This window comes from Nocardia sp. CWNU-33 (assembly GCF_046764895.1).
GTDB lineage: Bacteria > Actinomycetota > Actinomycetes > Mycobacteriales > Mycobacteriaceae > Nocardia.
Genome location: NZ_JBKOQN010000010.1, coordinates 115039 through 171492, shown reverse-complemented (window position 1 = coordinate 171492; position 56454 = coordinate 115039). Strand labels below are relative to the sequence as shown.

The window sequence follows — 56454 nt, the reverse complement described above, 5'->3', positions numbered from 1 at the left end:
TACCAATATTCTCGATGCACCGCTGGGCGACGCGCGTCCGGTCGCGAAGCGCCTGCTCGTCGACCTCGCCGACGTCGGTCTGCCGGACATCGACAATGTGGAAGGCATGACCTGGGGTCCGCGCCTGCCTTCGGGCGCACGGACCCTGGTCCTGGTCAGCGACAACAACTTTGCCGACCAGCAGCGCACCCAACTCATCGCCTTGGCCGTCCGTTGAACGCCGGCCCGTCGAACGCAGCGCCCGCCGCGCCGGCGGCCTTTCGTTATGAGTTGCGCAGCTCCTCCGCGGCCTCGCGGTACGCGTCGGCGGCCCGGGTGAAGTAGTCGAACAGCACTTCGCGCTGCTCGGGTGAATACCCTCCGATGATCTCGCCGATCCGGCGGCGGGCCGGGGCGAGGATCTCGTCGAGATCCGCAGGCTTGTCGACCAATTCGACGATGACTTTGCGACGGTCGCCCGGCACCGGGACGCGGCGCACGTAGCCGGCTTCCTCTAGCCGGTCGATCAATCGGGTGGTCGGTCCGGTGGTCAGGCCGCTGCGGGCGCCGAGTTCGCCGGGGCTCATCGGACCGGTGAGCTCGAGGATGTTGAGCGCGTACAGGTCGGTCGCACCCAGGTCCACGGCTCGGGCGCCGGCCTGTCCATGCAGCATGACCGCGCTCAGGTAGCGGCGGTAGACCTCGCTCGCGTCCTGGCGCATCGATGGTGTTGACACGGATACCTCTCTCTTCTAATATCTTCCTCAACGAAGAAACATCTTCAGAGAAGAAAGATCTTCTAAGAAGAAATCTATCACGGAGGGCCATCATGAGCAGCGACGACACCATCTTCGATACCGCGGACCGCAGTGCACAGAGCCGGGAAATCCAAGGCGTGATCGCGGAACTGATCGACGCCTGGGGCCGCGGCGACGCCGATGCCTACGGCGCGGTCTTCACCGAAGACGCGACCTACACGAGCTTCCTCGGCACCTACTACCGCGGTCGCGGCGACATCGTCACCTCGCACCGCGCCCTGTTCGCCGGGGTGCTGAAGGGCACCCGGCTCGCCGACGACGTGCTGGACATCCGCTTCTACGGACCCGATACCGCGGTCCTCACCAGCCGAGGCGACACCTACAAGGGCAAGCCGAAGCGGGCCGACCAGTTGTCCAAGACGCAGACCTACACGCTGGTCCGCCGGGACGGCCGCTGGTCGATCGCCGCCTTCCAGAACACCAAGCGCAAGAAGCTGCTCGAGCGCATCACCTACCTGTCCACTCCGGCCGCCCGCCCTGCTGCCGAACGCTGAGTCCTGTTTCCGCCCAGAACTTTTCACTCGAAGGAGCCGTCATGAACACCGACACCACGACCACCGAGACCGCGGCAACCGCGCCCCGCCCGCGCCGCCGCATCCTGTCCCGCGTACTCGCCGCCTCCGCCATCACCCTCGGCGTCGCCGCCGGCGGCGGCTACCTCTGGCTGGACAAGACCTCCGACGTGCACAACCTCGGCAGTACCGCATGCACCACCGTCACGCCGTCCGGGGCCGCCGCTGCACCGCAGTCGGTACTGGAGATCTGCGGCCTGCTCGACGAGCTCACCGGCGCCTGGGGCCGCGGCGACGCCGACGCCTACGGTGCGGTGTTCACCGAAGATGCCACCTACACCAGCTATGTAGGCACCTACTACCAGGGCCGCGCCGATATCGCCGGGGGACACCGTGCCCTGTTCGACGGATTCGTGAAAGGCACGAAGCTGGCCGACTCGATCCTCGGCATCCGCTTCTACGGACCCGATACCGCCGTGGTGACCAGTCGTGGCGACACCTACAAGGGCGACCCGAAAAGCCCCGAAGACTTGTCCAAGACCCAGACCTACACCATGGTTCGGCAGGATGGTCGCTGGCTGATCGCCGCTTTCCATAACACTCAGCGTAAGAACGTCATGGAACGAATCTCGTTTCTGTACGACCCGGATACCAGGCCCGCCGCCGAGCGCTGAGACGACCGGTTTCCGGAGCAGGCGCGGTCGAAACCACGCTGCCAGGAAAGCCATCCACTCGGTGTCATTCCGCGCTACGTTGGAGGTGCGTAGACATATCGGACATCGCGAGAACTCTTCGCGGTGTCCGACGTCCGCGTGCCGCATGATCGCCGGTGACGCCGATTCGATGTGAATTCGAGGTGGTCACATGAATCCACAGACGCGTTCGGGCAAGGTGAGCCCCGAGTCGACTCCGGCCGAATCGGACACGCAGCGACAGCCGTCCATCGGGATTGCCGACGAGTTGGAGGCAATGGGCCTGTCCGGCGCTGTCGAGATCGGCCGGGGCGGCTTCGGGGTGGTCTACCGCTGCATTCAGCAGGCACTCGACCGGGTGGTTGCGGTGAAGGTGCTGTCGTCGGAAATCGACGAGGAGAGCCGCGAACGGTTCCTGCGTGAGGAACAGGCCATGGGCCGGTTGTCCGGCCACCCGAACATTGTCGACATCCTGCAGGTCGATGTCACCCCGACCGGACTGCCGTTCATCGTGATGCCCTACTGCACGCGTGGTTCGCTCGAGCAGCTCATCCGCAATCGTGGGCCGCTCACCTGGGCGGATTCATTGCGCGCCGGGGTGAAGCTGGCCGGTGCGATCGAGAGCGCGCACCGCGCCCACATCCTGCACCGGGACGTGAAGCCGGCGAACGTACTGCTCAGTGGTTATGGCGAACCACAGTTGACCGATTTCGGCATTGCCAGGATTCCGGGCGGTTTTCAGACCTCGAGCAGTTTGATCACCGGCTCACCCGCGTTCACCGCCCCGGAGGTGCTGAAGGGCCAGGACCCGACTGTCCGCTCGGACGTGTACGGGCTCGGCGCGACATTGTTCGCCCTGCTCACCGGGCACGCCGCCTATGAAAGGCAGGCGGGGGAGAAGGTCATCGCGCAGTTTCTGCGGATCACCACCCAGCCAGTGCCCGACCTGCGCGATCAGGACATTCCCGCCGACCTGGCCGCCGCGATCGAGCAGGCCATGTCCACCGACCCGCGCGAGCGGCCGGACACGGCCTACGACCTCGGCGAAATGCTGCGCAACGCGCAACGCGAGCACGATCAGGTGCCCGACGAGATGGCGCTGCTGGATACCGCCGTCGCGCCCGAATCGGCCGAGAACGCCGGCGCCGAATCGGCGGTCGCTCGACCCGCGGTGACCGCCCGCCGGAGTTGGCCATTGACGCTGCGGCCCGCGGTGTCGCAATACTCGACCACGAACGGTCCGAACACGTGGCCGCCGACGGCAGTGACCAAGTTTCGCCCGCCGACTCCGGCCAGGGACCCGGTCCCGCGTCCCCGGCTGCTGGACACGCTGCGGGCGGGCGGGCGGCGCAGGCTCGCGGTGATCCATGCACCGGCCGGGTTCGGCAAAAGCACGGTGGCCGCACAGTGGCGAGCCGAACTGACCGAGGGCAGGGTGGCGGTCGCCTGGATCGGGATCGATCGTGCCGACGACAACGAGATCTGGTTTCTTGCCCACCTCATCGAGGCCATCCGCCGGGTCCGCCCCGATATCGGTGAGGGCCTCGACCAGGTGTTGGAGGAGCGGCCCGCCGACGCCGTCGCGTTCGTCATCGCCACGCTGATCGATGAGATCCACGCGGCGGGCTCCACCATCGTGGTGGTCGTCGAGGACTGGCACCGGGTCACCGACGCGGGCGCGCACCGGGCAATGGAGGCATTGCTGGACAACGGATGCCATCACCTGCGCTTCGTGGTGACCAGCCGGGAACAGTCGGGTCTGCCGACCAGCAGGCTGCGGGTCTACGACGAGCTGGTCGAAATCGGGTCGTCGGCGTTGCGCCTGACCGCGGCGGAGACCAGGCAGATTCTGGTGGAGCGCAACGGTTTCGCGCTCACCGACACGCAGGTGGAGGAGATTCACACCGCCACCGACGGCTGGCCCGCCGCCATTCAATTGGTGAGTCTTTCCTTACGCGGCAACGCCGATCCGGCCCAATTGATCGCCAATCTTTCCGAGGGCAATCACGGCATCCGTGAGTATCTCGCGGAAAATGTCCTGGACACACTCGAGCCCCAGATGCTCGACTTCTTGACGTCGATCTCGGTGACCGAGCGGGTGTGCGGTTCGCTCGCCGCGGCGCTGTCGGAGGATCCCGAGGCCGAACAGCTGCTGGAGCAGGCGGAGCAGCGCGAGCTGTTCCTCCAGCGCATCGCGCACGATCCAGAGTGGTTCCGGATGCAGCCGCTGTTCGCCGAGCATCTGCGCGCCCGGCTGGAGCGTGCCAACCCCGGCCGGCTCAAGGCGTTGCACCGCAAGGCATCCCGCTGGTATGCCGAGCATCAGCTGTTGCGCAAGTCGGTCGATCACGCGCTGTCGGCCACCGATCTGAAGATGGCGCTCGATCTGCTCGAGGGCGGCGGCATGGATCTGATCGACGGGTCCCGGCTCGCGACCCTGCTCGGCACCGTGGCGAAATTGCCTATGCAGCAGGTTTCTTCGCGATCCAAGCTGTTGATGGCGGTCGCGCGCGCCAATGTCAATCTGCAGCAGTCCAGTGCGGCGCGCACCGCGCTCGGTCGGCTGTCGAATGTGCTGGCCCGCGGATCGTCCACCGACGTCGAGGTGATCAGGCAACGGTGCGAGGCTGCGGTGCTCGCCGCTGCGGATTCGATTGCGAGAGACCACACCGAGGGCGTGCTCGACCGGGTGGCCGACTGCCTGCAGCGGCCGGATGAACTGCCTGCGTGGACGGTGTCGACCGCGGCGAACCTGACTTCGTTCGCGCGGTTGTGCGACTTCGATTTCGATGGCGCCCGCGAGATCCAGGAGTGGGCTGCGGAGTATCACGCACGATCGAAGGACCCGCTCGGCGCGGTCTTCGGACTCTGCGGGCAGGGCGCCGCGGCATATGAGCAACTCGATATCGCCACTGCCACAGTATGTTTCCAGCAGGCCTTCGAGACCGCACGCATTCGCTCGGGTCCGCGCTCGCACGGGGTGCGGGTGGCCGCCGCACTGCTCGGTGAATTGAGTTACCGCCGTGGTGATCTGACGATGGCCGATCGGCTGCTCGACGAAAGTCATCAGCTTGTCACCCGGGTCGGGCCGGTCGACTTCCTGATCTCGACCTTCGTCATCGGCGCCAGGGTCAAAGCGGTGCTCGGTGATATGCACACCGCTACCGCCCGGCTCGACGAAGGCGATCGGATCGCCTCCGACAACCGGCTGAGACGGCTGGCCGCGCACATTCGTGCCGAGCGGCTGCGGCTGGGACTGCTCACCGACACCGCGGCCAGGCGCGCGATCGATTCGGCAGGCTACGAGTCCGATACCTCCGGCACCATCCACCACGCCCACCGCATGACGGGGGCGGGCGCGCTGACCGCGGAGGCGGAGGAGATCGCCGCCATCCGGGCACTGCTCGCCCAACGCCAGCTGCGTTCCGACGACCGCGCGGTGCGCAGAGCCCGCGCGCTGCACGCCAGGATGGTCGAACAGCATCGTCCCCGTGCGGAATTGGATACCGCGCTCTTGCTCGCCGAGTGCCTGGCCGACTCCGGTTGGGTCGGTGAGGCCACCGGACTGCTGCTGCCCGCGGCCCACACGTGTGCGGACCTCGGTTGGACTCGGCCACTGTTGGACGCCGGTCCGGGCGTGGTTGCCATTATTCGGGTGCTGCGCACCGAAATGCATTCGGGCACTGGGCAATCCGGAGACGCGACACTGCCCGCCCTGTTCCTGGATGAACTCCTGGACTGAGCGGGCAGGTGCGCGATCGTGGTGCTATCCCTGCCACCAGGGACGCAGCGGCAAGCCGGACTCACCGTTGGGGCCGAGCTTGACGCCGAGTACCTGGTGCAGCTGAACCACGTTGCGCTGGAAGCCGAGTCGGCACCCTGCCATGTACAGGCCCCACACCTTTGCGGTGCCCTCGCCGACTTCCTCGACGCACGCATCCCAGTTGGCGACCAGATTCTTACACCATTCGTGCAGGGTGAGGGCGTAGTGCTCGCGTAGGTTCTCCTCGTGCACCACCTCGAGCCCGATGTTCTGGATCTCGGAAATGATGCGGCCCGAACCGATCAGCTCACCGTCGGGGAACACGTAGCGGTCGATGAAGTCGCCTGCCTTGGTGCTGCGCAGGTTGTCGGGCCGGGTGATGGAGTGGTTCAGGAACAGGCCGCCGTCGCGCAGCTTGCTCTGGATGTACTCGAAGTAGTACGGGTAGTTGTGCACACCGATGTGTTCGGTCAACCCGATCGAGGACACCGCGTCGAAGCCGACCTCGGGAATGTCGCGGTAGTCGGAGTGGCGCACCTCGGCCAGCTCGGACAGCCCCTCCTCGGCGATCTTCTGCTGCGCCCATTCGGCCTGCTCGGCCGAGAGCGTCGCACCGATGACCTTGACGCCGCGCTTGGCCGCGTAGCGGACCATGCCGCCCCAGCCGCAGCCGATATCGAGCAGCCGGTCGCCTGTCTTCAGGCGCAGCTTGTCGAACACCAAGCGGTACTTGTTCTCTTGCGCCTGCTCCAGCGTCCACTGCTCGTCCTCGTAGACCGCGCAGGTGTAGGTCATCGATGGGCCGAGGACGTACTCGTAGAAGGTATTGGAGACGTCGTAGTGGTGGTGGATGGCCTCGGCGTCGCGAGTCTTGGAGTGGCGCAGCCCCTCGAGCGCGATCCGGCGCCAGCGCGGCAGGGTCTCCTGCGGCGGCGGCGCAATCGGTCGCAGCCGCTCCCAGCCGAGCGAGCGGGCGATCGTCACCAGGGCCAATGCCGAGGGGCGGCGGAACTTCAGCCCGTCCATCGCCTTGAGGATCTCGTAGGGATCGCCGGGGTGCACGCCGGCGGCGGTCATATCACCAGAGATGTAGGCGCGGGCCATACCGAGATCGCCCGGCGCGGTCGCCAGGTAATTGATACCGCGCGGGTTCTTCACCTCGAGCGCGAACTCCGAGTCCTCCGGGCCGGTCGCACTGCCGTCGTAGGCGGTGAACCGGATGGGAATTTCGCCATCGAGCAGCGTTTCGAAGACCTCAGCAATGCTGAGTTTGGTTCCCAGATCGGCGAAGACATCGGAACGGTCCTTGAATGTCGTCATTTGCGTTGCACCGCCTTCGAGTACAAGTCCAGCAGTCGCTGGTCCGGGTCGTAGCGCTTCTTCAGTTCGGTGTACGTCTCGCCCCCATAGAGGGCCGCGAAATCATCCTTGCCGTAGTACGAATCCGAGTACAGGGACTTATGACCGTCGAACTCGGTGACCGTCTGCTCGATGGCGCGGTTGGCCGCGCCCTCGGGCTGACCTGCGACCGTCGCAACAGCCGACCAGAATCCGACGTTCACGTAGGTGCGGTTGGGCTCCAGCGGGTACAGCGGCCACGGCCGACCGGTCCGCGCCTGGGCGCCGGTGTCGCGCAGCCGCAGCGGGCACAGCCACAGCGGTTCGATCGGGATCTCGCGCAGGAACCACTCGACGAAATCGGCGGTCCGCTCGACCGGGACCTCGATATCTTGCACGACGCGCTCGCGCGGTAGGTTGCCCTGGCGGGCCTCCAGCCGGTCGCCGATGTGGTAGCGATGGTCGAGCGCGATGAGCTTCCAGTAGAAGCTGCTGCGCCGGTAGCGCTTCGGCCAGAACCGGCGGTACTTCGGGTTCTGCGCGCCGAACGCCCGCGAGCACCAGAACCAGTCGGTGTCCCAGCGCCACAGGTAGTCGTGGATGGTCAACCTGTCGCGCTTGGGACGAGCGGAATCGTGCTGGATGGACCGGTAGTAGATGTCCATATCGGTGTAGTCGCTGACCGGGCCCGGCTCGTCGGTCTGTCGGCCGAGGGTCAGGTAGCTTTCCTCGGCGGTGAACACGACGCCGTCGAGATAGTCGACGCGTTCACCGTCGTAGGTCTTCGCGGTGACGATCTCGGCCAGCGTGGCTTCCAGCGCCCGCAGGTCGTGGAAGCGGATGTGCCGCAGCGCCACGTAGGGCTGCACGGTCTCCAGCTCGATCTTCAGCCGCACGGTGTAGCCGAGCGTGCCGTAGGAATTCGGGAAGCCGCGGAACAGATCGGCGTTCTCGCCGTTCGGTGTCGCGGTGATGATCTCACCCGCCCCGGTCAGCACGTCCATCTCCAGCACCGACTCGTGTGGAAGGCCGTTGCGGAAGGAGGTGGACTCGATGCCGAGGCCGGTGACCGCGCCACCGAGGGTGATCGTCTTGAGTTGTGGAACCACCAGCGGCGCCAGCCCATAGGGCAGGGTGGCAGCGACTAGATCCTCGTAGGTGGTCATGCCCGCCACATCGGCGGTTTTGGCGGCGGCGTCCACCACAATGACCTTGGCCAGACCGGAAACATCGAGTCCGGGTGCGGGATTCTCGGCCCGGGCCCGGAACAGATTCGATGTCTTCTTCGCCAACCTGACGTTGGCGTCGTCGGGTATCGCGCGGTAACTCGCCAGTAGGCGGTCGACTCCCGCTCGATGCGCGGCGAACCCTGATTCGTGTGTGGCCGGCGCGTGTCCGGCCTTCCCCAACAGACTCACTGCCACTCCTCGACGCTAGTACGCACCCAGGTGCTCAGCCACCGGAAGGGCGCTGACGAGGGATAAATGTCACGCATCTGTTGCATCGGGAATACCTCCCGGAATGAGCCTTGCGGGAGCCTAACAGTGTGGCCGCGGCGGCGCAGCCGAACCTGGACGATGGCCCGGCAGCCGGGCAGGGCAGGATGGAGGGCGGTCGTTATACCGTATTCGGACAAGGGAGCTCATTGTGGGACAGGTCAGCGCCAGTAGTTCGATCGCCGTCTCGGCGGATCCGCAGCGCGCGCTCGAGGCCATTGCGGACTACGAGACGGTGCGTCCGCGCATCCTCTCCTCGCACTACAGCGACTACAAGGTCATCGAGGGCGGCAAGGGCGCCGGCACCGTGGCCGAGTGGACACTGAAGGCCACCGAGAAGCGCACCCGCAATGTGCATGCCGTCGTCACGGTGTCGGATTCGATGGTGACCGAGCGTGATTCGAACTCGACGATGGTGAACACCTGGACGGTGACGCCCGACGGTACGGGCTCGCAGGTCACGCTGCGCACCTCGTGGAAGGGTGCGGGCGGCGTCGCCGGTATCTTCGAGGGAATCTTCGCCCCCTTGGGACTGAAGAAGATTCAGGCCGAGGTGCTCGGAAACTTGCAGCGCGAACTGGCCTGACACAACACCTGGAAGCCCTGGCGAAAGCCGGGGCTTCGGTGTCGGTCGATCATGCCGCGCCGATATCGAAGAGGTTGCCCTCCGGATCCGCCAGTGTCGCCCACTTCGCGCCGAACTCGTCGAAGTCGCCGATGTGCTCGGCGCCGAGGCCGATTGCCCGATCGATCTGCTCGCGCCAGTCGGCGGCGTGTAAGTCGAGATGGATCACATTCTTGCCGGGCGTCTTGTCCGGCACCTGGATGAACATCAGCACCGGCGCCGGGCCGGAGCCCATGCCGACCGTCGCGAACTGCGCGTTTGCCTCCGGATCCACCGGCTTGTCGAGTAATTCGGACCAGAAGGTCGCAAGCGCGGCGGCATCATGACAGTCGAACGTGATGTGTCCGAGTGTGAGTGTCATCGAGATTCTCCTCTGGCTAGAGCAGGCCGATGGGCCAGCAGACTTCGGTTCGGTAAGCCGCAGGGTCGTCGATCTGGTCGGGGCCGAGCACATACAGCTCACGGACGGGTTCGGCCAGTGCGTTGTCGTGCTCGGCGACATAGCTGCCCAGCGCGCCGTAGGTGCGGTCGACATCATCGAACGATCCATTGTGTACGGCGATCGCGAACCGGCGGGCGGGCAGCTCGATGAGTGTGAGTTCCTCGGGCAGCATCATCCGGGTGTCTGCGGGGACGGGAACGAACGCGACGACCTCGCCCACCTCTTCGGCAAAGAACTCCATCGAGTAGGTGGCGCCCGCGATACCGGCCGGCGCCACCTTCGCCGCCTCCAGCGTCTCGTAGAGCAGTGGAAAGGCCGAATCACACCAGGGGCCGACCGCCGGCCTGGTGACCGTGTCGACGAACGCGAGGACCGGCATCGCGGGAATCGAACGGTATTCGACGACAAGCGGTGCGGCGGGTGTCAGCAGCGAACGCAGTGAGGCGACCACGTCCTTGGTGCGCTGCAGTTCGGCCTCCATCCGCGCCAGGTGCACGCGCAGCGCGGCGTTTCTGGTGTCCTCGTCGGAGGCGGCGAGCACGGCCTTGATCTCGGGCAGCGGCATATCCAATTCACGCAGCCGCCTGATCAAATGAGCCTGCGCGACCTGATCGGTCGAGTACCGCCGATACCCGGAACCGGGATCGACCGCGGTGGGCTCGATCAGCTCGATGTCGTGGTAGTACCTCAGCGTTTTCACGCTGAGGTACGTCAGCCGGGCGAACTCCCCGATGGAGACGGTCGCTGTCATGGCTTCCAGCGAACACCCTCCAGTGAGGGGAGAGTCAAGCGGCCCGTGTCATCGCACCGGTTCCGGCATCGGCGCGGTGATGGTGGTGAGGTATTGGATGGCGGCCATAATCGCGATCGGAGCGGAGACGAACAATTGCCCGGCGACCGCGCCCAGTGCGCCGACCGCCAGCACACCGCCGAGACAGCCTGCGGCGGCGGCTGGGAGGAACGCGCCGAACAGCCCGACAATGGTCGCCGCAGCGACGGTGCCGGCCGCGACAGCGCCGAGCACACAGCCGACTGCTGCGCCGCCGATGCTGCCCGCCAACGTGCCGACCATTGTGCCGGTGGCGATCGTGGTGATCATGCGGTTCCAGGCCGCTTGTTCGCGCTGGTAGGGGGTCCGGAAGTCGGCGGTGTCCTCGAATGGCAGTGCGACAGGCGTGTAGACGGCGTGGTCCAGATCCAGGCGCGGGGTGAGGGTCGCGGTGTGGCCGTCGATGCGCGCGTCGATCGGGAAGACGAAATCATCTATCCGGAACGACAATTCGGCGCCCACGAGCAGAGTCTGATCGCGCGCGCGGATGGTGAACAGTCCGTCTTGCGCCGACATCGCGGCTTCGGTTTCCACGATGGCCGCGCCGTCGACGAGTCGTGCGGTGAAACCGGTTGGGCTGCTGGAGGTTTGATCGTCGGCTGTGGCTGCTACCGGGCAACCCAGCAGCACGCTGGACGCCAGCGTGATGGCAAGGACGACATTCTTGAATCGCATGGTCGAGTCCGTTCGGATGCTGCGGAACTGAGGAATGGTCGCTGGACGGTTCAGCTGAGATCGGCCAGTGCGGCTACGACAGCGGTGGCGACCTGCTGCTGGCCGAGATCGGTCAGATGGACGCCGTCCTCGAGATGCGTGTCCGGCGTCGGCGTCGTGCAGGAGAGCACATCGATCGTCGGTTCGGGCCGGTCCACAAGGATCTGTGCGGTTACCTCGAGGTCCTTTGCCGACCAGCTGATCTGCGCTCGTTTGAAGTGGAGAAAAGCAGAAACGCGTGCCTCGTCCACCGCCGTCGGGGTGAGCCAGATCCATTCGGCGGAAGTCAGCTGGGATACACATTCGTGCAGCCAGCCGAAGTTGCGCTCGGTTTCGGCGATGCTGACCAGTCGTGGTCCTTCCGGGCCACCGATTCGCTGGGCATCGTTGGCGCCGAGCTGGCACAGCACCCAGTCCGGCTGGTGAAATCCCAGTCCCGGTAGCGAACTCAGCGCCTGTGTTGTGGTGGATCCGGACACGGCCAGGTTGGTCAACCTGATCGCGTCGTTCGGCCGTCGGATCGCGAGCAACTGCCGCAGGATCTCGAACCACGACAGCCGATCCGCCGTGCTGCTTTCGCCGATGGCGACCACGTGCTGTCCAGCGGCGAAGGGCAGTTGGTCGACCTGGGTCGCGATCACGGGGTCTTCGAGCAGCGTCGCAGCAGTTCGGTGGGTGCGCGCGGTGAAATCGGCACCGCGAGCCTGGTATGCGCCGACATCGAGTGTGAACAATCCGGCGATCTGCTCATCGGTGAGGCCGTTCAAATACGGCAGCGACTTCGCGGGCTGTTGGAAGCGCAGCAGTTTTTCGAGCATGTCGGAATTCATCGGTGATTCTCCTATCGAATTCAGTTGCTGGACAAAGGATTCGGGCGACGGCCGATCAGGAAGCCGACTGCGATCAGCCAGGCCAGTCCGGTGAAACGAGAGATGGGCAGCAGGAAAGCGGCGCCGGGGAAGGTCAGAACGAGCGTGCTCAGCAGCGAAGCCACCGCGATGGCCAGCCCGATCCGGATCACCCATGACGCGAAAAGCCGTGCGGGCAGCGCTGTTATCGCGATGCCCGCGATGAGCAGGCCGGTCGAAACCACGGTGCCGGGTCCGCCGACCAGGAAGGCGAGGTTGTGCAGCGCGCGGACCAATGCGGGTTCCGCGGTGACCCCTTGCACGGTCAGGACCCAGGTGACCAGGCCGGACGATGCGAGGAAGGCCACCGCAAGCACTCCGCCCGCCAGCGCGAGGGTGATGCCGGGGGCCTGTCTGCCCAGCGCGCGCAGTCGGGTCGTCACCGTCGCGACATAGATCGTCAGCGGGATCGTGCAGGCGAATTGCAATACCGCTCCGGTGCGCACTGCGTCCGGATAGGTGCGGAAGTACGTCAGCGCGTCGTCGGGCGAGCTGAACGGCGACGGGAACGGGTTTCCCGCCGCGCGGAACGTGCTGATGAGGAGGCCGGCGATGAACAACGCGGCGGTCATGGAGCCGAGTAGGCCGAGGGGCGGGTCGATCTCTTGCGGTGGTCGCAACGGTGGGTTGGTGGTGTGCGGCGCGGACACAGCTATCAATTCTCCTTAATGAATCATTCAGTCGAGTGAACGATATCGGCATGGGTACGATAGCCCCGTGACCGAGGGTGAGCAAGTGCGGCGAGGCGACGGCGTGCGACGGCCGATGCGAGCGGTGTCGTTTCAGCTCGCTCAGCTCGGAGCCCATGCCACGCAGCGATTCGCCGAACGGGTCGCCGACCTCGGGCTCACACCGCCGGACGTCGGACTACTGCGAATGATCGCGAGCCAACCGGGGCGCAGCCAGCGATCGCTGGCCGCGGATCTCGGCGTCGTGCCGAGCCGGGTGGTTACGCTGATCGACCAATTGGACGAGAAAGGGCTGGTCGAGCGGCGGCGCAGCGCGAAGGATCGCCGCAATCACGAGCTGTACCTCACCGGGGACGCCGAGCGGCTGCTCGGTCGCATGGCGCAACTGGCCATCGTGCACGAGGACGATCTGTGCGGCGTTCTCGACGACGACGAATACGAACAACTTGCCACCCTGCTCGGGCGCGTCGCCGGTCGGCAGGGATTGGCTCCCGGCGTGCATCCCGGTTACAAGACCATGTCCGGCGGCGCATCGGACGGATGAGCGCCGAGGTGGGCCGAGCCGGATCTGCTCAGGGTGTCGCGAGGACGAAGGTCAGCAGCAGTGTGGGCTGTGTGGAGCCGCGCCACCAGGAGTAGCCGAACCAGACGCCTGGGGTTACCTCACGGATCTCGTCGTAGACGGGCGGGGTCGGGGAGGGGGTGTAGTTCAACGCCCAGGTCGGCAGCCCATCTGCGAGGGCGGGCGCGGCGTACACGTTCGCGCGCCAGCCCTCGCCGCCCCCACCGGTGATCCTGTTCATCAGGTAGTCGCCGTCGGGGCCGGTGTAAAAGGTCTTGCCGATCCAGATTGCGGGGACGATCGACTGCGCGTAGACAGGCTGAAGTACCCAGCCGTTCTTGATGCCCGTCGGGGCTTCCCCCGGTGCTGCGTCACGGAAGATGGCGCTCTGCTGGGCGAGCCCGCAGCGCAAGCGCAGCGAAGCGATGGTTGCGGCGCGGTTGTCCGGATAGAGGACGCAGCCGCCGCCGTAGTCTCGCGCCGCCACGACCGTGGAATCGTCGGTACTCCTGGAGTCTGCCGAGGCAGTGGGCGCGTAGACCCCTGGGAAGAGGCTCGGAAGTCCTAGCGACAACGTCAGTGCGCTCAGCAGAACTCGGCTCGTACTCATCGCTGTCTCCAGAACTCACTTCATCAGGACTCCCCCCACGCACGAGGGTAAAGGTCGGTAGCTGGGAACACCGGCGGTCGTGTCCAAGTCGAGATCTGCTCGCCAATGGCTGTTCACGGAGTCGCGAGGGCGAAGGACAGCACCATTGTCGGCGGGTCCGTATCGCGCCGCCATGAGTAGCCGAACCAGACGCCCGGCGTGATCTCGCGGATCTCGTCGTAGATCTCTGGTGTCGGTGACGGGGCGTAGTCCAGCGCCCAAGTCGGCCCGCCGTCGAGGATCGCGGGTGCGGTGTAGACATCGGCGGGCCAGGCCTCGATGTCGGCGGCGGTGAGCCTGTTCATCAGGTAGCCGCCGTCCGGATTGGTGTAGAAGGTCTTGCCGTTCCAGAGTGCGGGCGCCCACGACCGTATAGACATCGGGCGGATCACCCAGCCGTTCTTCACCCCCATCGGGACCGCGCCGCGTGGTGCATCGTCGAAGATCGCATCCTGCTGTTCGGCGGAACAGCGAAATCGCAGCGAATCTACTGTCGCCGCCCGGTTTCCCGGATCGAGGAAACATCCCGCGCCATAGTCGGACACCGCTGCGCCCCCGGCGTCCGCTGCTGCCGAGGAAGTGCCGAACAAGCTGGGGAAACCTAGGGAAAATGCGAGCACTACGAAGAGGAGTGCCCGGTTTGTACACATGCTGTCTCCGGACCTGTCACACCAGTCCCCGACATGCTCGATGGTAGGCCGGCAAACATCGTCTACCGGGGATGGCAATCAATCCGTTATCGACCCGCGGTCGGCCGGGTCCAGGGCGGCCGATCATTCGCCGATGCCGATCGGGGCGATGATCGAATCGGGGCTAGGCTGGACGGCGATACTTTCCGCAGAGAGGAACCAGCCGTGCAGCCCGGTGGTCAGTTCGACATGCAGCAATTACTCGCCCAGGCGCAGCAGATGCAGCAGGCGGTGATGGAGGCTCAGGCCGAGATCGCCGCGACCGAAGTCGAGGGTCAGGCCGGCGGTGGTTTGGTCAAGGTGACGATCAAGGCCACCGGTGAGGTGCTTTCGCTGACCATCGACCCGAAGGTCGTCGACCCCGACGATGTCGAGGGGCTGCAGGACCTGGTGATCGGCGCGGTCAACGACGCGATGTCCAACGCGCAGCAGATGGCGTCGCAGCGTCTCGGTCCCCTGGCGAGTGGCGGATCGCTGCCCGGTCTGCCGGACTTCTGATTCGGGGACGGAGCAGTTGTACGAGGGGCCGGTTCAGGATCTGATCGATGAACTCGGCAAGCTGCCGGGCATCGGTCCTAAAAGCGCGCAGCGCATAGCCTTTCACTTTCTGCAGGTGGAGCCGCCGGAGATCGACCGGTTGCAGGCCGCCCTGCAGAAGGTGCGTGACGGCGTGCAGTTCTGCGTGGTCTGCGGCACGGTTTCCGACAACGAGATGTGCCGTATCTGCGCCGATCCGCGCCGCGATCGCACCATGATCTGCGTGGTGGAGGAGCCGAAGGACGTGCAGGCCATCGAGCGCACCCGCGAGTTCCGCGGCCGCTATCACGTGCTCGGTGGCGCACTCGATCCGCTCAGCGGCATCGGCCCCGATCAGCTGCGGATTCGGGAGCTGTTGGCGCGCATCGGGAACCAAGAGGACGGCATCGATGTCACCGAGGTGATCATCGCAACCGACCCGAACACCGAGGGCGAGGCGACGGCCACCTACCTGGTGCGGATGCTGCGCGATTTCCCCGGCCTCAGCGTGACCCGCCTCGCCTCCGGGCTGCCGATGGGCGGCGATCTGGAATTCGCGGACGAGCTGACGCTCGGCCGCGCGCTGTCGGGTCGTCGCGCGCTGTAGCCCACCGATTCAAGCGGTGGTTTTCAGGGGTTGCGCTGCGCTGGACGCGGGTTACTGTGTCGGGGATGAGCATCGAATTTCTGCTGACCACGCTCGTCATCGTCGCCACTCCCGGCACCGGGGTGCTCTTCACGCTGGCCGCCGGGCTATCGCGGGGCGCGCGGGCTAGTGCGATCGCAGCCTTCGGATGCACGCTCGGGATCATCCCGCACATGATCGCCGCGGTCACCGGTCTTGCCGCGCTGCTCAACGCCAGCGCTGTCGCGTTCCAGACGTTGAAATATCTCGGTGTCGCCTACCTGCTGTACATGGCGTGGAACACCTTCCGTGACAAGGGCGCACTCGCCGTGCCGGAGGACGCGCCGGGTGAGCACACCGCGCCGTCGGCACGGCAGGTGATCACCTCGGCGGTATTGCTGAACATCCTCAACCCGAAGCTGACGATCTTCTTCTTCGCCTTTCTGCCCCAGTTCGTGCCGACCGGAGCGCCGAATGCGTTGGTGCGCATGCTCGAACTGAGCGGCATCTTCATGCTCGCGACGTTCGTCGTATTCGCCGTATACGGCGCGTGCGCCGCAGCCGTGCGCAACCACGTCATCTCCCGTCCGATGGTGGTCACCTGGATGCGGCGCATCTTCGGCGCTTCGTTCATCGCTCTCGCGGGCCGGCTTGCCGTCCAAAATCAGTGAACCGCAGGCCTGTCACCGCAGCGAGGGTTCGGATCAGAGGTCGACTCGGGTCCAGGCGAGGGTGTGCAGGCGAGTGCGGTCGTCGGTGGCCCACTCCCAGATCAGGTCGGCGACGGTCGAGGCGTCGGTGAGCGTGGTGCCGAAGTGCTTGTTGGGCGCGCCGTCTCGGTACTCGACGGTGAACGTGCCCGATTCGTCGCGATAGGTCTGCATGTAGACCTGGTCGGCGCGTTCCACGATCAGATACGGGTTCGGTGGGGCGAGCTCGGAAACCCACAGCTGCGCGGTTGCTTTCGTGAGATACGGGAATTCGCCCGCCCCACCGTGCGTGACGGCGGCGGGAACGCTGCCCGCCGGATCGATCAGCCAGGCGAGCTGGGGGTCGTAGACCGCGTATTTCAGCGGTGTCGCGAGCGCGAACAGCAACTGGCGGACGTAGCCGATCGCGTCATAGGGGCAGGGCACGTGCAGCACCGCACCGGTCGCCGCGCCACCGACCGCATCCGTGCCGAGGAAATGGTCGTCCTCGGGTAACTCGGCGTTGCGTCTATTCAGCTCCGCCGCCAGCAGCGCCACCACGTCTGTCTCGGCAAGACCCTGCTGGGTGGACAGGTAGGTGTCCACTTCTGCGAGCGTCGAAGCAGCACCGGACGGCAACAAGACGTGGTCGTAGTTCACCCCGGACAGGGTACGGGGCGGCTATCACGGCCCGACCGCGTGTTCAAGCGGTGCGGGTGCCGGGGGTGGTCGGTTCGGTGCATGCACAGCCGCCCGCGATATCGGCGCAGTCGATGACGAAGGCGTGCCGGGCGTGGTCGAGATCGATGCAGTCTTCGTCGGTGCATTCGGCGATCCGGCCGAGGTGGACGATGATGGTGCCGTGACAGTGGTCGACTGCGGATTCGCAGGACCGACACGTGGGTGCGCGCATATGACCTCCAGACGAGATCGATTCGTAATTCGGTCATATCACCCGGGCGGGCGCGTCGGTGGGAAGTCTGCTGCGTGTCGCGCCACGGCATCGAGAACGCGGCTGTCCGGACACTGGCGATCCATGTCCCTCCGCATGCGCGCCACGGTGTGGTGAACTTGCTGTATGGGCATCAAGGTGTCGCTCGAACACCGGACCACCTACACTTTCGACCGGCTCGTGGAGATCCATCCCCACGTGGTGCGCCTGCGGCCCGCACCGCACTCCAGGACCAGAATCGACGCCTACTCGATGCGGGTGACGCCCGCTGACCACTTCTGCAACTGGCAGCAGGATGTCTTCGGGAATTTCCTTGCCAGGCTAGTTTTTCCGAACCCGGCCGGCGAGCTGTCGATCACCGTCGGGCTGATCGCCGATCTCGAGGTGATCAACCCGTTCGATTTCTTCATCGAGGACTACGCCGAGCACTTTCCGTTCGGCTACAGCAGGGAACTCCTCGCGGATCTGGAGCCGTACCTGCGACCGGTGGACGAGGCGGGACGAGGTTCGGGACCCGGCGAGTTGGTACGCGACTGGGTGCGCACCCATGTGCCGAGCGACCAGCCGCGCACCATCGACTTTCTTGTCGCGATCAATCAGGCGCTGCGTCAGGACGTCGGCTACACGATCCGGATGGAACCCGGGGTGCAGTCACCCGACCACACGCTGCGCACCGCGATCGGGTCGTGCCGCGATTCGGCCTGGCTGCTGGTGTCCATCCTGCGCGAGCTCGGCCTGGCCGCGCGATTCGTCTCCGGATATCTGGTGCAGCTGGCCCAGGATGTCCCCGCACTCGACGGGCCGTCGGGTCCGCCCGCCGACTTCACCGACCTGCATGCGTGGACCGAGGCCTATCTGCCCGGCGCCGGATGGGTCGGGCTCGACCCGACCTCGGGTCTTTTCGCAGGCGAGGGGCACATTCCCTTGGCCGCGACACCGCATCCGACTTCCTCGGCTGCGATCACCGGTGCCACGGGCCGGACCAAGGCGACCATGGATTTCGCCAACACCGTCCGGCGCGTCCACGAGGATCCACGAGTCACGTTGCCCTACACCGGATCTCAATGGGAGCGCATCAGCGCATCCGGTGCCGCGGTCGACGCGCGGATGACCGCCGACAAGGTCGGGTTGACCATCGGCGGCGAGCCGACCTTCGTCTCGATCGATGATCAGACCAGCCCCGAATGGACCACCGCCGCCGACGGCACGCACAAGCGTGAACGCGCGATCGATCTGGCTGATCGGCTGCGTCGGATCTACGCTCCGACCGGTCTCGTCCAGTACCGGCAGGGCAAGTGGTACCCCGGAGAACCGTTGCCCCGCTGGGAGATTGCTGTCGCATGGCGCACCGACGGCGAGCCGGTGTGTACCCGCCCCGACCTGCTCATCGACCCGTGGTCGCCACCGCGGGTCCTCGACTGGTCATCCGAAGGTGCCGCGTCGAGTGTCGAGCTGATGGCCGAACACACTGCACTGCAAGACAATTCCGTCGGCATGGTCGACACTTCGGCGATGCTGGGTACTGGGCAGCCGGATCGGTCCACTGACCGTGCGACAGTTCGGCGCATGCAGCGGCCCGTGCCCGCCGCTCGCGATTCGGCGCGCGCGCTGATGGCACATGTCGCCGCGCGCATCGGGCTGCCGGACACGCAGGTCCGGCCGGCTTTCGAGGATCCGCTGGCACGGCTGGCCGGTGTGGTCGGCGCGCCGGTCGGCGACCCGGTGGTGCCGGGGGAGGACATCGAACCGGATGTGGATTCGGCACCGGCGCGCCGCGCCCTGCTCGAGAAGCTCGATGCGTCGGTGACCGAACCCGCCGCGTACGTGCTGCCGCTGTATCGGCGCGAGGACGGTTCCGGGTGGGCCAGCGCCGACTGGCGCTTGCGGCGTGGCGCGACGCCGCAGCACCCCGAGGGCCGAATTGTGTTGACCGACGGCGATTCTCCGGCCGGGCTGCGGCTACCGCTGGATTCCATCTCCTGGCGCACACCGCGGACGCCGCCGGACCGCGACCCACTGTTCGTCGGACCGCTGCTCGCGCCGCGAAGCGAACCGCCCGCAGTGGTCGAAGATCCGGACTGGGAGCCGACCACGGCACTGGTCGGCGAGGTGCGCAACGGCAGGCTGCACGTATTCCTGCCGCCGCTGGCGGAACTCGACGACTTCCTCGATCTGGTGCGCCACGTAGAGGCGGCCGCGGCGGCGCTGGGCCCGTCCGGTCAGCCGGTGGTGCTGGAGGGTTACCCACCGCCGGTCGATGCCAGGCTGCGCACCCTGTCGGTGACTCCCGACCCCGGGGTGATCGAGGTGAACGTGCAGCCCACGGCGTCGTTCGCCGAGCAGTGCGAGCTGTTGTCGACGCTGTACGAGCAGGCGCGACTGGCGCGACTGAGCACCGAATCGTTCGACGTCGACGGCAGCCACGGCGGCACCGGCGGCGGGAACCACATCACCCTCGGCGGTGTGACGCCCGCGCAGTCACCACTGCTGCGCCGCCCCGACCTGCTGGTGTCCATGCTCACCTACTGGCAGCGGCACCCGGCGCTGTCCTATCTGTTCGCGGGCCGATTCGTCGGTCCCACCTCGCAGGCTCCGCGGGTGGACGAGGGCCGCGAGGACGCGCTGTACGAGCTAGAGATCGCCTTTGCCGAAATAGCCAGGCTGAGTGGAGAGTCGGCGCCGAAAGACGCCTCGCCGTGGTACGTCGATCGCGCGCTGCGCCATCTGCTCACCGACTTGACCGGCAACACCCACCGCGCCGAATTCTGCATCGACAAGCTCTACAGTCCCGAAACCGCCAGGGGCAGGCTGGGATTGGTGGAGCTGCGCGGCTTCGAGATGCCGCCGCATTTCCAGATGGCGATGGTGCAATCGCTGCTGGTGCGCGGTCTGGTCGCCCGATTCTGGTCGCAGCCCTTGCAGGCGAAGCTGATTCGGCACGGCGCGAATCTGCACGGCCGCTTCCTGCTTCCGCATTTCTTGATGGCCGATATCGCCGAGGTCGCCGCGGATCTGCGCGCGCACGGCATCGATTTCGACACCAGCTGGCTGGACCCGTTCACCGAATTCCGTTTCCCGCGCATCGGCACCGTGGTGCTCGGTGCTGTCGAGATCGAACTGCGCGGCGCGATCGAACCGTGGAACACCCTCGGCGAGCAGACCGCCGAGACCGGCACCGCCCGCTACGTCGACTCTTCGGTGGAGCGGCTGCAGGTGCGCGTGGTCGGCGCCGATCGCGACCGTTTCGTGCTGACCTGCAACGGCATGCCGGTGCCCTTGCTCGCCACCGACAAGGCCGATGTACAGGTGGCGGGAGTGCGCTATCGCGCATGGCAGCCGCCGAACTCGCTGCACCCATCGATCACCGTTGACGCGCCGCTGGTTTTCGACCTGATCGATGCCGAGACCGGACTTTCGCGCGGTGGCTGCACCTACCACGTGGCACACCCCGGGGGCATGGCCTACGACGACCCGCCGGTGAATGCCGTGGCCGCGCAATCGCGCCGCAATCGGCGCTTCGAGGCGGCCGGGCACACTACCGCTCGGGTCGATCCAGGGGAACTACGTGCGAAGATGACAGCACAGTCCACCGATATCGGTGCGCCGGGCATTCTCGACCTACGCCGGGCCAGGACGGTATGGGGACTGGTCAGCAATCGGTAGGTCGACTGCGCGTCCATCCGGCGCGCAACGGCAACCTCTGGCAGCGGAAGTGAGGTCGGCGCGGTGACCATGCGCGACGAAGCGCAGCGTGCGGAGGACCACGAGGGTACCGGCCTCGACGTGCGCGAACAGATCGCCGAACAGTTCGCCCGCTATCGCGCCGAGGGTGTGGACAGTGCGGCCTACGACGAATGCGGCCGCCCGATGGACGGCTACTACGACGAACTGGTCGACGGTGACGGCCGGGTGCGGCGCATGTGGTCGGAGCTCTCCGCCGACTTCGTCGAGCTGGGCACCACCGGGCTCGGCAGGCTCGACAGCCGGGTGCGCAGGCTGATCGACGATGACGGCATCTATTACACCGAGGTGATCTCACCGGAAGATCCGGCGCTTCCGACGCCCTGGCGGCTCGACCCCATTCCACTGCTGGTTTCCGCCGACGACTGGACTCGGCTCGAAGCCGGCCTGGTGCAGCGGTCGCGGGTGCTCGACGAGGTACTGACCGACATTTACGGCGCGCGTCGCACCATCACTTCGGGCCTACTGCCGCCGGAGGTGGTGTTCGGCAGCAACGGCTACGTTCGGGCCGCGCACGGCATCACGGTGCCCGGTCGGCATCAGCTGTTCCTGCACGCCTGCGATATCAGCAGATGGAGTGACGGGCAGTTCCGCGCCATCGCCGACTGGGCGCAGGCCCCGTCCGGCGCGGGCTATGCGCTCGCGGATCGCCGCGTGGTGTCGACAGCGATCCCGGAGGCGTTCGAGCATTCCAATCCACGGCCGCTCACCCCGTTCGCGCGGGCGATGCGGCTGATGCTGATCGAATCCGCGCCGAACGCCGACGACGACCCCGTCGTGGTGGTGCTGAGTCCTGGCGTGCACTCCGAAACCGCTTTCGATCAGGCCTATCTCGCGTCGACATTGGGCTTTCCGCTGGTCGAGAGCGCGGATCTGGTGGTGCGTGACGGTGCGCTGTGGATGCGCTCGCTCGGCACGCTGAAGCGCGTCGATGTGGTGTTGCGCCGCGTGGACGCCGAATTCTCCGATCCGCTGGATCTGCGCCCGGATTCCCGACTCGGTGTGGTGGGTTTGGTGGAGGTGCTGCGGCGCGGCGCGGTGACTGTGGTGAACACCCTCGGCAGTGGGCTGCTGGAGAATCCCGCGCTGCCCGGATTCCTGCCGCAGATCTCGCGAGCACTGCTCGGTGAGGAGTTGGTGCTCGACAGTGCACCCTCGTACTGGGGTGGCGACGACGCCGAACGGTCGCACTTGGTCGCGAATCTCGACCGCCTCATCATTCGGTCGACCGTCGACGGCTCGACGAACTTCGGGCCCGAGTTGTCCGCCGAGCAGCGTTCGGAACTCGCGGCGCGGATCGAGGCTCGTGGCTGGCAATGGGTGGGCCAGGACCCGGCCCAGTTTTCGGTGGCTCCTGCCGTCCAGGGCTACGGGGGTCTCGCCGCGTCGCCGGTCGGGATGCGGTTGTTCTCGCTGGCCCGCCGCGGTGGTTATACGGCGATGGCGGGTGGTCTCGGTCAACTGCGACAGCGCTTGCAGCCGGAACGGGTGGTCATCAAGGTTGCCGCCAAAGATATTTGGGTGCGCGCCGCGCCCACCGCTGTCGCCGCCATCGCCGCCGAGCCGGTGCACGAGGAACGCGAGCGCCGCGGCCCCGCCCTCGAAGCCGTCAGCTCGCCGCGCGTCCTCAACGACCTGTTCTGGATGGGCCGCTACAGCGAACGAGCCGAATCGGTGGTGCGCCTGCTCATCGCAACCCACGACCAGTACCAGGACTTCCGCTACCGCCCGTGGCTCGAAGGCGCGGACGCGGTCACGGCACTGATGTCGGCCCTGGCGCGAACGACCGGAACGCTCGCGCCGGTCGATGACGGCCCGCCGGCCGATTCGACCGATGACCGACAAGATGCGGACGATGTCGACGGGGCGTCGAGCACTGCGGCCAGTAGTTCAGCGCAGCAACAGCAGTCGATGTCAGCGAGCCCGCCGGAACAGGCTGCCAGCGGCGGTCGGCCACCGGTCGCGGGGGCCTCGCGAGAAGGATATGAATATCTGGTGCGGCTGACCACCGATCAGGGTACGCCGGGTTCGCTGGCCTTCGCGATCGATCGGTACGAGGCGGCGGCGCGTGCGGTGCGTGATCAATTGTCGGCTGACACCTGGATGATTCTCAGTGCGGTAGATCATGCGTTGATCGAGTTTCGCGGCACCGAGGGCGACCAGGAGGCCGCGTTGTCGGCCGTGCATTCGCTATCGCTTGCCGCGCTGCTGTCGCTGTCGGGGATCGGCGCCGAATCGCTGGTGCGCGACACCGGTTGGTACGTCATGGATATCGGCAAGCGCATCGAACGCGGGATCGCGCTGACCGCGCTGTTGTCGGCGGCGCTGACCGAGACCTATCCGGCGGAGGCCGAGCGGGTGGTGACCGAGGCGGTGCTGCGCGCCACCGAGTCCTCGGTGAGTTACCGTCGGCGGCACCGGGATTCGGTGCGGGTCTCGGCGGTCGCCGGCCTGTTGTTGTTCGACGCGGCCAATCCGCGCTCGCTGGCCTATCAACTCGAGCAACTCGAGGTGGACTTCCAGGCGCTGCCCGCGGCGTCCGGATCGTCACGGCCACAACGATTGCTGGCCGACGCGCAACGGATGCTGCGCCGCGTCGACCCGAATGATCTGGACGTCACCGACGCCGACGGCAGGCGTACCGAATTGGCGGAGCTCCTGGAGGGTGTGCACTTGCGGCTGCGGAAAATTTCCGAATCGTTCGAGACCACGAGATTGGCGCTGCCAGTGGGTATTCAGCCGCTGTGGGGCAGCACACGGGTTGTCGGATGATCAGCCGCAAGGATTCCGCTCGTCGCTATCGGGTCGCGCATCGAACCACCTACTCGTACTCCGATGAGGTGAGCAGCTCCTATGGGCGCGCTTATCTCACTCCTCGGCAATTCCCCGGGCAGCGGCTGCTCTCACACGAGATCGACATCGATCCGGTGCCGTCGGATCGGTCGATCGGCACCGACGTCTACGGCAACACCACCTCCTACTTCCATGTCACGGCCGAACATCGAAAACTCGTCGTCACCGGCGCATCCGTGGTCGAGGTGGACATCCCGGACCGCACCGACATCGGTCCGGCCGCCGAACCATGGGAGCACGCCCGACCGTCCGCGATCACCGGGCCGCTGGCGGTCGAGTTCACCCTGGACCTGCAACCGCCCGAAATCACTCCCGAAGTCACCGCCTATGCGGCCGAATCCCTGACTCAGCGGCGACCGCTGCTGGACGCGGTGCGCGAGTTGAACACTCGAATCCATGCCGACTTCACCTACAGGTCGGGCTCCACCACCGTCTCAACCAAGGTCGCCGATGTGTTCGCCGCGCGCGCGGGCGTCTGTCAGGACTTCGCCAGGATCGGTGTCGCCTGCCTGCGGTCACACGGCCTCGCCGCCCGATATGTATCGGGTTATCTCGCCACCGATCCGCCGCCGGGCAAGGAACGGATGGTCGGTGCCGATGCCACCCACGCCTGGTCGGCGGTGTGGCTGCCGGGCGAGGCCGCACACGATCGGACCGGTCGTTGGATCGCCTTCGATCCCACCAACGATCAGTTGGCCGACGAGCGCTACGTCACCGTCGCGTGGGGTCGTGACTATGCCGACGTGCCACCGTTGCGCGGCATCATCTACACCGACGCCAAGGAGAGCTCTATTACCGTTTCGGTCGATGTCGCACCGGTCGCGGGGTAGCGGCGTGCGCGATTTCACCTGTCCGAACTGCGGCCAGCAATTGGCCTTCGAGAACTCCGTGTGCCTGTCGTGTTCCAGCCCACTGGGTTTCAGCCTCGCCGATCGCGCATTGCTGGTGATCTCCGATGTCACCACTGCGGAGCCGACCGGACATCCGGGCGGCGCGGTGGACGGGCGCAGGTTCCGCCTGTGCGACAACTTGCATGTCGCGCAGTGCAATTGGTTGGTGCAAGTCTCCGATGGTGCAACCGTGTCCGGTAGTCCGGTGCTCTGCGAGTCCTGCCATCTGACCCGCACCCGCCCGCACGACTTCGACGCCGCGGGCCTGCAGGCCTTCGCCGAGGCCGAAGCGGCCAAGCGCCGGCTGATCATGGAGTTGGCGGAACTCGGACTGCCGATCGTCGGCCGCGACCAGAACCCGGATACCGGTCTCGCGTTCGATCTGCTCTCCAGTGCGACAAACAGGGTCACCACCGGACACAAGAACGGCGTGATCACGCTGGATCTCGCCGAGGCGCACGACCCGCATCGCGAGCAGCTGCGCATAGAAATGGACGAGCCATACCGCACCCTGCTCGGCCACTTCCGCCACGAAATCGGGCACTACTACTTCGCGGTGCTCGTCGCCGATGACGAGGCACTGCAACGCTTCCGGGGTCTATTCGGCGACCCGTTCGCCGACTATCAGGCCGCGCTGGATCGTCACTACTCCGAGGGCCCCCCGCCCGGCTGGGACGGCAGCTACGTCTCCTCCTATGCCGCCATGCACGCCGCCGAGGATTGGGCCGAGACCTTCGCCCACTATCTGCACATCCGCGACACCCTCGATACCGCGGCGGCTTTCGGCTTCGCACCGGCGGGCGCCACCCTCGACCGCCCGCAAGTAGGCCGTGCGGGCTTCGACAAGATCATCGACCTCTGGCTGCCCCTGGCCTGGGCCCTCAACATGGTCAACCGCTCCATGGGTCACCCCGACCTCTACCCCTTCATCCTGCCCGACCCGGTGCTGGAGAAGATGCGCCTGGTCCACGAATTGTGTGGCGCCGCGGCCGGCTGAATGCTCCGGTCAGGCCCGCAGGCGTTCTCTGCGGAGTTGTTCGACCTCGGGGAGGTCCAGCGGTGCCAGCTCGGATACGCCGAGGGCACGGGCGAGTAGCAGGTCGGCGAGTTCGGGGTTGCGGGCCAAGGCCGGGCCGTGCATGTAGGTGCCGAGGGTGGAGCCCTGGACGACGCCTTCGAGCCCGTCGCCGACTCCGTTGCCGACACCGCGGGTGACGTGGGCGAGGCCGGTCGCGTCGGGGCCGAGTGTGGTTGCGCCGCGGTGGTTTTCGAAACCGGTGAGCGGTGCGGTGAGACCGGCGAGCATGGGCGTGGTCGTTACCTCGCCGATGGCGCGCTTCTGCTGGGGTGCGGTGGTGACATCGATGAGGCCGACACCGTCGACGCGTTCGCCCGACGAGGTCTCATACCAGTTGCCGAGCACCTGGATGGCCGCGCAGATGGCAAGCACCGGTGCGCCTTTCGCCGCGGCCTGCTGTAGGCCGGGGTAGCGCTGCAGATGCCGGGTGGCCAGGCGCTGCGCCGAGTCCTCGGCGCCGCCGAGGGTGTAGATGTCCAGCGAGTCGGGAACCGGGTCGGCCAGGGTGATTTCGATGATCTCCGCGTCGTGGCCGCGCATCCGCAGCCGCTGTCGCAGCACGAGTGCATTGCCGCCGTCGCCGTAGGTGCCCATGACATCGGGCAGCACGAGCCCGATCCGCACTGTCGATTCTGTCATGCCGTCCGCCCCTCCAGGTCGCGGTTGAGATCACGGAACGCGGTGTAGTTCGCCAGCACCTCGACCCGGCCCGCGGGGCAGGAAGCGATGGCGCGCAAGGGATCCGCCACCGTGGTGTGTTCGACTCCGGCGTAGGTGAGGCGCACCGCCAGATCGGTGGCGCGCTCGCCCGCGGCAACCACCTGCACGCCCTCGAAGTGTTCGAAGCGCACGTCCCACAGCCAGGACAGATCCTCGCCGTCGGGCACCTGTCCGTTCACCGCGATCACCAGTCCGGCCGCGGTCGGCTCGATCATCGATAGCGCTTCTTGCCAGCCGGCCGGATTCTTCGCGAGCAGCAGGCGTGCGGTGTGCTCGCCGACCTGCACGGTCCGGTAGCGGCCCGCGATCTCCTGCACCGTTCCGGTCGCGGTCGCCGCCGCTGCCGGGTCGGCACCGAGCGCGACCGCGGCGGCCACCGCCTGGGCGGCATTGCCGCGATTGGCGCGGCCGGGCAGGGCAAGCCGCAGCGGCAGTCGCAGACCTTCTGGGCCACAGAGCTTTTCGCCGTCGAGCCACCAATCCGGTTCCGGGCGTTGGAAATCTGTGCCGGTGCTGCGCCAGTGCGTGCCCTCCCAGACGATCGGCTCGCCGCTGCGCGGACAGCTTGTCGCGTCCATCGCCCAGCCGCTGCCCGCAGCCACCCACACCACTTTCGGATGGTCGTAGGCAATGGAGGTCACCAGCACGTCGTCGCAATTGGCGATCACCACGGCGTCGGGGTGCTCGGCCAGCCCGGCCCGCAGTTTGCGCTCGATCATGTTGATCTCGCCGACCCGATCCAACTGGTCGCGGCTGAGGTTCAGCAGCACGACGGCGGCCGGATTCAGCGCGTCGGTCACGTGCGGCAGGTGCAGTTCATCCACCTCGATCGCGGCCAGCGGCGCGCCGAGATGGGTGCTCAGCGCGGCGACGATCCCGGCGTCCATGTTGGCGCCGTCGGCCTGCGTGGCCACCGCACCGAGGCTGCCCAGCGCGGCCGTGGTCATCCGCGTTGTGGTCGACTTGCCGTTGGTGCCGGTCACCAGCACCGTGCGTTTGCCACGGCCGAGCTGCTCCATCACCGTCGGATCGATCTTCAGTGCGATCAATCCACCGATCATCGAGCCTTTGCCGCGTCCGGCCTTCTGTGAAGCCCAGGACGCCGCGGCTGCCGCTCGCAGTGCAAGCCGCCCACGCACCGAAATATCTGCCACGCCGCGAGTCTATGTGGTGGGCTCGGGACCCGCGCTGGTCAGTCGCGGTAGAGCTTGGCGTTGTAGTTCTCCGGCGAGTAGTAGTGCTCGAGTTCCTCGATCGACTCGGTGATATCGCTGTGGACCTCTTTGACCAGGCAGGCGGGGCTCGGCAGGGTATCGACGGGCCACTGCTGCGGCTCCCACAGGTGGCTGCGAATGAACGCCTTGGCGCAGTGCAGGAAGATCTGCTCGACCTCGACCTCGACCGCGAGGATAGGGCGATGGCCCTTGACCACCATGTCGTCGAAGTAGGGCGCATCACGCACCAGGCGGGCGCGACCGTTGATGCGCAGGGTCTCGCGGCGGCCCGGGATCAGGAACAGCAGGCCGATGTGGGGGTTGGCGAGGATATTGAGGTAGCCGTCGGCACGGCGGTTGCCGGGACGTTCGGGTATCGCGAGGGTCCGATCGTCGAGCACCTGCACGAAGCCGGCCGGATCACCCTTGGGGGAGGCATCGCAATTGCCGTCGGCGTCGCTGGTGCTCATGATCAGGAACGGCGAGTTCGCGATCCATTCGCGGTCCCTCGGATGCAGCGTGGTGCGTTCCTTGTTCGCGGCGCGCGGCATGACTTCGCCGAGCAGCTGCCTGAGTTCGGTGGTGCCGGTGATCTCGTCGGTGCCGATGCTCTCGCGCATACTTCGATTGAACACCCGGTAGCGGCAGCGCCGCGATCGAATTCTGTTCCGGTGCGGGGAGATCGATCACACTTGTGCGCGCCTCAGATCTGGACGTCGAACAGGTTCGGTTGTCCCGCGGCATAGCGATCCGCGTCGATGCGACGGAACGGCTCCAATTCGGCGGCGCGATACAGCGTGTACATCCGGCACCGCTCGGCATTCGAGCCTGCCACATCGAGTAGCGCGTTCACCGCGGCCCGCGCGGATTCGTTGGCGCCCTCCATGGTCGCGAGGTCGACGTTGGTGCGCACGTAATCGCCTGCCAGGAAAAGGTTTTCCAGCCCACCGTGCGGGTGCGGCCGATACTCCCATGATCCCGCGGTGTTGATGAGCAGCGGATCGGCGTTGGCGTTGCGCTGTTGGTCGGCCTGCCAGGTGATGCCGGGATCGAGGAACCATGAATGCAGATCCGCGTCGTGCAGCACCGCACCGCGGTCGTTGAGGTGCGCGGTCATCTGCGCCCACACCTCGCGCGCGATCTCCTCGCGAGTGCACTCCTTGGCCGGCTTGCCGTACAGCATGCCCGGGGTATTCCAGTCCGAGATGTCGACCGAGAGGCAGTCCTGCACGGTGCCGTCACCGAATTCGGTGAGCTTCCTGGTCCACAGCTGATTCTGGGTGATCGAGGTGAGCGACCACGGCGCATCGATGAAGGCGGTGTGCCCGCGTGAGATATCGGCGGGTGTGCGCAGGTAGAACTGGATGCCGTTCATCCAGTCGACGAACAATCCGTCCATTGCGGACAGGTCGGGCCGGACCGCGAGCACGTCCGGCGACCACAGCGCACGGGCCCGCTCGGCGGACAATGCCACCACAAAGTAGTCGGCGTCGACAGTGCGCTGCACGCCGTTCTCGTCGACGACGCGGGCCCCGGTGATCCGGCGATCGCGCACATCCAGCCCGCGCACCTCGGCGCCGAGCGCGAATTGCACGCCGAGCTCACGCAGCAGGCGTACCCAGGGGTCGATCCACGTCGCATTCGTCGGTCCGTTCAGCACGCGGTCCAGCGCGCCGTCGTTGCCGATCTCGAAGGGATTGCCGAGGAACTGTTCGCCCATATTGCCGATGGTGCGGACGCTGGCGATATCCTCCTTGGCCGCGACCATGATGCTGGTCAGGGTGCGGGAGAGCAGCGCGCGGAACTCGTGGGAGCGCTGATGGCCGCCGACGTAGTCGCGCCAGGACATGTGCTCCCACTGCCCGAACCGGCGCGCGTCGCAGCTGGAGTTGAAGACGAGCAGGCGATCGGCGAAGTACAGACCTTCGGCCGCAGGCATTTTCAGCGCTGTGCTGATGGTCGCACCGACCGTCTCCCGGAACATCTCCGGGCGGAACGCGGTGCGGGCCCGTGGTCCGAGCGGAAGCCGGAAATCGTCGCCGTCGCGCCGGGCGAACCGCGCCTCCGGCACACCGATCAGGTTGTTCCAGACACCGTTCGGATTGCCGGGGAAGGGGATCCGCCGCATCGTGTCCGGAATATGTTGATAGAAGCCGGGAAAGAAACGGAACCCGTGTTCGCCGGGGAGATCCGGCCGACCCGCCGACCCGGTGCCCGGCACCGGAATGCTGCGTGCCTTGCCGCCGAGCGCTCGACGCTCATAGACGGTGACCTGAAAACCACGCTCGGCCAGTTCGTGCGCCGCGGTCAACCCGGCGACCCCGCCACCGAGCACCGCGACCCGCCTGCCGCCCGGACTTCCGGAAGCGGGCGCGGGCCGTAGCCCACCTGCGGTCAATGCCCCCGCTGTCGCCACCCCCGCCGCGACGGTGCCACGAAGCATCGCTCTTCGCGACACGGTCCATCGCTGTTCTGCCATGCGCAACTCTGCTGCCCAGCCTTTTCGGACTTCTAACACGCACTGCACACTGTAAAGCGGCCTATTCGGGGTCCAGCTACCCCACCCTGGTTAACCGCCGCCTGATGGTAAACCTCGGGGCTCTCGGCCGGGGGTGAACGAACGAACCAGCGCTGCCTCCGCGAGCGCTGATCGCCCGGCCCCTCGTGGCAGGACCGGGCGATCTGCACGGGCGTGTGTCGATATCGGCCGGCTACCGGGTGGGGATCGGTCCGACGTGAGTCGATCGGTTCGGCATCACCCGGCCCCGCGGTACGACCGTGCGTCAGGCCTCCGCGAGTCGAGGTCGGCCGGCAGGTGTCGGCACCGGTGCTTCCTCGGAGGGGTGTGCAGTAGTCGGCTCCGGCGCTGGTTTGTTCGCGCCGACCCGGCTGCCCGCGGTCGTTGCCGCGAAGGCGCCGACGATCACGATCAGCCCGCCGAGCACTGACAACACCGAGGGGGTCTCGCCGAGTGCGGCCCAGGCGGCGACGATGCCGACGACCGGGACGAGCAGCGACATGGGCGCGACCGTGCTCGCCGGGTAACGGCTCATCAGGTATGTCCACAGTCCCGAGCCCGCGACGGTACCGAGCACGACGATGTAGGCGAGACCGAGCAGCGCGGGCCAACCGGTGGGGGAGCCGATATCGGTCATGGCATCCAGACCCCTGGTCGGTCCCTCGATCAGTGCGGACAGCGCGAACATCGGGATCGGGGACACCACGGTCATCCACAGGGTGAGATGCAGCGGGTTGACCGCACCGGAGGTCATCGCCAGCCGGGAGCCGATATTGCCGAAGGCCCAGCCGAGCCCGCCCGCCAGCGTGAGCAGCATCGGCAGCAGCGGGGCGTGCTGCGCGCGGTCCAGGCCGATCACCGCGATGCCCGCTACCGCGACGGCGATGCCGAGCAGTTGGATCGGCCGCAGCCGCTCCCGCAGGAACAGCGCACCGAGGACGACGGTGAACGGCGCCGAGGATTGCAGCACCAGTGAGGCAAGCCCCGTCGGCATTCCGGCTCGCATCGCGGTGAACAGGAACGCGAACTGCAAGATGCCGAATCCGGTGCCGTACAACAGCAACCAGCGCAGCGGCACCTTCGGGCGCGGAATGCAGAACACGACCGGCACCGCGATCACCGCGAAGCGCAGTGCGGCGAAAAAGAAGGGCGGAAAGTGGTCGAGCCCGACCCGGATGGCGATGAAGTTCAGCCCCCAGAGCAGGACGACGGTAAGGCCGAGCAGGCGGTCACGGTTGGTCACGCTTTCTATCGTGAACAGCTCGACTCATAAGAACAATCGAATTAATATGCACTATTTATGTAGCATTACTGAATGGTTACTCCGGACGGCGCATCGGCAGGGCCGCCCATGACTGTCGAACGCCTGCGGGTGTTGCGCGAATTCGCGGACCGCGGCACCATCGCGGCCGTCGCGACCGCGCTGTCGATGACACCCTCCGCGGTGTCGCAGCAGCTGAAGGTGCTGGCCAAGGAGGCCGGTGTCGCACTGCTCGAGCCCGACGGCCGCCGGGTTCGGCTCACCGACGCGGGGCAGGCCCTCGTGCTGCGCGCCGACGAGGTGCTGGCAGCCATGGACCGGGCCGTTGCCGAGATGGCGCATTATCGGGGCTCGCCGCGCGGGCGGGTCCGGGTGGCGCTGTTCCCGTCGGGTGCCGCACTGCTGCTGCCGTACGTGCTGCCCGCGATGGCCGACAGCGGCGTCGAGGTCGTGGCCGGTGACGTAGACCTGCCGCCATCCGAGGTGCCGCGCCTGCTCGCGGACTACGACATCGTCCTCACTCATCGGGACGAGCGCGCCTCCTCGATCGCCGGTCCACGGGTCACCACCAGGGTGCTCATGCGGGAACCCACCGATGTCGTTGTCGCGCCGACACATCCGCTCGCCGGCCGCACCGAGGTGACCCCCGCCGAGCTCGCCGATGAGACCTGGCTGAGTGTGCGCGGCGGCTTCCCCGTCGACGACGTGCTTCGCTCGATCGCGACCATGACCGGTGTCGAGCCACGTATTGCGCAGCGCCTCAACGATTTCCGGGTAATCGAGACCCTCGTTGCCGCGGACTACGCGGTGGCGCTCATGCCTCGCTTCGCGGTAGCCCATCCCGATCTCGCGGTGCTGCGCCTGTCCGGCGTACGCGCCGCCCGCCTCTACGAACTGGCCACCCGCCCGCACGCCGAGCAGCGTCCCGCCATCGCCGCCGTGCTGGCGGCCTTCGAATCCGCGGCCCGTCGGGTGACTGCCGAATAGTGCCGCGACAAACAGCGCGGCCCGGCGCAAAAGCGCCGGGCCGCTGAGGTTTCGAACTATTAGTACCGTCCGGGCGGGCCGCCTCGGTACTGCTGTGAACCGATGTAACCGAAATCGTCGGCCACCATGGCGGCAAGCTCCAGCAGTGCGCGCCGGGTCGGCTTGCTCACCAATTCCAGGTCGATTTCCGCGCCCTCCGCGAGATGGTCGTCGAAGGGCACCACCTGCACCGCGCGGGTGCGGTCGAGGAACAGCTTGCGCAGCTGGTCGAGGTCGACCGTCGAGGCGCCGCGGCGCGATGCGTTGACCACCACGACGGTGCGCTCGACGAGCTTGCCGTACCCGTGGTGGTCCAGCCAGTCCAGCGTGGCCGATGCGCTACGCGCGCCGTCGATGGCGGGCGAGGTGACAAGCACCAGCGAACTGGCCATGTCCAGCACGCCTGCCATCGCCGAGTGCATCAGGCCGGTGCCGCAGTCGGTGAGGATGATGTTGTAGAACGACTGCAGAATGCCGATGGCCTGGCGGTAGTCGGCCTCGCTGAAGGCCTCCGAGACCGCCGGGTCCTGTTCGCTGGCAAGCACTTCCAGCCGGCTCGGCGCCTGCGAGGTGTGCGCGCGGACATCCGAGTACCTGGTGATGTGCTCGTCTTCGAGCAGGTTGCGCACGGTGGATCGGGTCTGGCGTGGCACTCGGTGGCCGAGCGTGCCGAGGTCGGGGTTGGCGTCGATCGCGATCACGCGATCACCGCGCAGCGTCGAGAACGTCGATCCGAGCCCGACCGTGGTCGTGGTCTTGCCGACGCCGCCTTTGAGCGAGAGGATCGCAATCCGGTAGTCACCGCGCACCGGTTGATTCACCCGGTCCACAAGATCGCGGTAGACCACGTCGGCCGCGGATTCGCCGGGATTGACCACACCGCCGGTGGCCTTGTGCACAGCCCGGCGCCAGCCGCTGCGCGGCGCCTTACGTGCGCGCTTGAGCAGGTTCAGGTCGTTGACCGAATGCCCGGGCTGTCCCGGCTGCGGCATGTGCTGCGGCTGAAAGGGCTGCTGCGGCTGATGGGGATTGTGTTCGCCCTGCCAGCCGGGAGGCGGCACTTGGCCGCCCATCGGTCCGGGTCCGGGCTGCCCGAGAGGCGGCTGACCCATGGGCGGGCCGGGCTGCTGGTACATCTGCTGCTGCGGCGGCGCGGGCGGCTGCATCGGCGGGGGTGGCGGCGCCCAGCTGTAGATCGGCCCGCTGCTCTGATCGGCCTGCGGCTGATCCTGCGGCACGCGCCGGACGAGCCCGTCGGGACCGATCTCCTGCCGGTACTCGCTGTAGTTCTGCTGCTCGGGCGCGGGTTGCACCGGATGGCTGCCGCTCTCGGTCGGACCGGCCGGCCCACCGGGCTGATAGGGGCCCGGCTGATACGGCCCGGGCTGGTAGGACTCTGCGTGCGGAATCGGCTGCGGGAACTGCCCGGTGTTGTACAGCGCGGGCGGTGCGAATCCGTCTGGCGGACCGTAGGACTGCTGCGGCGCGAACGGTTCCTGCGCACCGGGCGGACCGTAGGACTGCTGCGGCGCAAACGGTTCCTGTGCACCGGGCGGTGCGAATCCGTCGGGCGGACCATAGGACTGCTGCGGCGCGGCCTGTGCATACGAGGTGGTCTGATCCATTGGACCCGCACCAGGGGGGAAAGCAGCGAACTGCGGCTCCGGTTCCGGCGGCGCGGGCGCGTCCGGTAGCTCGGCAGCGGGCAGGTCCGCCGAATCCGTTGTGGATTCTTGCGCTTCGGCGTCGCCGGACAGCTCGGGCGTGACCTCGGCGGCCGACGGTTCGCCCCCCTCGTCAGGCGCTGCGTGGTGTCCGTCGGCTTCGGTGGTGACCTCGGCCGTATCTACCGAATGACTCTGCAGCCAGGGCGGAGAAGTCGGGTTGTGGTCGTTTGTAGTCACAGTTCCCCCATCTGCTCGGGAATTCGAGCAGAGAGCTCGGCGCTTGAGTGCGAACCAACGCTAGCACGGGGTTCGGTGACCCGCCCCGCAGTGCTGACAGCGGACGCGCCAGGCAGACACGCCACTGATTGTGGCCCGATTGTCGGTCTCTGCCAACAGGATCGAGAGACGGACGCCCCGGTCGGCGACTATGTCGCGCACCAGGACGTCCGGCTCCTACCGTACTCGTCGACCGAGATCAGTGGGCCCGGTTCACCGCGGAGACCACCGCGCGCAGCGACGCGGTGGTGATCGACGTGGCGATACCGACACCCCAGACCACCTTGTCGCCGATCGCGCACTCCACGTAAGCGGCGGCTTGCGCGTCATCGCCGGCGGACATCGCGTGCTCCGAATAATCCAGCACGCGCACGTCGTAACCGATGGTTGCCAGCGCGTCCACGAACGCGGCGAGCGGCCCGTTGCCGTTGCCGTTGATCTCCTGCTCGACGCCGTCGAGCTTGACGATCGCGGAAATGGCATCGACGCCGCCATCGGTTTCCGACGCGGTCACCTTCTGCCGCATCCGCTCCAGCGGCAGGATCGGGCTCAGGTACTCCTCGGAGAAGACGTCCCACATCTCCTTCGGGGTGACCTCGCCGCCCTCGCCGTCGGTGATCTTCTGCACCGCCTGGGAGAACTCGATCTGCAGCCGTCGCGGCAGCACCAGTCCGTGATCGGTCTTCATGATGTAGGCGACGCCGCCCTTGCCCGACTGCGAGTTGACTCGGATGACGGCCTCGTAGGTGCGGCCGACGTCCTTCGGGTCGATCGGCAGATACGGGACCTCCCAGACGATGTCGTCCACGTCGGAGTCGGCCGCGTCGGCCGTGGCCTTCATCGCGTCCAGGCCCTTGTTGATGGCGTCCTGGTGACTGCCGGAGAACGCGGTGTACACCAGGTCGCCACCGTACGGGTGGCGCTCATGCACCGGCAGCTGGTTGCAGTACTCGACGGTGCGACGGATCTCGTCGATGTTGGAGAAGTTGATCTGCGGGTCCACGCCGCGCGAGAACAGGTTCATCCCCAAGGTGACCAGGCAGACGTTGCCGGTGCGCTCGCCGTTGCCGAACAGGCAGCCCTCGATGCGGTCCGCGCCGGCCTGGTAGCCCAGCTCGGCGGCGGCGACCGCGGTGCCGCGGTCATTGTGCGGGTGCAGCGACAGCACGATCGAGTCGCGGCGGGCCAGGTTGCGGCTCATCCACTCGATCGAGTCGGCGTAGACGTTCGGGGTCGTCATCTCGACGGTCGCGGGCAAGTTGATGATCATCGGCTTGGCCGGGGTCGGCGCGATGATCTCGGTGACCGCGTCGCAGACTTCCTTGGCGTAGGACAGCTCGGTGCCGGTGTAGGACTCGGGGCTGTACTCGTAGCGCCAGTTGGTGTCCGGGTACTGCTGCTCGATCTCCAGGCACAGCTTCGCGGCATCGGTGGCGATCTTCTGCACCGCGGCCTGGTCTGCACGGAACACCACACGCCGCTGCAGGACCGAGGTCGAGTTGTAGAAGTGCACGATCACGTTCGCCGCGCCCGCGCACGCCTCGAAGGTGCGCTCGATCAGCTCGGCACGGCACTGGGTCAGCACCTGGATGGTGACGTCGTCGGGGATCGCACCGTCTTCGATGATCTCGCGAACGAAGTCGAAGTCCGTCTGGCTCGCCGAAGGGAAGCCGACCTCGATCTCCTTGTAGCCCATCCGCACCAGCAGGTCGAACATGCGGCGCTTGCGGGCGGGGCTCATCGGGTCGATGAGCGCCTGGTTGCCGTCGCGCAGGTCGACGGCACACCAGCCGGGCGCGCGATCGATGATCTTGTCCGGCCAGGTGCGGTCGGGCACCGCGATCGGCTCGACCTCCTCGGCGAAGGGCCGGTACCGGAAGGTCGGCATCGAGGAGTTCTTCTGGGTGTTCCAGCCGGGCTGGTCGGCCGGGGCGGGCTTCGACGGCGAGGCGATGGTGCGCGAGCCGGATACGAAGACATCAGCGGTGGACATACGGTTTCTCCGAGTGGGTGTGGTGGATCCCATATATACGGGTCGACCGGCGCGGCAGAACCCCGCGACGGGAGGCCGGTCCGATCAGACCCCGTCGCGGCGGCTGAGAAGAAGTGCCCGCTGCATGATGTCCGGGAGTTTACCGTGTCGCGATGCGGGCCCGAAAGCCCGGTCCTGTCATCCGGTCATCCGATGTTGCCGATAGCGTTCCGACCGGGCATACACACGCTTGTACGGACTCGGTCCGACGGGACGTCGAAGGAACTGTTCTTATGACTTGGCTGGAACAACTGGCCGTTTTCGGCGCGGGCATCGCGGCGGGCGGCATCAACGCCATCGTGGGATCGGGCACTCTGATCACCTTCCCGGTGCTGCTGGCATTCGGATTGCCGCCGGTGACGGCAAACGTGTCGAACACGATCGGCCTGGTCCCAGGGGGGATCAGCGGCGCGATCGGGTATCGGCGCGAGCTCGAAGGCCAGCGGGCCAGGCTGCTGCGGCTGGGCACCGCGTCGCTGTTGGGCGGCACCACCGGCGCGGTGCTGCTGCTGACGCTCCCCGCATCGGCATTCAAGGCGATCGTGCCGGTGCTGATCATCGCCGCGCTGGTGCTCGTCGTGGTGCAGCCGAGGTTGGCGCGCTGGGTGAAGCAGCGCAGGGAGACCGACACCGGCCCGGAACCCGAGCACGGCGGCTTGATCTTGTTCGTCGCGGTTTTCGCCGCGGGCATTTACGGCGGCTACTTCGGCGCGGCCCAGGGTGTGCTGTTGATCGGATTGCTCGGAGTGTTCGTGCACGAGGACATCCAGCGCCTGAACGGGGTCAAGAATGTGCTCGGACTGCTGGTGAACGCCGTGTCCGCGGTCGTGTTCACGATGGTCGCCGATGTCGATTGGCGAGTGGTCGCGCTCATCGCGGTCGGCTCGGTCATCGGCGGACAGCTCGGCGCCAAGATGGGCAGGCGCTTGCCGCCGAACGTGCTGCGCGGGGTGATCGTCGTCGTCGGGATCATCGCGGTCGTCCGGCTGTTGATGGCATAGGTCCGGACACAAAGATCTACCGTGGGACGTGACGATGGAGGTAGCAGCATGGCACTCGAGATGCGCACGGTGTGCGAGCGCTGCAATGTCGGCTTGACCGCGGACGGTCCGGCCCGAATCTGTTCGTACGAGTGCACGTTCTGCGAACCGTGCAGTCGGGCTATCGACGGCGTGTGTCCGAACTGCGGCGGCGAACTGGTGACCAGGCCGAGGCGAGTGGTAACCGCCTGACCTGACCTCACAAAGGAGGACGACGCGGGCATGGTGTGGGCACAGGATGAGCGCTGTGGGTAAGTCGAGGATCGCCGTTTTCGGTGTGTTGATCGCGCTGATGCCCGCGTTGGGCGGCTGTGGTGCGTCGGCCGAGCGGGAGTCGAAGCAGCAGCAGTCGAGAGCGGCCGAACTGGTCGCGCAGGCCGATGCCGCGCCGACGCCGCGCCTGGACTGGACGCCGTGTGCGGAGCCCGAATCGAGCAGGTACCAGTGTGCTGTCGCGGCCGTTCCGCTCGACTATGCGCAACCGAATGGGGCGACCATCCCGCTCGCGGTCCTCCGCCAGCCCGCGGGCGACCCGGTCGGTCGCATCGGCACGCTGTTCACCGCGGCCGGTGGGCCGGGGGGATCGGGATTCGACCGGGCAGCCCTCGGCGAACTCTTCCCCGGCGAGGTGAGTCGTCGATTCGATGTGATCATCTTCGATCAGCGCGGGGTGGGACGCAGCTCACAGGTGCGCTGCTTCGCCGATCCCGAAGCGCAGCAACGATTCTGGGCGAATTCCCCGCAGCCGCCCGGCAATGCCGAGCAGGAGCGCGCCGCCGAGCGTGGCAGTCGCGAGCTGGCGGCGGGTTGCGCGGCCCACAGCGCCGCGCTGCTGCCGCATCTCACCACCGTCGACGCCGCGCGCGACCTCGACCTGCTGCGCCGCGCGGTCGGCGACGCGAAGCTCACCTATACGGGCGCCTCCTATGCGAGCTATCTCGGCGAGGTCTACGGCGCGCTGTTCGGGCACCACGTCCGCGCACTGCAACTCGCCGCGATGATCGATCCGGACGCGTACACGAACAACGCGGGCGCCGCGGTCGCCGACACCGCGATCGGCACCGAGGAAGTGTTCGGCGAGTTCGTCCGGTTGTGCACCCAGGCCGGCCAGCCGAAGTGCGCGTTCGCCGGCGAGGATGCGCGGGCCCGCGATCGCGCCCTGCTGGACCGGTTGCGGCAGGGCCCCGTCGAGGTCGGGCGCGGCGAGACCGCGGTGCAGGTGAGCTATGGCGAAGTCGTCCAGGCGCAGGCGATGTTGCTCTACGACTCGCAGCAGGGCTGGTCCGCGCTTGCCGAGCTGCTTGCCGAACTGGAACGCGGTGCCGACGGCAATCCCGGCATCGTGCGGAAAATTCTTGCCGCAGAACCTCTCTCGTTGAATTTCCTCGACTCCTTCACCGCGATCACCTGTGCGGACAGCAACTTTCCCGAACGACCGGACCAGTGGCCCGAGCTGGCGCGCGAATTCTCCGGCAACGCACCGACTTACGCCGCGTTCTGGCTGTACCTGCGGCAGCCGTGCGCCTCGTGGCCCACACCACAAAACGGCTATCCGCAGCGGTATACCGGCCCGTGGACATTGCGCTCGGAGGTTCCTGCCCTGCTGTTCAACAATCGTTTCGACCCGGTGACCCCGCTGGCGTTCGCGAAGCGCGCACAACAGGAGCTCGGCAATGCGCGGCTGGTCGTCGTCGACGGTTACGGGCACGAGCCGGCCGGCGACTGCCCCCGCCGGCTACAGGAGCGCTATCTGATCGACCTGCGACTCCCGGATCCCACCGCCTCCTGCACTGCCGATCGGGCGCCGTTCGGCGGATGACGCGACGGCCATTTGCCGTGTAATCTGCGCTCGGCCATGCGTGATGAGGGAGGTGGCCTGGGTGCAGAGACGTGCCTTTTTCAGGGCGGCTGGTGCTGCTGCGTTGCTGGGTGCCGGGGGCACGGCGCTGAACGTCGGGACTGCTGTGGCGGATCCGGTCTGGCATGGGTTGTTCCGCACCTGGGTGCCGGAAATCTTTGCGCCACTTCCTGATCCGCCTGCACACTCGCCCGCAATCGTGATCGGATCCGGTTTCGGGGCTGCGGTCACCGCATTGCGCCTTGCCGAAGCCGGGATCGCGAACACGGTGCTGGAGCGCGGCTCGCGCTGGCCGAACGATCCGTGGCGGGAGATCTTCACCAACGACGACCTGCCGGACGGTCGCGGCTTCTGGCATCGCAACACCTTCACCGGTGTCACCAAGGTGCCGATGCAGTTCGCCAGATTCGGCGGCGTGCTCGACTGCACCGAGTACCCGGGCATCGATGTGTGGCGGGCGGCGGCCGTCGGTGGCGGTTCGGTGATCTTCACCGGCGCGATGGTCGCACCCGAACGCCGGTTCTTCGACCATGTCTTCGGTGGCACCGTCGACTACGGCGAAATGGACCGCATTTACTACCCGCGGGTGCGAGAGATGTTGCGGCTCAACCCGGTTCCCGCGGACCTGTACGGCTCGGCGCCCTTCACCCACTCCCGCGCCTGGGACGACCAGGTGCGCAGGGCCGGCTACCAGCCGATACCCAACGACTCGATTTTCAACTGGGACATCCTGCGCGGCGAACTCGCAGGCGGCACCCGCCCGTCGGCTATCGCGGCCCGTAGCAACCTCGGCAACTCCAACGGCGCGAAGTTCGACCTCAATCAGAACTACCTGCGGTACGCGCAGGGTACCGGCAAGTCCGCGGTGTTTCCGGGCCACCGGGTCGAGGCCATCGCGCAGGAGTCGGGCGGCCGGTATTCGGTCATCGTCGCCAAACTCGCGCCGACCGGCGAAGTGCTCGGCACCCGCACCCTCACCTGTGATCGGCTGTTCCTCGGCGCCGGCTCCATCGGCACCTCGGAACTGCTGGTTCGGGCTCAGGCCACCGGGACACTGCCGAATCTCAACGAACACATCGGCGACGGCTGGGGCAGCAACGGCGACGTTGTGCTCGCCCGTGGCGCAAGCGAACTGGCAGGACTCGGTCAGGCGGTACCGAGCGTCAGCCGGATCCTCGACGAATCGGCGGTGCCGCTGACCCTCGAAAGTTGGTACGTCCCCGGCATTCCGTTCGAGACCGGCGCGCTGGCCTCGCTCGGCATGGTGCTCGATCCGACGCGGGCTCGATTCGGATACGACCGGGCGAGCAACCGCGTCGGGCTGTCCTGGCCGACCCGGAACCGGGACGAGACGGCGGCCGCCGCCCGCGCGGTCGACCAGCGCATCGCCGAACGATCCAATGCGCTGGTCCAATTCGGCGCCCTCGGGTACGACGCGAACGCGAATTTCACCGCCCACCCGCTGGGCGGCGCGGTGCTCGGCCTGGCCACCGACCGCAACGGCCGGGTGCACGGCCACCCCGGCCTGTACGTGATGGATGGCGCCGCCATTCCCGGCAGCACCGCAACGGTCAACCCGTCGCTCACCATCGCCGCGCTGGCCGAGCGGAACATCGAAGCGATCGTGCGCGCCGGGAAATAGCCGCTGCCATCGGCGGGTCTGCACCGAGAAGGTGATCAAGCCGTTGCACGTGTGGGGAGTGCGCTCGGCGGCGGCCGATTACTCTCGGCCGGGATCGTTCGGCGTCGAAGGGATTCCTCACGTGGCAGCTCCGACCACCGTCTCGGGTATCGACGAAGCGCCGGAGCCGGACCGCTTCTTTCGCAAGCCGCCCGCCTTATGGAGCGACCTGGTGATGCTGGCGCTTGCCGTCGTCTCCGTGGTGCTGGTCGCCTGGGTCACCTTTTTCCCGGTCGCGGCACATACCTACCGGGTGATCGTGATCATCGACTACTCGGTGTGTGCGATTTTCGCCGCGGAGTTCCTGTGGCGCTGGCGTCGGGCGGGTTGGCCGTGGACCTACCCATTTATCTATTGGTACGAGGTGCTGGGCATGATCCCGGTGACCAGCCCGTTCGTCCGCGGGTTCCGGTTGCTGCGGATCGTGGTGATCGCGGTCCGCGTCGGTCGCGTCGCGGACCGGGCACTCGGCGATCGGGTAACCGCCGCGGTGGTGAACCGGTTCGTGAAGACAATCGTCGACGTCATCAAACGGCCGATGACCATCGCCGTCCTCGACGAGGTCGGGCATGTGCTGCGTTCAGGTCACTACACCCGCAATATCGCGGCGGCGTTGCAGGAGAACCGCGTCGAAATGGACGAGATGATCCTGGAGCTCATCAAGAAGGACCCGCAGGCCGGGCGGGTCCGCTACATTCCGTTCCACGACGACATCATCCGGCTGATCGCCGACACCACATTCCGAATCGTGTTCCAGGTACTGGAGGATCCGCGGACCGACGAGCTGGTCTCGGACATGCTGCGCGAGAACATCGACCAGATCAGGACGGCCGTACACAACGGCGTGCGCGTCGAGCCGTCCGCCTACGGCCCGTCACACCCCGAGGCGTCGGTGCGCCACCACCTCAGTCGTGTACCGCGTGCCTGATCTCGTCGCGCGGCTGCGCGTACCTGGTTGTCTCCCAGAGGATCAGCACAACGAGCACCGCGCACAGGATCGACAGCGACGCGAGGGCGGGCAAGGCAGCCGCCAGTGGGATCAGCGCGAGCAGCGCCACCGCGGCCACCACACGCACGACCGTGACCTTGCCCGTCGCATAGTGCTTGAACCCGACGAGTGCGAGCAGATACAGCACCACGCCGCCGTACAGGCAGAACAGCGGGACTCCGTACAACGCGTCCTTCAGGGTGTGGTGCGATGCGTCGCCCACGTAGTAGAGGACTTTCTTCAAACCGAGCGACAACGCGATGATTCCCACGATCATCGGGAAATGCCAGAACGTGTAGCAATTTCGGGCGATCTTGATCTGGCGTTCGCCCTCGGCCTCGGCGAGCGCGTGTTCCACCGACAGCGCGGCGACGTCGAAATATGCCCACCACAGCAGCCCCGAGATACCGAGGCCGAGTAGGGCGCCGACCGCGATCGGCCACGAGATGGGCAGCCCGGCCACGCCGATACCGATGGAGACGATCGATTCGCCGAGCGCCACGATGATGATCAGCCCGTATCGCTCGGAAAAGTGACTGGCCGAATTCACCCGCCAGTCCTCACCTGCCAGGAATGTCCACAGCATGTCGCCCACGATCGCGGCAATCCACAGTCCGATCTGCAGGGTGCCCGAGGTCGTCGCGGCAATCACCAACAGGGTGGTGCCGATCGTGATCGAACCTGCCCCCCATTTCATCGCCTGCCTGCGCAATTGCGGATCTTCCGCGCTGGCCAGCCGGAACATGACCAGGTGCACCAGCCGCACGACCAGGTACGCGATCGCGAAAATCAGTGGGCCGTACCAGCCGCCCTCCAGATCGCGGAACGCCTCGGGAATGGTGAGCGCCGCCAGGAACACCCCGCCCATGGCGACGAACATGGCTATCCGGGTGATGCCCTCGTCGGCGCGCAGGACATTGCCGAGCCAGGAGTACGCGATCCATACCCACCACATCACCGCGAGCACCAGCGTCGCGCGCAGCAGGTTCTTGGCGCTGGTCTCCTCGGCGGCCAGGCCGGTCACCATGGTGAAGGCGAAGACGAGAACGAGGTCGAAGAACAACTCGAGCTGAGTTACCGAATCACCTTCGGAAACCTGCCGCAGCCGAATCCTTGTGGAACCGATCATGATGCCCATATTCGCACCTCTGTGCGACAGGTGCGCGCCGGATCCGCTGCGAGCAGGCTACTGGCTACCCGGCCTCGATCGTTTCGGTCTCCGAAAATCGCTCGGCGAAATCGATGAAGTTCGCCACCACCTCCTCATTCGAACGCCGCAGCGTGCGACTGACAAGGAGCCCGGGAACCGGAATCGGCAGATACAGCTCGACGTGATACCAGACGTCGGTGCCCTCCTTGCCATCGGAGATTTCGAACCAGCCCCCGCCCTTCACGCCGCGCGTGCTGTCGGTGACCTCCCACGCGGACCGGCTGTCGGTCCAGTCGTATTCCAGGACCTGTAGATCCGAGCCGCCGATCAATTCCGCCTTGACGAACACCCGTCGCGGCCGACCCTGGTCATCCCGGGAAGCGACGCGTGCATCGAGGTAGGAGTTCGACCATTCGGGAAGCGATTCGACCGCGGCCAGAGCATCCATCACCTGATCAGGGTCGGCATCGACGACGAATCGGATATCGGTTTTTGTGCGCATCCATACCTCCGCCCCCGCCCATTTACATCGGCGATTGTGCCCAGCGACACATACCGTCGTCAACTGTGTGGTCAGTGGCTGAGACCACCTCGGGTCGCCGAGGTATCGCGCATCACGCCGATGTCGACCGATCACCAACGCGGCGAACGAATTCCGAATTCGCGGTGGCGCCGAAAGACGAATTCGTCGGTCCAGCCGATTTGTCATCGGGGGATCGGTGCGCGGGGTGACGGGGCATGGCCGATCGCTATCCGGCCAGGCCGCGGGTGTTCGGGCCTGCTACTTCGACTCGATCACCGCGTCCGGTCCCGGATAGACGAGCGACTCGTGCCCGTCGGTGAAACGCACCAGGTAGGGCGGTCCGCCTTCGGGTCCGCGGACTTCGATGATCTCGCCGTGGCGGTCACCTTGGCCCACAACGTGCCCGTGTACCAGCAGTTGGTCTCCGACATTCGCCATCATTGCTCCATTATCGAATGCAAGTGATGCGCGTCACAAGCGCCGATGTCAGTCCCGGCCCCCGATGATCCTTTCGACCGCGGCCTCGATCAGTTCTTGGCTCTGTTCCTCGGTGAATACTTCCGGCAGCGTGAGCCGGTCCACGATCAGCCAGTTCAGTGCCAAATAGAGCAGCAGCACCGATTTCTCATCGCCGGGCAACCCGGAGTCGAGGTGGTTGCGCACGTTCAAGTCGATGTCTGCGCGCACCCGTTCGGTGAGTACGGTGCGCAGTTCCGGCCGTCTGGTGGCCTCCAGTCGAAGCTCGAGCAGGGCTAGGTAGCCGGTGCGGAACGCCTCGATGCGTGCAACGACCTCCCGCATGAGCTCGGTGATGTTCGCGCGGGTCCGCGGCCCCTCTGTCAGCTTGGTCATGGTCGCCTCGCTCGGCTGTAGCCGCTCGTAGAACCGGCTACCGACCTGGGTCAGCAGGTCGTCGCGGTTGGCGAAGTAGTTCGATGCCGTCCCTGCGGGCACTCCCGCTTCCTTGTCCACCGCGCGGAAGGTCAGCCCACGTGCGCCTTCCTGCGCGAGCACCTCGATGGCCGCATCGATCAACGCTTGCCGTCGTTCCGGGTTGGTCCGCACTTGACACCACTCCATCTGTAGTACTACATTCACGAAATCACTTCAGGCAGAGTACAACGTATGAGGCGGTTTGGGTATGCGAAAGCTTGTTTACTACGTCGCGGTTTCTCTCGACGGATACATCGCGGGTCCGGCGGGCGAGTACGACTTCTACCCGTTCGACGCCGAGATGGCGGCCTGGATCAACCAGCGGTACCCGGAGTTCGTCCCCACCTTTGCGCGCTCACACTTCGACATGGCGCTCGACGAACCCGGCACGCGTTGTGATGCGGTGCTGATGGGTCGCGGCTCCTATGAACCGGGCCTGGCCGCCGGTGCGACCAGCCCTTACGCACACATGAAGCAATACGTCGTTTCCAGCACGCTCGGCCGAATCGATGACCCGAAGGTAGAGCTGGTCGAGAGCGACCCGGTCGGCCTCGTGCAGCGGTTGAAGAAGGAAGAAGGCGGCGATATCTGGCTCTGCGGCGGCGGCAAGCTCGCCGCGCAGCTGCTCGACGAGCTCGATGAATTGATCATCAAGAGCTACCCGGTCGTCGCGGGTGGCGGCATACCGGTCTTCGCAGGCGAGTTCCGCCCGACACTGTTCGCGCCGACGCAGCGCAAGGAATTCGGCAACGGTGCGCAGGTCACCTGGTTCACCAGGGCCTGACGACAACCCCGACTGCTCCACGGAAAGCGGTACCGATATGCGAAAACTGGTCTACTTCGTCGGGATGTCCCTCGACGGTTACATCGCGGGCCCGAATGGTGAGATCGATTTCCTCCCAGTGCCGGAAGACATGCTGAGCTGGATTCGCACCGAGTATCCCGAGACCCTGCCCACCCATGCGCGCCCGCATCTGGGGTTGGCTGTGGATGAACCCAATCGCAAGTTCGACACCCTGGTGATGGGTCGCGGCACCTACGAGCCCGGCCTTGCCATCGGCGTGACCAGCCCGTACGCCCACATGCGGCAGTACGTGGTGTCGAGCACGCTGGGTCGGATCGACGACCCGGCGGTGGAACTGGTCGAGAGCGACCCGATCGGCCTGGTCCGCGCGCTGAAGCAGGAGGACGGCATGGACATCTGGCTCGCGGGCGGCGGCAAATTCGCGGCTGCCCTGCTCGACGAGCTCGATGAGCTCGTCATCAAGGGCTATCCGGTGGTGGCGGGTACCGGCACACCTGCCTTCGCGGGCGAGTTCCGTCCGACGCTGTTCACGCCGACGCGGCGTCGCACGGTCAGCACCAATGGAACACAGGTCACATGGCTGCGCCGGGCCTGATCGGCCGACGGCGGCACGATCGGGAAGCGTGGGTCGCGAATTGCGCTCCTGAGCTCAGGCGCTGGTGAGGAAGGACAGGCGCACCTGGCGGTCCGGATTGTCGACATTGAGATCGATGAGGGCGATCGACTGCCAGGTGCCCAGCGTCAGCGCGCCGCCGATGACCGGGATGGTGGCGTAGGGCGGGATCAGCGCAGGCATGACGTGGGAGCGGCCGTGGCCGCGGGATCCGTGCGCATGCCGCCAGCGGTCGTCGGCGGGTAGCAGGTCGCGCAATGCGGCGAGCAGGTCGCTATCGCTGCCCGCGCCGAGTTCGAGCACCGCGATTCCCGCGGTGGCATGCGGCACGAAGACGTGCAGCAGACCGTCGCCGCCGGCCTCCCGTGCGAACTGCGCGCACTGCGGCGTGATGTCGTAGACGACTTCGCTGTGCCCCGTTGCCACCTCGAACACCGTGCTCTTCATGGTTTCCATCGTGCGGGTAGCCGCGGTGTCGCTCAACCGGACTCGCCGTACCGGTGCACTCGGCGCGCAGCCGCGACGCCGAAGCATTCGCCTCCGGATGCGGACTACGTCACATTCCTCGGCGCCCACACATGCCGGATGTGGTGGTCGTGCACGGCAAAGGCGCAGTGTGAAGGGCCGCAAGCGACGCAACCGCCGCAACACCAAAGTCCAGACGACCGTGTTCGTTCGGCGGGACGGCGAGTGGCTGATCGCGGCGTTCGGAGAACACCAAGTATCGCTGGTTGCTGGAAACCCTTTCGGCCGAGTTCGATTCGCGAATGGCCCCTTCGATCCTCGTGAGCTGAGGAGGTACCGACAAATCCACTGGACCCGAGTCGGTAGTCTTGGTGGCTGTTAGCAGCTGATTGTCGATCTTGGAGGACCCTGTCGTGGCTCTCGTAGTTCAGAAGTACGGAGGATCCTCGGTAGCAACCGCCGAGCGCATCCGGCGCGTCGCTGAACGGATCGTGGAGACGAAGAAGCAGGGCCACGATGTGGTGGTCGTCTGCTCGGCGATGGGTGACACCACCGACGAACTGCTGGACCTGGCGCAGCAGGTGGCGCCCGCGCCGCCGGCCCGCGAAATGGACATGCTGCTCACCTCCGGTGAGCGGATCTCCAACGCGCTCGTTGCCATGGCCATCCATTCGCTCGGCGCCGAGGCGCGCTCGTTCACCGGCTCGCAGGCCGGCGTGATCACCACCGGCGCGCACGGCAACGCCAAAATCATCGACGTCACCCCGAGTCGGCTGCGCAGCGCTCTCGACGAAGGGCTCGTCGTGCTCGTCGCGGGCTTCCAGGGCGTCAGCCAGGACAGCAAGGACGTCACCACGCTCGGCCGCGGCGGCTCCGACACCACCGCGGTCGCACTTGCCGCGGCGCTGGAGGCCGACGTCTGCGAGATCTACACCGATGTGGACGGCGTCTTCACTGCCGACCCGCGGATCGTGCCGGACGCCCAGCAGCTCGAGCAGGTCTCCTACGAGGAGATGCTGGAGCTCGCGGCCTGCGGCGCCAAAGTGCTGATGCTGCGCTGCGTGGAATACGCGCGCCGCTACAACGTTCCCGTGCATGTGCGCTCGTCCTACACCGACAAGCCGGGCACCTACGTTTACGGATCGATGGAGGACATCCCCTTGGAGAAAGCAATCCTCACGGGCGTCGCGCACGACCGCAGCGAGGCCAAGGTGACAGTGGTCGGACTGCCGGACGAACCGGGCTACGCGGCCAAGGTCTTCCGGGCCATCGCCGATGCCGAGATCAACATCGACATGGTGTTGCAGAACATTTCCAAGATCGATACGGGCAAGACCGACATCACCTTCACCCTGCCGAAGACCGACGGTGCGCGTGCGGTGGAGATGCTGACCAAGCGTCAGGACGAAATCGGCTTCTCCCAGGTGCTGTACGACGACCACATCGGCAAGGTGTCGCTGGTCGGCGCGGGCATGAAGAGCCACCCCGGCGTGACGGCTACCTTCTGTGAGGCGCTGGCGCACGCGGGCGTGAACATCGACCTGATCTCCACCTCGGAAATCCGGATCTCGGTGCTGGTCCGGGATAGCGAACTGGACGAGGCCGTCAAGGTGCTGCACCGGGCCTTCGATCTCGGCGGCGACGAGGTCGCCGTGGTCCATGCGGGAACGGGGCGATAAGCCATGGGAGTTCGGGTAGGCGTCGTCGGCGCGACCGGTCAGGTCGGCGCTGTCATGCGAAAACTGCTGGAGGAGCGTAACTTCCCGGCCGACGAGATCCGGTTCTTCGCCTCATCGCGCTCGGCGGGCAAGACGCTGCCGTGGCGCGGCGGCGAGATCGTCGTCGAGGACACCGAGACTGCCGATCCCTCCGGTCTCGATATCGCACTGTTCTCCGCGGGGGCGACTATGTCGCGCGTGCAGGCGCCGCGTTTCGCGGCGGCCGGGGTCACGGTCATCGATAATTCGTCGGCCTGGCGCAAGGATCCCGAGGTCCCGCTGGTCGTCAGCGAGGTGAACCCGGAGCAGACGCGCAATCTGGTCAAGGGCATCATTGCCAACCCGAACTGCACGACCATGGCGGCGATGCCGGTGCTCAAGCCGCTACATGATGTGGCAGGGCTGCAGCGCCTGATCGTTTCCAGCTACCAGGCGGTTTCCGGCAGCGGGCTCGCCGGGGTCGAGGAGCTGGCTTCCCAGGTGCGCGCCGTGGTCGGCGACGCCGAAAAGCTGGTGCACGACGGCAGTTCGGTGCAGTTCCCCGCGCCGAACAAGTACGTCGCGCCGATCGCTTTCGACGTGATCCCGCTCGCGGGCGCGCTCGTCGACGACGGTTCGGGCGAGACCGACGAGGATCAGAAGCTGCGCAACGAGAGCCGCAAGATCCTCGGCCTGCCCGAACTGCTCGTGAGCGGCACTTGCGTGCGTGTCCCGGTCTTCACCGGCCACTCGCTGTCGATCAATGCCGAATTCGCGGAACCGATTTCGGTGGAGCGCGCCAAGGAACTGCTGGCCAAGGCGCCGGGCGTCAAGCTCGTCGATGTGCCGACCCCACTGCAGGCTGCCGGCATCGACGAGTCCCTCGTCGGTCGCATCCGCCAGGATCCCGGTGTGCCGGAAGGTCGCGGTCTCGCCCTGTTCATCTCGGGCGACAACCTGCGAAAGGGCGCTGCCCTCAACACCATTCAGATCGCCGAGGTCCTGCTCGCCGACCGCTGAGTCCGGCAGGGCCCATCGAACCATCGAACGGCGCGGTGGTCCACAACGGGTGGACCACCGCGCCGTTCGACGTTCGTGCCGCATTCGGCGCGGTTCAGCGCCGCCGTAGGCCGTCGAACATGACCATGAAGCTGCGCCGGCGCTGATCGTCGTTCGCGCCGGTGCTCTGCGCAGCGATGAAGGTGCCCTTGATGATTCGCATCAGGTCGTCGATATCGATATCGGTGCGGACCGCGCCGGATTGTTGGGCGCGCCGGAGTAATTCGCCGATCGCGCGGTTCATTTCGGCTACGGGTGCGAGGTGCTCGGGGGAGAGCTGTCCGCCGACGGCGTCGGCGAGGTCGCGTTTCAGGCCACCGTCGGTCACCATCACGTCGAGGAAGTCGAAGAAGGCCCGGCCAGGGTCGTCGGCGGTGGACAGGTCGCGTGCTTGCGATGTCATGCGCTCGATGCGGTCCACGATCGCGGCTTCGAACAGGGCTTCCTTGGTGGGGAAGTGTCGGTAGACGGTGCCCGCTCCGACGCCGGCCCGGCGCGCGATCTCGTCCAGGGGCACCGAAAGACCTTCGGCCGCGAACGCCTCCTGGGCGGCAGCCAGCACGCGGTCGCGGTTGCGGCGTGCGTCGGCGCGCAGCGTCCGCGGTTCCTGTTTCGGCGGATCGGTCACGAACGACGAGTTTACTGCCCCCATTGACAAACGGGGCGACCGTTCCGAATCATAAGCGGGGTATACGTTCCGCTTATTTGGAGAGGTGTTTCATGGTGGAGTCTTCGGTGGAAAGCCCGCGCGAGCTGGTCGAACGCTTGTTTGCGATCCTGCCTGCGCGCGATGCCGACGCGTTCGTACAACTGCTCGCAGCCGATGTGGTGTTCGAGATGCCCTTCGTCGTGCCCGGCATGCCGACTCGATTGGTCGGTCGCGAGGAGATCCGGGCCCATCTCACACAACGCTGGTCGGACCTCTCGGGCATCGAAGTGCACGACATCTATCCCGAGGTGCACGAGACCACTGATCCCGAGGTGATCCTGGTGGAGGCAGAGGTCGACATGACGGTGCCCGGCGCGCAGCGGGCTCGGGTCCGTACCTCTGTCAACGTCGTCCGGGTGCGTGACGGAAAGGTCGTGCTGTTCCGCGATTACATGGATACGGCTCGACTCGCCCGGCACACCGAGCGCTGATCGGGCGGCGGGCGGGCCGAAAATGGGCTCGCCCGCACGCCGTTTCGGTTGCTAGCCTCCGGTAATGGCGAACCCGCATGCTCAGGTGTACTTCGGCGACCGGATCGTTGCCGCCGACGCGGCATCGGTGAATGTCGCATCCTCGGCAGTTCTCTACGGCCTGAGTGTCTACACCGTGTTCCCGGTGCATGTGGATGGATCGGTGCGCACCGCTTTCCGGTTGGACGATCACTTCCGGCGACTCGAAGAGTCCTGCAAGATCATCGGCATTGATCGTTTCGCCGCCGAGTGGGATTTCGTCAAGTTTCGGGCCGCCGTTGTCGAGCTGATCGAACGGAACGCGCCCGTCACCGATGTATTCGTGCGGGCGACAGTGCATGTCGTCGAGTCGATCCCGGGTACCAGGGTTCGTGGCTGCGCGATTCAGGTGAGTATGTTCGTCTATGATGCGGTGCCGATAGTCCCGCAGGACGGCATGCGGCTGAAATCCAGTCCGTGGCGGCGCATTCCGGATAATGCAATTCCTTCCCGCGCGAAAGTCAACGGCGCTTATGTGAATTCGGTGCTGGCCAAGCAGGATGCCATCGACAGCGGCTACGACGACTGCATCTTCCTCGACGGTAACGGCCATGTCTGCGAACTCAGTGCGGCCAACATTTTCCTGGTCCGCAATGGCACCCTCATCACCCCCGACGTGTCCTGCGACATCCTCGACGGCATCAACCGACGCACCATCCACCCTCGCCGCCGAGGACGGCATTCCGTTCGTCGAACGGACGGTAGATCTGACCGAGCTGTATATCGCCGACGAGGTTTTCGTCTCAGGCACGTCCGCGGGTGCGGCTCCGGTCACCGAGGTCGATGGCCGACTGATCGCCGATGGCCGCCCGGGACCGATCTCTCAGGCATTGCGCAAACGCCACGCGGCGGCACTGCGCACCGACGAACTGCACGGCTGGGTCACGAATCTGGCCGAGCCATCGGTCTAGCAGCCGATTCAGCGAATCCTGGGCGTGCGCGGATCGGGGCCGAGGCATACCAGAATGACGCAGCCGGGCGCGGTGTCCGCGAACGGTGGGGCCAACGGGTAGTTCAAGCAGGCGAAGACATTGCAGCCCGGATATGCCGCCGGCCCGATTCCGAAGACCGCGAGCAGGATGTTGTTATCGACGAATCGGCTCGCATCCAGTCGCACCGGCGGCTCGATGTAGGGACCCGGGTCGGGAAGCGGCCTTTCGTCGAACGCGGCGAACAGCCTGCGGAAGAATTCGTACGGCAGTTCCGCGATGTTCTGCACGATTCCGGACAGGCCCTGGCTGCTGACGTTCCCGTAGACCCCGGTCCAGACCACAGTCAGGTCCAGGCTGGGGATGATGAAGACGTCCTGCATGCCGAGCCCGGACATCGCATACACGTCGGGGGGTAGGAAGGTGGCGGTCTCCGCGCACCCGGGCCCGGTCCAGAAGAGGTACCCGTAGCAACTGTTCGTCGCCGAGGGCTCCCGCGCCTGCCGCAGATACTCCTGCGACACGAGTTGTTTGGTGCCCCAGCGCCCGTTGTTGCTCACCAGCAGGCCCAGCTTCGCGAAATCGTTCGGCGGGATCATCAGGTGCGCGTATCCGTAGGTGTGTCCGGCGCGATCGCGCGCCCAGTAGTAATCGCCGCGAGCAATGCCGAGCGGATCGAACAGCTCCCGCTGCGCGAATTGTTGCAGTGGTTCGCCGACCGCCAATTCGATGACATACGCGAGCAGGTCGACATTGCGCTGGCTGTAGCTGAACGCCGTGCCGGGCGGGTCGTTCAGTGGTACACCGAGCGCCTGCACCGCGCTGTTCGGGTCGATTGGAATCACTCCCGTAATGCCCTCGGTGAGCACTCCGACTTGCATGCCCGAGGACTCGGTGAGCAGGTTCTCCACCGTAATCGACCGATGGACTTCGTCACCGAGTCCTGGCGGCAGATATCGATCGATCGGCGCATCGATGTCGAGTTTGCCTTGGTCCCATGCTATTCCGGCGAGCACCGAGACCACGCTTTTGGTCGCGCTCCAGATATTCCACGCGACGTTTCCGGTTTGATCGTTCGTCGGCCCCTCGCCGATCAGGCAGTTGTGCCGGAAGACCTGCACATTCAACCGATTCCGCTCGCCGGCGAAGGCCATTGCTTCGGCCAGCCGCTGCGAATCCAGCCCCACCTGTTCCGGCGCCGCCCGCTCGGGTTCCCGCCCGGACGACACCCCGCATGTCCTCTGCTCGGCCGAGGTCGCCTGCGCACTCCCGGCGAACACACTCCCCGCCACCAGCGATACCGCCGCGATTCCTGCCAGGAATCCGTAGAAACGCCCCATGGCCAAAGGCTATCGTGCCGGCACCCGATGCACCGGGCAACAGGCTGAGCGTCGGCCGGGCAAAAATTTGGCGCTACGAGGAGATTGAATTGCCGGGTTACCCGAGGTCGCAGAGCAGTTCCGCCGCCTCCAGCACTCGGCGCGGCCCGATTTGATCAGGCAGAACCGTTGCCGCTGACTGCGTTCCGGCGTGGTCAACGCCCACAAACGGCGCAGGCACTCCGGCGGCGACCGTGCCGATAACGCGCGTCGCGAGCTCGGACTTTTTGCACACCGGTGGCACCGATCGTGGTGATGGCTATGGCAGCCGCGATGGATGCCATAGCCGTATCCCTCGACCACCGCGTGGCGGACCACGAATCGAGCGCTCCGAATGGGAGCGTCACCGAATATGCGAAACGCCGCCAGATCGTCAGACCTGGCGGCGCTGAGCCGCCGGACGCCACGCCAGCGTCACGACTCGGTGCCGACGTCCCACAAGCGCCTCTCGGCGAGTGGTCGCTCGAAGCGACAAAAGGGGTGAGGCCCGGGGCTGTCCGGACGCCGACAGAGGTGGTCAACCGTGCCGCGCTGCGATCTATTCCGCATCGTCGAATGTGACTCACGCCACGGGCGACGGCACGCTCTCGGCCTACGAGATTTGGTTACTTGAGAAACTCATTCTCTTGACTAATTCCAGAAAAGAAGCAACCATCGTGGGCATGCACACCGACACCACCGATCCGCGCGAACAGTTGCGCGCGGCAGGCCTGCGGGTTACTGCACCGCGGGTCGCGGTGCTGAATGCGGTCACAGCCCGCCCGCATTCGGACGCCGATCGGCTGGCCGCCACGGTCCGGGAAGCATTGGGTTCGGTATCCACGCAGGCCGTCTACGACGTGCTTCGGGCCTGCGTGCACGCCGGAATCCTGCGGCGTATCGAGCCGGCCGGTTCGGCCGCGCGCTACGAGACCCGGACCGGGGACAACCACCATCACCTGGTGTGCCGAAGCTGCGACACGGTCGTGGACGTGGACTGTGTTGTGGGCAGCGCCCCCTGCCTGGAACCCGTGGACGACCACGGTTTCACGATCGATGAGGCAGAGGTCGTCTTCTGGGGTCTGTGCAGTACCTGTCGTTCCCGAGAACGGTAGTCACCCCGACAGCCCGGGACAGCCCATCCCCGGGACGTTTGTTCCATCAACCGAGGAGGCTTCGACATGACCGAGCCGACAACCACCAACACCGGTACCCCGGTGCAGAGCGACGACGAGTCGCTGACCGCGGGCGCCCAGGGCCCCATCCTGTTGCATGACCATTACCTCATCGAGAAGCTCGCCCAGTTCAACCGTGAGCGGGTGCCGGAGCGGATCGTGCACGCCAAGGGTGCGGGCGCCTACGGTGAGCTGGTCGTGACCAACGATGTCAGCCGCTACACCAAGGCCAAGCTGTTCCAGCCGGGCGCGCGGACCGAGTCGCTGGTGCGTTTCTCTACGGTGGCCGGTGAGCAGGGCAGCCCCGACACTTGGCGCGACCCACGCGGTTTCGCGGTGAAGTTCTACACCGAGGACGGCAACTACGACCTCGTCGGCAACAACACTCCGGTCTTCTTCATCACCGACCCTATCAAGTTCCCCGACTTCATCAGGTCCCAGAAACGCCTGCCCGGCAACGGACTTCGCGATCACACCATGCAGTGGGACTTCTGGACCCTGCGCCCGGAGACTGCGCACCAGGTGACCTGGCTGATGGGTGACCGTGGCATCCCGAAGACCTACCGCCACATGAACGGCTACGGTTCGCACACCTACCAGTGGATCAACGCTGCGGGCGAGCGCTTCTGGGTGAAGTACCACTTCAAGACCGACCAGGGCATCGACTACCTGACCCAGGCCGTCGCCGACCGGATCGCCGGCGAGAACGCCGACTATCACCGCAAGGACCTCTGGGACGCGATCGAGCGCGGCGAGTTCCCGAGTTGGACGGTGCACGTGCAGGTCATGCCGGTCGCCGAGGCCGCGGGCTACCGGTTCAACCCGTTCGACCTGACCAAGGTGTGGTCGCACCAGGACTACCCGCTGATCGAGGTCGGCAAGTGGACCCTGAACCGCAACCCGGGCAACTACTTCGTCGACATCGAGCAGGCCGCCTTCGAGCCGTCGAATATCGTTCCCGGCATCGGTTTCTCGCCGGACAAGATGCTGCTGGGCCGGGTGTTCGCCTATGCAGATGCGCACCGCTACCGGATCGGCACCAACTATGCGCAGCTGCCGCCGAACCGCGCCAAGGCCGCCGAGGTGAACTCCTATTCCAAGGAGGGCTCCATGCGCTACGAGTACAACGACGCGAGTGTGCCCGTGTACGCGCCGAATTCCTTCGGCGGCCCACACGCCGACCCGGAACAGGCGCCGGATGGCGGCATCTGGGAGTTCGATCCTACGGTCGTGCGCGCGGGCTACATCAAGCACGCCGAGGACGGCGACTTCACCCAGGCGGGCACCTTGGTACGTGAGGTGCTCGACGATGACCAGCGAGATCGCTTGGTGAACAACATCGTCGGCCACGTACTCGGTGGGGTGCAGGAGCCGGTGCTGAGCCGGGTCTTCGAGTACTGGAAGAACGTGGACTCCGATCTCGGCAAGCGGGTCGAGGAAGGCGTGCGTGCAGGACTGAACGGCGCATCGGCGTAGCAGACCAGAACGTCGGGCAGGTGCTCACCTCGCTAGGTGTGCACCTGCCATGCCCTCAACTTTCAGGCGTCGCGATGGAGCGGTGGAGTGCGGGGCGTTCGAGCCGGGTGTCATCTGCGTCGGCCAATGCACAGCAGTGGGCCTCAGGCGCGGAAAGCAATTCGGAGACGTCCAGCAAGGCGCGCCTTCCCCGGGTTCTCCGGGCAGTGCTGGGTGCGTCGTGTGCCGTACCCGACTTGGTCTGCCGCGGCTTGGGCGGGCAGGCATACGGCTTCCAGCGTGGTCGACTGGCTGTGGTTGCGTTGCAGGTATTTTGGAGTGAAGCCCCACAGGCGTTGGTGCCTTGGCCGAGCGTTGGCGGCCAGTCCTATGCGCGCGGCAGATGGTCTGTGGTGGGTGCGCGCGCCGGTCACTCGGACTGGTGTTTATGCCGCATGACTGTCTGGCCGCTGGAGTTGCTTCAGCCGGTGGCGGTGTTGTTGTCGCTGTTGTTCGTCGCGGTGATGGATGCGGGCCATCGCTTCGGCGAGGAGTTCGCTGGGGTGGTGGCGATGGTTGATCTGTGGTGTGCGGGTGGAGTCGATGTGTGGCGGGGCGATCCATGCGGTGCGGCCGGGGTGCTGCGAATCCGGTCCCAGCACAATAGTTTTCCAGCCGCCCGGCCCATCGTGGACGAGGGCGTGGCAGTGATCGCAGGCCAGGGTTTCGTTGCCGATATCGGTC

The 56454-nt window shown here is 66.3% G+C and carries 54 protein-coding genes and 1 pseudogene (2 of these 55 cut by a window edge); 28 read left to right on the top strand and 27 right to left on the bottom strand.

The features are described from left to right. Positions 1-217 carry the final stretch of an esterase-like activity of phytase family protein gene (locus ACLMAL_RS16375; RefSeq protein WP_411999831.1) on the top strand. 911 nt of this gene lie to the left of the window's left edge, so only the last 217 of its 1128 coding nucleotides appear in the window; its start codon lies off the left edge, out of view; its stop codon occupies positions 215-217. Between the two features lie 46 nt (positions 218-263). Here the strand turns inward: ACLMAL_RS16375 and ACLMAL_RS16370 are convergent, their stop codons facing one another. After that, entirely contained in the window at positions 264-716 is a 453-nt protein-coding gene (locus ACLMAL_RS16370) for a MarR family transcriptional regulator (RefSeq protein ID WP_328408246.1), read from the bottom strand. A 92-nt stretch (positions 717-808) separates the two neighbouring features. On the opposite strand from ACLMAL_RS16370, the gene ACLMAL_RS16365 reads away from it, so the two are divergent. The 3 genes from ACLMAL_RS16365 to ACLMAL_RS16355 all read left to right on the top strand — a co-directional run bounded on the left by ACLMAL_RS16365 (position 809) and on the right by ACLMAL_RS16355 (position 5743). Continuing rightward, positions 809-1291: an SgcJ/EcaC family oxidoreductase gene (locus ACLMAL_RS16365; RefSeq protein WP_411999830.1), complete on the top strand. Its 483-nt coding sequence runs from the start codon at positions 809-811 to the stop codon at positions 1289-1291. Positions 1292-1332: 41 nt separating this feature from the next. Next, positions 1333-1983 carry an SgcJ/EcaC family oxidoreductase gene (locus tag ACLMAL_RS16360; protein WP_411999829.1) on the top strand — a complete coding sequence of 217 codons (651 nt, stop codon included), beginning with the start codon at positions 1333-1335 and terminating at the stop codon, positions 1981-1983. A gap of 190 nt (positions 1984-2173) precedes the next feature. After that, complete coding sequence (locus ACLMAL_RS16355) at positions 2174-5743, top strand: protein kinase domain-containing protein (protein WP_411999828.1); 3570 nt, start codon at positions 2174-2176, stop codon at positions 5741-5743. 24 nt (positions 5744-5767) lie between these two features. Here ACLMAL_RS16355 and ACLMAL_RS16350 read toward each other — a convergent pair whose 3' ends face one another. Both ACLMAL_RS16350 and ACLMAL_RS16345 read right to left on the bottom strand, forming a co-directional pair. Continuing rightward, positions 5768-7084 carry a class I SAM-dependent methyltransferase gene (locus ACLMAL_RS16350; protein WP_411999827.1) on the bottom strand — a complete coding sequence of 439 codons (1317 nt, stop codon included), beginning with the start codon at positions 7082-7084 and terminating at the stop codon, positions 5768-5770. Then, positions 7081-8520: an FAD-binding oxidoreductase gene (locus ACLMAL_RS16345; protein ID WP_411999826.1), complete on the bottom strand. Its 1440-nt coding sequence runs from the start codon at positions 8518-8520 to the stop codon at positions 7081-7083. The genes ACLMAL_RS16350 and ACLMAL_RS16345 overlap by 4 nt, the downstream gene beginning before the upstream one ends. A 229-nt stretch (positions 8521-8749) precedes the next feature. Between ACLMAL_RS16345 and ACLMAL_RS16340 the strand changes: the two genes are divergently transcribed. After that, positions 8750-9184 (top strand): SRPBCC family protein, encoded by a 435-nt coding sequence (locus tag ACLMAL_RS16340; protein WP_328408257.1) that lies wholly within the window; start codon positions 8750-8752, stop codon positions 9182-9184. 49 nt (positions 9185-9233) lie between these two features. Here the strand turns inward: ACLMAL_RS16340 and ACLMAL_RS16335 are convergent, their stop codons facing one another. The 5 genes from ACLMAL_RS16335 to ACLMAL_RS16315 are packed head-to-tail and all read right to left on the bottom strand — an operon-like array spanning position 9234 to position 12766. Next, entirely contained in the window at positions 9234-9584 is a 351-nt protein-coding gene (locus tag ACLMAL_RS16335) for a VOC family protein (protein WP_411999825.1), read from the bottom strand. Positions 9585-9600: 16 nt separating this feature from the next. Next, positions 9601-10416, bottom strand: coding sequence for a MerR family transcriptional regulator (locus tag ACLMAL_RS16330; RefSeq protein WP_411999824.1), 816 nt, complete (start codon positions 10414-10416; stop codon positions 9601-9603). A 48-nt stretch (positions 10417-10464) separates the two neighbouring features. Continuing rightward, entirely contained in the window at positions 10465-11169 is a 705-nt protein-coding gene (locus ACLMAL_RS16325; RefSeq protein WP_411999823.1) for a hypothetical protein, read from the bottom strand. A gap of 50 nt (positions 11170-11219) precedes the next feature. After that, on the bottom strand, positions 11220-12038 hold the full coding sequence (locus ACLMAL_RS16320) for an SGNH/GDSL hydrolase family protein (protein WP_411999822.1): 819 nt from the start codon (positions 12036-12038) through the stop codon (positions 11220-11222). Between the two features lie 20 nt (positions 12039-12058). Next, a complete protein-coding gene (locus tag ACLMAL_RS16315) occupies positions 12059-12766 on the bottom strand; it encodes a hypothetical protein (protein WP_411999821.1) in 708 nt (235 codons plus the stop codon). A 67-nt stretch (positions 12767-12833) separates the two neighbouring features. Here ACLMAL_RS16315 and ACLMAL_RS16310 point away from each other — a divergent pair, with 67 nt between their 5' ends. Then, on the top strand, positions 12834-13349 hold the full coding sequence (locus tag ACLMAL_RS16310) for a MarR family winged helix-turn-helix transcriptional regulator (RefSeq protein ID WP_411999820.1): 516 nt from the start codon (positions 12834-12836) through the stop codon (positions 13347-13349). 28 nt (positions 13350-13377) lie between these two features. Here ACLMAL_RS16310 and ACLMAL_RS16305 read toward each other — a convergent pair whose 3' ends face one another. Both ACLMAL_RS16305 and ACLMAL_RS16300 read right to left on the bottom strand, forming a co-directional pair. After that, entirely contained in the window at positions 13378-13977 is a 600-nt protein-coding gene (locus ACLMAL_RS16305; RefSeq protein WP_411999819.1) for a hypothetical protein, read from the bottom strand. A gap of 113 nt (positions 13978-14090) precedes the next feature. Next, positions 14091-14666: a hypothetical protein gene (locus tag ACLMAL_RS16300; protein ID WP_411999818.1), complete on the bottom strand. Its 576-nt coding sequence runs from the start codon at positions 14664-14666 to the stop codon at positions 14091-14093. 204 nt (positions 14667-14870) lie between these two features. Here ACLMAL_RS16300 and ACLMAL_RS16295 point away from each other — a divergent pair, with 204 nt between their 5' ends. From ACLMAL_RS16295 to ACLMAL_RS16285, 3 genes are all read left to right on the top strand, one after another. After that, positions 14871-15203: a YbaB/EbfC family nucleoid-associated protein gene (locus ACLMAL_RS16295; RefSeq protein ID WP_328408272.1), complete on the top strand. Its 333-nt coding sequence runs from the start codon at positions 14871-14873 to the stop codon at positions 15201-15203. 16 nt (positions 15204-15219) lie between these two features. After that, on the top strand, positions 15220-15828 hold the full coding sequence (gene recR, locus ACLMAL_RS16290; RefSeq protein WP_328408274.1) for a recombination mediator RecR: 609 nt from the start codon (positions 15220-15222) through the stop codon (positions 15826-15828). 65 nt (positions 15829-15893) lie between these two features. Next, positions 15894-16517, top strand: coding sequence for a LysE family translocator (locus tag ACLMAL_RS16285; RefSeq protein ID WP_328408276.1), 624 nt, complete (start codon positions 15894-15896; stop codon positions 16515-16517). A gap of 33 nt (positions 16518-16550) precedes the next feature. On the opposite strand, the gene ACLMAL_RS16280 is transcribed toward ACLMAL_RS16285, so the two are convergent. Continuing rightward, entirely contained in the window at positions 16551-17195 is a 645-nt protein-coding gene (locus tag ACLMAL_RS16280; protein ID WP_328408278.1) for a hypothetical protein, read from the bottom strand. 43 nt (positions 17196-17238) lie between these two features. Further along, on the bottom strand, positions 17239-17448 hold the full coding sequence (locus ACLMAL_RS16275) for a hypothetical protein (RefSeq protein WP_328408280.1): 210 nt from the start codon (positions 17446-17448) through the stop codon (positions 17239-17241). A gap of 165 nt (positions 17449-17613) precedes the next feature. On the opposite strand from ACLMAL_RS16275, the gene ACLMAL_RS16270 reads away from it, so the two are divergent. The 4 genes from ACLMAL_RS16270 to ACLMAL_RS16255 all read left to right on the top strand — a co-directional run bounded on the left by ACLMAL_RS16270 (position 17614) and on the right by ACLMAL_RS16255 (position 25968). Then, positions 17614-21150 carry a DUF2126 domain-containing protein gene (locus tag ACLMAL_RS16270; protein ID WP_411999817.1) on the top strand — a complete coding sequence of 1179 codons (3537 nt, stop codon included), beginning with the start codon at positions 17614-17616 and terminating at the stop codon, positions 21148-21150. Between the two features lie 69 nt (positions 21151-21219). Continuing rightward, positions 21220-24000 carry a circularly permuted type 2 ATP-grasp protein gene (locus tag ACLMAL_RS16265; RefSeq protein WP_411999923.1) on the top strand — a complete coding sequence of 927 codons (2781 nt, stop codon included), beginning with the start codon at positions 21220-21222 and terminating at the stop codon, positions 23998-24000. After that, positions 23997-24911 carry a transglutaminase family protein gene (locus ACLMAL_RS16260; protein ID WP_411999816.1) on the top strand — a complete coding sequence of 305 codons (915 nt, stop codon included), beginning with the start codon at positions 23997-23999 and terminating at the stop codon, positions 24909-24911. The genes ACLMAL_RS16265 and ACLMAL_RS16260 overlap by 4 nt, the downstream gene beginning before the upstream one ends. 4 nt (positions 24912-24915) lie before the next feature. Further along, positions 24916-25968 (top strand): putative zinc-binding metallopeptidase, encoded by a 1053-nt coding sequence (locus ACLMAL_RS16255; protein WP_411999922.1) that lies wholly within the window; start codon positions 24916-24918, stop codon positions 25966-25968. Positions 25969-25977: 9 nt separating this feature from the next. On the opposite strand, the gene ACLMAL_RS16250 is transcribed toward ACLMAL_RS16255, so the two are convergent. The 5 genes from ACLMAL_RS16250 to ACLMAL_RS16230 all read right to left on the bottom strand — a co-directional run bounded on the left by ACLMAL_RS16250 (position 25978) and on the right by ACLMAL_RS16230 (position 31744). Next, positions 25978-26688: a type 1 glutamine amidotransferase gene (locus ACLMAL_RS16250; protein WP_411999815.1), complete on the bottom strand. Its 711-nt coding sequence runs from the start codon at positions 26686-26688 to the stop codon at positions 25978-25980. Further along, a complete protein-coding gene (locus ACLMAL_RS16245; RefSeq protein WP_411999814.1) occupies positions 26685-27923 on the bottom strand; it encodes a MurT ligase domain-containing protein in 1239 nt (412 codons plus the stop codon). Before ACLMAL_RS16245 ends, ACLMAL_RS16250 begins: the two co-directional genes overlap by 4 nt. Before the next feature lie 38 nt (positions 27924-27961). After that, the gene (locus ACLMAL_RS16240; RefSeq protein WP_411999813.1) at positions 27962-28603 is read right to left on the bottom strand and encodes a pyridoxamine 5'-phosphate oxidase family protein; all 642 of its coding nucleotides are present in this window, start codon (positions 28601-28603) and stop codon (positions 27962-27964) included. 83 nt (positions 28604-28686) lie between these two features. Continuing rightward, entirely contained in the window at positions 28687-30462 is a 1776-nt protein-coding gene (locus ACLMAL_RS16235) for an FAD-dependent oxidoreductase (RefSeq protein WP_411999812.1), read from the bottom strand. 304 nt (positions 30463-30766) lie between these two features. Continuing rightward, positions 30767-31744: an EamA family transporter gene (locus tag ACLMAL_RS16230; protein WP_411999811.1), complete on the bottom strand. Its 978-nt coding sequence runs from the start codon at positions 31742-31744 to the stop codon at positions 30767-30769. A gap of 108 nt (positions 31745-31852) precedes the next feature. Here ACLMAL_RS16230 and ACLMAL_RS16225 point away from each other — a divergent pair, with 108 nt between their 5' ends. Further along, on the top strand, positions 31853-32749 hold the full coding sequence (locus tag ACLMAL_RS16225) for a LysR family transcriptional regulator (protein ID WP_411999921.1): 897 nt from the start codon (positions 31853-31855) through the stop codon (positions 32747-32749). Positions 32750-32808: 59 nt separating this feature from the next. On the opposite strand, the gene ACLMAL_RS16220 is transcribed toward ACLMAL_RS16225, so the two are convergent. Together ACLMAL_RS16220 and leuA are read right to left on the bottom strand one after the other, a co-directional pair. Continuing rightward, the gene (locus ACLMAL_RS16220) at positions 32809-34413 is read right to left on the bottom strand and encodes an AAA family ATPase (protein WP_411999920.1); all 1605 of its coding nucleotides are present in this window, start codon (positions 34411-34413) and stop codon (positions 32809-32811) included. Positions 34414-34930: 517 nt separating this feature from the next. After that, complete coding sequence (leuA, locus tag ACLMAL_RS16215) at positions 34931-36724, bottom strand: 2-isopropylmalate synthase (RefSeq protein ID WP_411999810.1); 1794 nt, start codon at positions 36722-36724, stop codon at positions 34931-34933. A 272-nt stretch (positions 36725-36996) separates the two neighbouring features. On the opposite strand from leuA, the gene ACLMAL_RS16210 reads away from it, so the two are divergent. The 5 genes from ACLMAL_RS16210 (at position 36997) to ACLMAL_RS16190 (ending at position 42270) form a co-directional block, all read left to right on the top strand. Further along, positions 36997-37764: a sulfite exporter TauE/SafE family protein gene (locus tag ACLMAL_RS16210; RefSeq protein WP_411999809.1), complete on the top strand. Its 768-nt coding sequence runs from the start codon at positions 36997-36999 to the stop codon at positions 37762-37764. Positions 37765-37812: 48 nt separating this feature from the next. Next, the gene (locus tag ACLMAL_RS16205; RefSeq protein ID WP_411999808.1) at positions 37813-37995 is read left to right on the top strand and encodes a DUF1272 domain-containing protein; all 183 of its coding nucleotides are present in this window, start codon (positions 37813-37815) and stop codon (positions 37993-37995) included. Between the two features lie 46 nt (positions 37996-38041). Continuing rightward, the gene (locus tag ACLMAL_RS16200) at positions 38042-39622 is read left to right on the top strand and encodes an alpha/beta hydrolase (RefSeq protein ID WP_411999807.1); all 1581 of its coding nucleotides are present in this window, start codon (positions 38042-38044) and stop codon (positions 39620-39622) included. Between the two features lie 61 nt (positions 39623-39683). After that, a complete protein-coding gene (locus ACLMAL_RS16195; RefSeq protein WP_411999806.1) occupies positions 39684-41303 on the top strand; it encodes a GMC oxidoreductase in 1620 nt (539 codons plus the stop codon). 121 nt (positions 41304-41424) lie between these two features. Further along, complete coding sequence (locus ACLMAL_RS16190) at positions 41425-42270, top strand: ion transporter (RefSeq protein WP_328408303.1); 846 nt, start codon at positions 41425-41427, stop codon at positions 42268-42270. Here ACLMAL_RS16190 and ACLMAL_RS16185 read toward each other — a convergent pair. The 4 genes from ACLMAL_RS16185 to ACLMAL_RS16170 form a co-directional block, all read right to left on the bottom strand. Beyond that, a complete protein-coding gene (locus tag ACLMAL_RS16185; RefSeq protein ID WP_411999919.1) occupies positions 42248-43459 on the bottom strand; it encodes a low temperature requirement protein A in 1212 nt (403 codons plus the stop codon). The two genes, ACLMAL_RS16190 and ACLMAL_RS16185, sit on opposite strands and share 23 nt — an antisense overlap. 64 nt (positions 43460-43523) lie before the next feature. Continuing rightward, entirely contained in the window at positions 43524-43982 is a 459-nt protein-coding gene (locus tag ACLMAL_RS16180) for an SRPBCC family protein (RefSeq protein ID WP_411999805.1), read from the bottom strand. Between the two features lie 279 nt (positions 43983-44261). Continuing rightward, entirely contained in the window at positions 44262-44441 is a 180-nt protein-coding gene (locus ACLMAL_RS16175; RefSeq protein WP_411999804.1) for a DUF1918 domain-containing protein, read from the bottom strand. A 48-nt stretch (positions 44442-44489) separates the two neighbouring features. Next, positions 44490-45083: a TetR/AcrR family transcriptional regulator gene (locus tag ACLMAL_RS16170; protein ID WP_411999918.1), complete on the bottom strand. Its 594-nt coding sequence runs from the start codon at positions 45081-45083 to the stop codon at positions 44490-44492. Positions 45084-45144: 61 nt separating this feature from the next. On the opposite strand from ACLMAL_RS16170, the gene ACLMAL_RS16165 reads away from it, so the two are divergent. Together ACLMAL_RS16165 and ACLMAL_RS16160 are read left to right on the top strand one after the other, a co-directional pair. After that, entirely contained in the window at positions 45145-45720 is a 576-nt protein-coding gene (locus ACLMAL_RS16165; RefSeq protein ID WP_411999803.1) for a dihydrofolate reductase family protein, read from the top strand. A 37-nt stretch (positions 45721-45757) separates the two neighbouring features. Further along, positions 45758-46336, top strand: coding sequence for a dihydrofolate reductase family protein (locus tag ACLMAL_RS16160; protein ID WP_411999802.1), 579 nt, complete (start codon positions 45758-45760; stop codon positions 46334-46336). 54 nt (positions 46337-46390) lie between these two features. Here the strand turns inward: ACLMAL_RS16160 and ACLMAL_RS16155 are convergent, their stop codons facing one another. Beyond that, a complete protein-coding gene (locus ACLMAL_RS16155; RefSeq protein ID WP_411999801.1) occupies positions 46391-46801 on the bottom strand; it encodes a YjbQ family protein in 411 nt (136 codons plus the stop codon). Between the two features lie 431 nt (positions 46802-47232). Between ACLMAL_RS16155 and ACLMAL_RS16150 the strand changes: the two genes are divergently transcribed. Together ACLMAL_RS16150 and ACLMAL_RS16145 are read left to right on the top strand one after the other, a co-directional pair. Then, complete coding sequence (locus tag ACLMAL_RS16150; RefSeq protein WP_328408317.1) at positions 47233-48498, top strand: aspartate kinase; 1266 nt, start codon at positions 47233-47235, stop codon at positions 48496-48498. A 3-nt stretch (positions 48499-48501) separates the two neighbouring features. Next, positions 48502-49536 (top strand): aspartate-semialdehyde dehydrogenase, encoded by a 1035-nt coding sequence (locus ACLMAL_RS16145; RefSeq protein ID WP_411999800.1) that lies wholly within the window; start codon positions 48502-48504, stop codon positions 49534-49536. Between the two features lie 94 nt (positions 49537-49630). Here the strand turns inward: ACLMAL_RS16145 and ACLMAL_RS16140 are convergent, their stop codons facing one another. Further along, positions 49631-50203 carry a TetR/AcrR family transcriptional regulator gene (locus ACLMAL_RS16140; protein ID WP_411999799.1) on the bottom strand — a complete coding sequence of 191 codons (573 nt, stop codon included), beginning with the start codon at positions 50201-50203 and terminating at the stop codon, positions 49631-49633. A 92-nt stretch (positions 50204-50295) separates the two neighbouring features. Here ACLMAL_RS16140 and ACLMAL_RS16135 point away from each other — a divergent pair, with 92 nt between their 5' ends. The 3 genes and pseudogenes from ACLMAL_RS16135 (at position 50296) to ACLMAL_RS16125 (ending at position 51704) form a co-directional block, all read left to right on the top strand. Beyond that, entirely contained in the window at positions 50296-50715 is a 420-nt protein-coding gene (locus ACLMAL_RS16135; protein WP_411999798.1) for a nuclear transport factor 2 family protein, read from the top strand. Between the two features lie 64 nt (positions 50716-50779). Further along, positions 50780-51391 (top strand): annotated as a pseudogene (locus ACLMAL_RS16130) (aminotransferase class IV); the annotation flags it as partial. After that, positions 51387-51704, top strand: a complete 318-nt coding sequence (locus ACLMAL_RS16125; RefSeq protein ID WP_411999797.1) for a hypothetical protein — start codon at positions 51387-51389, stop codon at positions 51702-51704. The pseudogene ACLMAL_RS16130 and the gene ACLMAL_RS16125, both read left to right, overlap by 5 nt. Before the next feature lie 8 nt (positions 51705-51712). Here ACLMAL_RS16125 and ACLMAL_RS16120 read toward each other — a convergent pair whose 3' ends face one another. After that, on the bottom strand, positions 51713-53062 hold the full coding sequence (locus tag ACLMAL_RS16120; RefSeq protein WP_411999796.1) for a serine hydrolase domain-containing protein: 1350 nt from the start codon (positions 53060-53062) through the stop codon (positions 51713-51715). A gap of 701 nt (positions 53063-53763) precedes the next feature. Here ACLMAL_RS16120 and ACLMAL_RS16115 point away from each other — a divergent pair. After that, complete coding sequence (locus ACLMAL_RS16115) at positions 53764-54195, top strand: Fur family transcriptional regulator (protein ID WP_411999917.1); 432 nt, start codon at positions 53764-53766, stop codon at positions 54193-54195. 66 nt (positions 54196-54261) lie between these two features. Then, complete coding sequence (locus ACLMAL_RS16110) at positions 54262-55731, top strand: catalase (protein ID WP_411999795.1); 1470 nt, start codon at positions 54262-54264, stop codon at positions 55729-55731. A 425-nt stretch (positions 55732-56156) separates the two neighbouring features. Here the strand turns inward: ACLMAL_RS16110 and ACLMAL_RS16105 are convergent, their stop codons facing one another. Then, positions 56157-56454 carry the end of a DUF222 domain-containing protein gene (locus tag ACLMAL_RS16105; RefSeq protein WP_411999794.1) on the bottom strand. 1193 nt of this gene lie beyond the right edge of the window, so 298 of the gene's 1491 nt are visible here — the last part of the coding sequence; its start codon lies beyond the right edge, outside the window; it ends in the stop codon at positions 56157-56159.

Bases quoted from the DNA above. Each gene is read 5' to 3' on its own strand.
- ACLMAL_RS16365 (WP_411999830.1), top strand. From the start codon at position 809: ATGAGCAGCGACGACACCATCTTCGATACCGCGGACCGCAGTGCACAG.
- ACLMAL_RS16360 (WP_411999829.1), top strand. From the start codon at position 1,333: ATGAACACCGACACCACGACCACCGAGACCGCGGCAACCGCGCCCCGC.
- ACLMAL_RS16355 (WP_411999828.1), top strand. From the start codon at position 2,174: ATGAATCCACAGACGCGTTCGGGCAAGGTGAGCCCCGAGTCGACTCCG.
- ACLMAL_RS16350 (WP_411999827.1), bottom strand. From the start codon at position 7,084: ATGACGACATTCAAGGACCGTTCCGATGTCTTCGCCGATCTGGGAACC.
- ACLMAL_RS16335 (WP_411999825.1), bottom strand. From the start codon at position 9,584: ATGACACTCACACTCGGACACATCACGTTCGACTGTCATGATGCCGCC.
- ACLMAL_RS16330 (WP_411999824.1), bottom strand. From the start codon at position 10,416: ATGACAGCGACCGTCTCCATCGGGGAGTTCGCCCGGCTGACGTACCTC.
- ACLMAL_RS16325 (WP_411999823.1), bottom strand. From the start codon at position 11,169: ATGCGATTCAAGAATGTCGTCCTTGCCATCACGCTGGCGTCCAGCGTG.
- ACLMAL_RS16320 (WP_411999822.1), bottom strand. From the start codon at position 12,038: ATGAATTCCGACATGCTCGAAAAACTGCTGCGCTTCCAACAGCCCGCG.
- ACLMAL_RS16305 (WP_411999819.1), bottom strand. From the start codon at position 13,977: ATGAGTACGAGCCGAGTTCTGCTGAGCGCACTGACGTTGTCGCTAGGA.
- ACLMAL_RS16300 (WP_411999818.1), bottom strand. From the start codon at position 14,666: ATGTGTACAAACCGGGCACTCCTCTTCGTAGTGCTCGCATTTTCCCTA.
- ACLMAL_RS16285 (WP_328408276.1), top strand. From the start codon at position 15,894: ATGAGCATCGAATTTCTGCTGACCACGCTCGTCATCGTCGCCACTCCC.
- ACLMAL_RS16275 (WP_328408280.1), bottom strand. From the start codon at position 17,448: ATGCGCGCACCCACGTGTCGGTCCTGCGAATCCGCAGTCGACCACTGT.
- ACLMAL_RS16270 (WP_411999817.1), top strand. From the start codon at position 17,614: ATGGGCATCAAGGTGTCGCTCGAACACCGGACCACCTACACTTTCGAC.
- ACLMAL_RS16265 (WP_411999923.1), top strand. From the start codon at position 21,220: ATGCGCGACGAAGCGCAGCGTGCGGAGGACCACGAGGGTACCGGCCTC.
- ACLMAL_RS16260 (WP_411999816.1), top strand. From the start codon at position 23,997: ATGATCAGCCGCAAGGATTCCGCTCGTCGCTATCGGGTCGCGCATCGA.
- ACLMAL_RS16250 (WP_411999815.1), bottom strand. From the start codon at position 26,688: ATGACAGAATCGACAGTGCGGATCGGGCTCGTGCTGCCCGATGTCATG.
- ACLMAL_RS16240 (WP_411999813.1), bottom strand. From the start codon at position 28,603: ATGCGCGAGAGCATCGGCACCGACGAGATCACCGGCACCACCGAACTC.
- ACLMAL_RS16235 (WP_411999812.1), bottom strand. From the start codon at position 30,462: ATGGCAGAACAGCGATGGACCGTGTCGCGAAGAGCGATGCTTCGTGGC.
- ACLMAL_RS16225 (WP_411999921.1), top strand. From the start codon at position 31,853: ATGACTGTCGAACGCCTGCGGGTGTTGCGCGAATTCGCGGACCGCGGC.
- ACLMAL_RS16220 (WP_411999920.1), bottom strand. From the start codon at position 34,413: ATGGATCAGACCACCTCGTATGCACAGGCCGCGCCGCAGCAGTCCTAT.
- leuA (WP_411999810.1), bottom strand. From the start codon at position 36,724: ATGTCCACCGCTGATGTCTTCGTATCCGGCTCGCGCACCATCGCCTCG.
- ACLMAL_RS16210 (WP_411999809.1), top strand. From the start codon at position 36,997: ATGACTTGGCTGGAACAACTGGCCGTTTTCGGCGCGGGCATCGCGGCG.
- ACLMAL_RS16205 (WP_411999808.1), top strand. From the start codon at position 37,813: ATGGCACTCGAGATGCGCACGGTGTGCGAGCGCTGCAATGTCGGCTTG.
- ACLMAL_RS16200 (WP_411999807.1), top strand. From the start codon at position 38,042: ATGAGCGCTGTGGGTAAGTCGAGGATCGCCGTTTTCGGTGTGTTGATC.
- ACLMAL_RS16185 (WP_411999919.1), bottom strand. From the start codon at position 43,459: ATGATCGGTTCCACAAGGATTCGGCTGCGGCAGGTTTCCGAAGGTGAT.
- ACLMAL_RS16180 (WP_411999805.1), bottom strand. From the start codon at position 43,982: ATGCGCACAAAAACCGATATCCGATTCGTCGTCGATGCCGACCCTGAT.
- ACLMAL_RS16175 (WP_411999804.1), bottom strand. From the start codon at position 44,441: ATGGCGAATGTCGGAGACCAACTGCTGGTACACGGGCACGTTGTGGGC.
- ACLMAL_RS16170 (WP_411999918.1), bottom strand. From the start codon at position 45,083: ATGGAGTGGTGTCAAGTGCGGACCAACCCGGAACGACGGCAAGCGTTG.
- ACLMAL_RS16165 (WP_411999803.1), top strand. From the start codon at position 45,145: ATGCGAAAGCTTGTTTACTACGTCGCGGTTTCTCTCGACGGATACATC.
- ACLMAL_RS16160 (WP_411999802.1), top strand. From the start codon at position 45,758: ATGCGAAAACTGGTCTACTTCGTCGGGATGTCCCTCGACGGTTACATC.
- ACLMAL_RS16155 (WP_411999801.1), bottom strand. From the start codon at position 46,801: ATGAAGAGCACGGTGTTCGAGGTGGCAACGGGGCACAGCGAAGTCGTC.
- ACLMAL_RS16145 (WP_411999800.1), top strand. From the start codon at position 48,502: ATGGGAGTTCGGGTAGGCGTCGTCGGCGCGACCGGTCAGGTCGGCGCT.
- ACLMAL_RS16135 (WP_411999798.1), top strand. From the start codon at position 50,296: ATGGTGGAGTCTTCGGTGGAAAGCCCGCGCGAGCTGGTCGAACGCTTG.
- ACLMAL_RS16125 (WP_411999797.1), top strand. From the start codon at position 51,387: ATGGCACCCTCATCACCCCCGACGTGTCCTGCGACATCCTCGACGGCA.
- ACLMAL_RS16120 (WP_411999796.1), bottom strand. From the start codon at position 53,062: ATGGGGCGTTTCTACGGATTCCTGGCAGGAATCGCGGCGGTATCGCTG.
- ACLMAL_RS16115 (WP_411999917.1), top strand. From the start codon at position 53,764: ATGCACACCGACACCACCGATCCGCGCGAACAGTTGCGCGCGGCAGGC.
- ACLMAL_RS16110 (WP_411999795.1), top strand. From the start codon at position 54,262: ATGACCGAGCCGACAACCACCAACACCGGTACCCCGGTGCAGAGCGAC.